Annotated in this window: 25 protein-coding genes and 2 pseudogenes (1 of these 27 only partly in view); 14 read left to right on the forward strand and 13 right to left on the reverse strand. The window is 73.2% G+C overall.

What is annotated here, in order from left to right:
• Both tap and tpg read left to right on the forward strand, forming a co-directional pair.
• The coding region (tap, locus tag BA175_RS06190) for a telomere-associated protein Tap (protein WP_254667816.1) at positions 1-1,815 on the forward strand (1,815 nt) is incomplete at its 5' end.
• Positions 1,816-1,824: 9 nt separating this feature from the next.
• A complete protein-coding gene (gene tpg, locus BA175_RS06195) occupies positions 1,825-2,379 on the forward strand; it encodes a telomere-protecting terminal protein Tpg (RefSeq protein ID WP_069170175.1) in 555 nt (184 codons plus the stop codon).
• 672 nt (positions 2,380-3,051) lie between these two features.
• On the opposite strand, the gene BA175_RS06200 is transcribed toward tpg, so the two are convergent.
• The 4 genes from BA175_RS06200 to BA175_RS06215 all read right to left on the reverse strand — a co-directional run bounded on the left by BA175_RS06200 (position 3,052) and on the right by BA175_RS06215 (position 5,878).
• On the reverse strand, positions 3,052-4,197 hold the full coding sequence (locus BA175_RS06200; protein ID WP_069170361.1) for an SMI1/KNR4 family protein: 1,146 nt from the start codon (positions 4,195-4,197) through the stop codon (positions 3,052-3,054).
• A 286-nt stretch (positions 4,198-4,483) separates the two neighbouring features.
• Positions 4,484-4,693, reverse strand: coding sequence for a hypothetical protein (locus tag BA175_RS31645; RefSeq protein WP_069170176.1), 210 nt, complete (start codon positions 4,691-4,693; stop codon positions 4,484-4,486).
• A 311-nt stretch (positions 4,694-5,004) separates the two neighbouring features.
• On the reverse strand, positions 5,005-5,364 hold the full coding sequence (locus tag BA175_RS06210) for a hypothetical protein (protein ID WP_069170177.1): 360 nt from the start codon (positions 5,362-5,364) through the stop codon (positions 5,005-5,007).
• A 10-nt stretch (positions 5,365-5,374) separates the two neighbouring features.
• The gene (locus BA175_RS06215) at positions 5,375-5,878 is read right to left on the reverse strand and encodes a TetR/AcrR family transcriptional regulator (RefSeq protein ID WP_069170178.1); all 504 of its coding nucleotides are present in this window, start codon (positions 5,876-5,878) and stop codon (positions 5,375-5,377) included.
• 535 nt (positions 5,879-6,413) lie between these two features.
• Between BA175_RS06215 and BA175_RS06220 the strand changes: the two genes are divergently transcribed.
• The 5 genes from BA175_RS06220 (at position 6,414) to BA175_RS06245 (ending at position 12,877) form a co-directional block, all read left to right on the forward strand.
• Complete coding sequence (locus BA175_RS06220) at positions 6,414-7,604, forward strand: MFS transporter (RefSeq protein ID WP_069170179.1); 1,191 nt, start codon at positions 6,414-6,416, stop codon at positions 7,602-7,604.
• 938 nt (positions 7,605-8,542) lie between these two features.
• Positions 8,543-9,400 (forward strand): ABC transporter ATP-binding protein, encoded by an 858-nt coding sequence (locus tag BA175_RS06230; RefSeq protein WP_079159391.1) that lies wholly within the window; start codon positions 8,543-8,545, stop codon positions 9,398-9,400.
• Entirely contained in the window at positions 9,397-10,377 is a 981-nt protein-coding gene (locus tag BA175_RS06235; protein WP_069170180.1) for an ABC transporter substrate-binding protein, read from the forward strand. The genes BA175_RS06230 and BA175_RS06235 overlap by 4 nt, the downstream gene beginning before the upstream one ends.
• A 4-nt stretch (positions 10,378-10,381) precedes the next feature.
• Positions 10,382-12,451, forward strand: a complete 2,070-nt coding sequence (locus BA175_RS06240; RefSeq protein WP_069170181.1) for an iron ABC transporter permease — start codon at positions 10,382-10,384, stop codon at positions 12,449-12,451.
• A gap of 156 nt (positions 12,452-12,607) precedes the next feature.
• Positions 12,608-12,877, forward strand: coding sequence for a hypothetical protein (locus tag BA175_RS06245; protein WP_069170182.1), 270 nt, complete (start codon positions 12,608-12,610; stop codon positions 12,875-12,877).
• Between the two features lie 264 nt (positions 12,878-13,141).
• Here BA175_RS06245 and BA175_RS06250 read toward each other — a convergent pair whose 3' ends face one another.
• Positions 13,142-13,759 carry a hypothetical protein gene (locus tag BA175_RS06250; protein WP_069170183.1) on the reverse strand — a complete coding sequence of 206 codons (618 nt, stop codon included), beginning with the start codon at positions 13,757-13,759 and terminating at the stop codon, positions 13,142-13,144.
• Between the two features lie 462 nt (positions 13,760-14,221).
• On the opposite strand from BA175_RS06250, the gene BA175_RS06255 reads away from it, so the two are divergent.
• The 3 genes from BA175_RS06255 (at position 14,222) to BA175_RS06265 (ending at position 17,794) form a co-directional block, all read left to right on the forward strand.
• Positions 14,222-15,448 carry a low temperature requirement protein A gene (locus tag BA175_RS06255; RefSeq protein ID WP_069170184.1) on the forward strand — a complete coding sequence of 409 codons (1,227 nt, stop codon included), beginning with the start codon at positions 14,222-14,224 and terminating at the stop codon, positions 15,446-15,448.
• Positions 15,449-15,651: 203 nt separating this feature from the next.
• The gene (locus tag BA175_RS06260; RefSeq protein WP_254667817.1) at positions 15,652-17,100 is read left to right on the forward strand and encodes a sensor histidine kinase; all 1,449 of its coding nucleotides are present in this window, start codon (positions 15,652-15,654) and stop codon (positions 17,098-17,100) included.
• Between the two features lie 7 nt (positions 17,101-17,107).
• A complete protein-coding gene (locus tag BA175_RS06265) occupies positions 17,108-17,794 on the forward strand; it encodes a response regulator (protein WP_069170185.1) in 687 nt (228 codons plus the stop codon).
• Here BA175_RS06265 and BA175_RS31650 read toward each other — a convergent pair.
• From BA175_RS31650 to BA175_RS06285, 5 genes and pseudogenes are all read right to left on the reverse strand, one after another.
• A pseudogene (locus tag BA175_RS31650) lies at positions 17,774-18,487 on the reverse strand (phosphatase PAP2 family protein); the annotation flags it as partial. The gene BA175_RS06265 and the pseudogene BA175_RS31650 sit on opposite strands and share 21 nt — an antisense overlap.
• A 313-nt stretch (positions 18,488-18,800) precedes the next feature.
• Positions 18,801-19,041: pseudogene (locus tag BA175_RS06270) on the reverse strand (LLM class F420-dependent oxidoreductase); the annotation flags it as partial.
• 42 nt (positions 19,042-19,083) lie between these two features.
• Positions 19,084-21,036 carry an APC family permease gene (locus BA175_RS06275; RefSeq protein ID WP_069170187.1) on the reverse strand — a complete coding sequence of 651 codons (1,953 nt, stop codon included), beginning with the start codon at positions 21,034-21,036 and terminating at the stop codon, positions 19,084-19,086.
• A gap of 270 nt (positions 21,037-21,306) precedes the next feature.
• Entirely contained in the window at positions 21,307-21,774 is a 468-nt protein-coding gene (locus BA175_RS06280; protein WP_069170365.1) for an SHOCT domain-containing protein, read from the reverse strand.
• A gap of 368 nt (positions 21,775-22,142) precedes the next feature.
• Positions 22,143-22,748 carry a GOLPH3/VPS74 family protein gene (locus BA175_RS06285; protein WP_069170188.1) on the reverse strand — a complete coding sequence of 202 codons (606 nt, stop codon included), beginning with the start codon at positions 22,746-22,748 and terminating at the stop codon, positions 22,143-22,145.
• A gap of 615 nt (positions 22,749-23,363) precedes the next feature.
• Between BA175_RS06285 and BA175_RS06290 the strand changes: the two genes are divergently transcribed.
• From BA175_RS06290 to BA175_RS06305, 4 genes are all read left to right on the forward strand, one after another.
• Positions 23,364-23,993, forward strand: coding sequence for a class I SAM-dependent methyltransferase (locus BA175_RS06290; RefSeq protein ID WP_069170189.1), 630 nt, complete (start codon positions 23,364-23,366; stop codon positions 23,991-23,993).
• Positions 23,994-25,128: 1,135 nt separating this feature from the next.
• The gene (locus tag BA175_RS06295) at positions 25,129-25,347 is read left to right on the forward strand and encodes an MbtH family protein (RefSeq protein ID WP_079159424.1); all 219 of its coding nucleotides are present in this window, start codon (positions 25,129-25,131) and stop codon (positions 25,345-25,347) included.
• Positions 25,348-25,750: 403 nt separating this feature from the next.
• The gene (locus BA175_RS06300; RefSeq protein WP_069170191.1) at positions 25,751-40,276 is read left to right on the forward strand and encodes a non-ribosomal peptide synthetase; all 14,526 of its coding nucleotides are present in this window, start codon (positions 25,751-25,753) and stop codon (positions 40,274-40,276) included.
• Positions 40,273-47,856: a non-ribosomal peptide synthetase gene (locus BA175_RS06305; protein ID WP_069170192.1), complete on the forward strand. Its 7,584-nt coding sequence runs from the start codon at positions 40,273-40,275 to the stop codon at positions 47,854-47,856. The genes BA175_RS06300 and BA175_RS06305 overlap by 4 nt, the downstream gene beginning before the upstream one ends.
• A gap of 192 nt (positions 47,857-48,048) precedes the next feature.
• Here the strand turns inward: BA175_RS06305 and BA175_RS06310 are convergent, their stop codons facing one another.
• The 3 genes from BA175_RS06310 to BA175_RS06320 form a co-directional block, all read right to left on the reverse strand.
• Positions 48,049-48,561, reverse strand: coding sequence for a GNAT family N-acetyltransferase (locus BA175_RS06310; protein ID WP_069170193.1), 513 nt, complete (start codon positions 48,559-48,561; stop codon positions 48,049-48,051).
• A 225-nt stretch (positions 48,562-48,786) separates the two neighbouring features.
• Positions 48,787-49,047 (reverse strand): hypothetical protein, encoded by a 261-nt coding sequence (locus tag BA175_RS06315; RefSeq protein ID WP_069170194.1) that lies wholly within the window; start codon positions 49,045-49,047, stop codon positions 48,787-48,789.
• 410 nt (positions 49,048-49,457) lie between these two features.
• Positions 49,458-57,671, reverse strand: the 3' portion of a protein-coding gene (locus BA175_RS06320; RefSeq protein ID WP_139131372.1) for a hypothetical protein. It continues 2,832 nt past the right edge of the window; the window shows 8,214 of its 11,046 coding nt (coding positions 2,833-11,046); the start codon falls outside the window, past its right edge — the gene reads right to left on this strand; it ends in the stop codon at positions 49,458-49,460.

Genomic DNA, 57,671 nt, shown 5'->3' on the forward strand with positions numbered 1-57,671 from the left:
CGGGCCCCGGCCCCCGATGTCGCGCCCACGCGTCCGGTGCCCGCCGGAAGGGAGCCGGCCACCCGGACCGCGGACCGTGCGACGACCGCCCCGCACGTGGAGGCGGGCCCGCTCGGCGTGCTCGACGGCGACGGCTCGGTGTACTGCGCCAGGGGCCTGGTGCTCGAATGCCGGGCCACCACACTCCCCGCCCTGGCCGAATGGACACTGGCCGAGGCGAAGCTCGGCACGCCCCGGCTGCACCGCTGGGGCAAGGACAGTGACCCGCTGATCGTCCTCACGGCGGCGGCAGCGGAACGCCTCGGCCTCCCCGCCGTCCTCGACGACCGCAGGAACCTGCGGCTGCCCGACGACCACAAGGTCATCAGGCAACTGCAGCGGGCGAAATGGAAGCTGACGAAGCGAGGCTTCGGGCCGTGGGCGCGGGTCTACCGTCCGGCCGTCGACGGGCGGCGCCGGTGCGTCCAGTTCGCCGTACTGCCCTGGGGAGCACTGGACACGCGCTCGTGGGGGAGCGCCGACCGCCTGCCCCCGCAGGACCTGGCAGCGGTACTCGCGGCCTACGCGTCGCGGGTGATCACCCCGCGCGGGTCGACGGCCGTGTCCGGCCTCGAGCTGATGACGGCACTGCGCCCCCCGACACGACCGGTCAAGGACGACGCGACCGGCGCGTGGGTGTCGGGCCCGACGCCCGGTTCGCTGACCGCACCTGTCGATCCGGCGCCTCCCGAGGCCCCGGCGGAGCACCCGGTCGCCGCCGCCCTCCACGCCCGCACCCACACCCGCACCCCCGCCGAGGTCCTGGACGAGGAGGCGTACGAATGGACGCGCGACCCCCAGCTCCTCACCGACGCCGAATGCGCCCGCCCGTATGCCGTAGGCATCGATGTGAACACCGCGTTCCTGGCCGCCGCCAACCGGCTGGTGGTGGGCCTCGGCGGACCGGTGCACGTCCAGGCACCCGCGTTCGACAGGAAGACACCGGGCTCCTGGCTCGTCGACCTGTCCGGCATCGAACTCGACCCCCGCCTCCCCTCCCCGTTCACCCCTCACGGCGCCCGGCCCGACGGCCCCGCCTGGTACGCGACACCGACCGTCGCCTACGCTCAGGAACTCATCGACACCTACCGGCTGCCGGTGCGTCTACGCCCGTCGGAGGCATGGATCCGTCCTGAGGCCGGCCCTTACCTGGACCCCTGGTACACCCGTCTCAGCGAGGCGTACAAAGCCACCATGGCCGACCTCGGCGTCACCTCCGGAATGCCGGAGGGGGAGTTCCTGAGGGCCATGGAGCAGCACAAGCAGAGCGATCCGGCCACCACCGCGGTGCTCTCGGCGATCAAGTCGACGATCAAGGGGGGCATCGGCAAACTGCGCGAACGTCCCCAGGGGGCGCGGTACACGTTCGGTGAACGCTGGCCCGCCCTCGAACGGCCCACCTGGCGCCCCGACATCCGCGCCGCCGTCATCTCGGCCGCCCGGGTCAACATGCACCGCAAGGTGCTCAAGACGGCGCTCGCGACCCAGCAGGGCCCGCCGCCCACCGGCCGTCTGACACTCGACGACGGCGCACTCGTGCCCATCGCCCTTCTGTCGGACTGTGCGGTCTACCTGTCCGACGGCCCCGGCCCCCTGGACGTCCTGCCCCGTACGGCCGACGGAAAGCCCGCTCCGGGAACGTTCCGGCTCGGCGTGTCGCCCGGCATGGTCAAGCACGAAGGTACCCGGGAACTGCTCTGGGCCGTGCAGATGCTCGATGAAGGACTCAATCCCGCCCGGCACATCAAGGGCGACGACCAGGACACCGGGGAGTAGGAACACCGCATGGGGATCCTCGAGGACAGCCTCGACCAGGCAGCGGCGAACACCGTCACCCGGCCGGCGCCCAAGTCCGCGAACGCGCAGATGCGCTACCTCGTCAAACAGTTCAAGGGCACCGGAGCCGTGGCCGACGCGCTGGGGATCTCCCAGCGCACGGTCGAACGGTACGTCAGGAACCAGATCAGGCAGCCGCGTCCCGACCTGGCCGCCCGTCTCGCGCGCCAGGTCCGCGAACGGTGGCAACCACGGGTGAGGGAACGGGCGAAGAGGATGGCCGCGACCACCACCGGCATCGTCGTGGAGACCAGGGCGCGGTTCGGCTTCACCGCCGCACCCGGCACCACCGACGACGGGCGCGTCCGGCGTATCACCCAGCACCTCCCACCGGAGTACGCCGCACGGCTCTTCGATGCCCGGACGGCGGGCGCCACCGAGCAGCAACTCCGGGCCGTGGTCGCCGAAGGACTCCAGGAGCAGTACTTCAAGGACGGCGGCCGGCGCGCCCAGGGGGTGCAGGTCGAGTTCACCGACATCGACTACATGGAGATCGAATTCTGAGTCCGCCGGTCGACACCCCGGTTCCCGTCGTGTGTCACTGAGCGCTTCATCCGGCGAGTGAGCGTGCGCGTGGGCGACCGGAGTGTTCAGTCTCGTGTGTGGATGAGCTGGTCGGCCAAGCGTCGAGGAGGGGCTTCATCTGGTGGTAGTAGGGCTGCTTGTCCTGCTTGAGCCACGCATCCGCCGGCGAAGTCCGGGACCAGCAGCGGCCAGCGCTCGCCCAGACTCTCGAAGCCCTGCTGCCGGCGGGCGGAATCAGGCACTCCAGCCCGGCCCCGTGACGCCGGCCCGTCCTCCAGGGGCACCGCCGCACCCGCCCCGACGCCGTCGCCCGCCCGGCCGACAAGTCCTTCACCGGGACGATGACGTCCGACTTCCCGACCTTCCACGTCACCGTCCACGTATGCGGCCGGCCCGGCCCCGGATCCAGGAAGTCGGTGGCACGGTCGGACAGCGAGTACGGCAGCACAAGGTCGTCAAGGCGGCAGGCAGGGGACCGCACCGGACCTGCCTGACCCCCTCGACCACCTGTACGTCACCCATGGTGAGAGCACACCGCAGAGCAGACGCCGTACGTGGGGAAAGGTCCGAACCGACATCACCCACGGGTCGTACCGGCGCCCTGCTCAACTCGCCGGACGAAGTGCTCACGCGGAAGGGAGAACCCGGGGGTCAGCTCCGGTCTTGCGCGTACTGAGCTGCGTACCAACTGGAGTCGATGGCGGGATTGCTCAAAGTTCCCCAGAACCGGTCGTCAGGTATCGGTGGCAGTGGCGGATTGCCCAGGTCCGCATGGAGATCCGCACGCCAGTCGACGGTGAAGTGACTCCGGATCTCCGCGCTCTCGCACACGGACCTGTAGGCGGACCCCCAGATGCCGAGGGCTATCTTCTCCGCGGCCCACCTGAGAGCGGGGTCTCGGCCGGTGTCAGCCTGCGCAAGCACCGCGCGCAGGCGCAGGGCGAGCGGATCGGTCTCGTCCGGCCGTGGCGGGGTCTCGCCGCGCTCCCACGCGTTCAGGGCTGCCGCGACCTCCGGGTAGTTGTTCAGGCCCGTTTCGACCGCCAGTCTGCGCAGTTGCTTCTGCGCGGCCACAACCACCTGTTCGAACGGCAGGGTCGCGATCAGCGCACCGAGTTCCCCGTGTCCGTCCAGGTGGCTCACGTGGAGGAGGTCGGTGGGACTGTGGGACAGGTCCAGCTCCGGCAACTGCTCGTCCGGTGCGGGAAGGGGCTCGTCGGCGCTGTACTTCGGCCTGGCAGGCAGAGGGTCCTCCCGGAACAACCGGCCGTTGAACGTGACGATACCGGCAGCCTGGCCGCGCTCAAGCTGGTCGGCCTCTTCGGCCAGATACTCGCCCAGCGAGTCGGCCTCCCCGAAACTGGTGCCGGTCTCGTCGAAGAACCGCCCGACCGTGCCGAAGGAGTCCCGCCCGGTACGGCAGTCCACCAGAAGGCCGTCCGACGTCACGTCGTAAGAACCGAACTTCACGTAGCCGTGAAGCCAGTAGTCCTCGGCCTCCCCGTCGATGCCCTGGTCGATGCCGCGCATGAACCCGGTGTCCCCGAGGATTCCGCTCACCCCGAGCAGCCGGTCGCCCGAGCTGAACCGGAATGCCTCAGGTCCCTCCAGCGCCCCGTCGTGTCGGAGAAGGGAAGCGACCAGCTCGGGAGGAAAGGTGACACCGAGTTCCTCTTGTGCTGCCGCGATCTCGTCGTCCCCGGCGGGCGGCCGGAGCGTGGCGAAAGTGCGAGGCGCGTGCTCGCGCAGCCACGCGTCGATGCGAGTCCATGAGGCCTGGACCAAGTCTGCTGTCATAGGGCCGACCCTAAAGTCCGCCACTGACACCGGGGTCGTCCCTCATCGGTCCTGTCCGCCGTGCCGGCGTTCGGACCGGTGATTCAAGTGGCCCCGTGTCCCGGCTCACCAAGCCGTCGGCACCGGAAGTGCGGTCACCGGCTCACGTGCTCACTCGCCAAGTGAAGCGCGCAGTCACCGTCGTGCCACCGAGCCGCAGCACGACGGTTGTGCCGAGGCAGGCGGTCCGCCACCGGGACCACCGGCCGGTGAGTCGCTCAGTGGATTTCCGGATCGAGGCGCAGTCTCAGCTGTCCAGCCCCGCTGCCCACGTGCGTCGGCGCAGCACGTAGTCGCTGAAGAGGTGTCGGCTCGGGTCGAGCAGTTCACCCACCTCCGCGTCGCCGCGCCGCGCGTCCGGCAACGGATGCCAGCACGCCACCGCTTGTCCGGCCCAGGTGCGCAGCATCCTGTCCGGGGCATCGAGCAGACCGACCGCCGCCCGTAGGGCCACCACGCCGCCGCGCGCGTCCAGCAGCCGGAATGCGCCGACGCGGACGTGCCGCGGCCGCTCGGAGGTGGTGAGTGCGCCTCAGCAGCGGGTCGGCGGGTAGTTCCCGGGCCGAGGGCAGCAGGGCGGCGGCCGTCCCGCGGGCGATCCCGGCGGCCGGGGCGTCGAGGAGCGGCCACAGCTGGTTCGCATCCACGCAGGCCGGTGCCCGCAGCCCTGCCACCGCCCGCGCCCGTGCCCCTACCGGGTGGGCTGCCGGAGTAGCGGTGACGACGGCCGGTGCCCTCACGGCCGCTGCCGAATGGGGAAGCGTCGGCCTACCTCCGTCCGGTGAGGGCACTCTCGATCAGGTCGACAGTCGCGCGGGGGTCATCGACCTGCAGAACCAGGCGCGCGTACTGCTCGTCGGCGAGTTCGATCACGAGGGCCTTCGACGGATCCTTGACGTCCCAGAAGACCCTCTCGCCGTCCTGGTGGAAGGTGCCCGCGATGATCACGCCGGGTAGGTGGGAGCCCGGTGCGCGGATTCCCTTGGGTTCGCCGGCGATGCCGGGATCGACGGTCGCGCCACGGACGTGGGCCAGCGGGACGGTCAGGCTGCCTTTGAGGGCCCAGAACTTGTCGAGACCTTCGATCACGACGACGAGGTTGTCGCCTTCGATGCGGATCAGTGCCATGCCGGTTTCCTTATCGGGTGAGAGAGCCGAGACCTCGGACCAGAGCGGTGGCCGCGTCGTCGGGGTTGCCGCGCAGGATGATGCCCAGCGCCGCGGCCGTGAGGGCGGTGGCCAGGTCGGCGGAGACGCCGAGGGCGTCGGCGATCGCCTGGTCGACGGCTGCCAACGCGGCTTTCACCTCGACGGCGACCTCCTCGTCCACCGGTGCGCGTTCGACCGCCGCGAGCAGAAGCAGACCGAGGTCGGCCGACGTGATGAGCCGCAGCGCGGCCGCGGCGTCCGATGCGCCGGCGAGGGTGTCGAGCAACGGGCGGACGTCGTCGGCGAGGTGACGGCGCAGAGCTGTCAGGTAGAGGCCGCGCTTGCTGCCGAACGTCTTGTACAGGCTGTTCCGGTGCACGCCGAGGTGGCTGACGAGGTCGTCCACGGACACTCCGTCGTACGCACGTCCACCGAACAGAACCACGGCGGCACGCACCGCTTCGTCTTCGTCGAATGCTCTTGGCCTGCCCATGACCGTTACGGTAGACCGTTAAGGAACGATCGGTCAAGAACGATCGTTCCTTAATTGTCGTTCCCTCCGCAGCGCTTCTCCTCGTTCGTCGATCCCCTTCTTCGGCGGTCCTGGAAATCCGACGGCAGTCGTTCGTAGGGTGCGCCGGGTGCGTGGACGCCGCCGAAGAGCGTCTCCGTGGAAGTGCCCGCAGTCTCCGGCCGGACATCCGGTATCTCCGATCGCGGGGACGGAAGGCCGGCGAATGAGTACGTCCGACCGGTCGAGCGCCTCGTCGTGCCGACCGGACTGCTGCGACCGGTTCCGTCCGCCGGCCCATCCGGCTGGTGGCACCTCCTGAACTTCGGCTCGGCGACGCTTCCGTGAGGGTGCGGCGCACATGCGGCGGCCACCACCCCGGTTCCGGACAGTGCGACCAGGGGGCCTCGGGCAGAGACCTTCACGTCCTTCTCCCGGTGGCCCTGTGCCGGGCCCGTCCGCGCAGGCCTCCGGCCCGCCGCGCCGGTCGGAGCGTGGCGGGCACTAACGTCGACGCATGGACAGTGATCGCCAGGGCTGGCGCCGGTGCTACCTCAGCGGGGCGGTGTTCGCCGTCTGCATGGCCGGCACCACGCTCCCGACCCCCCTCTACGGCCTCTACCGGGAGAAGTTCGGCTTCTCCGAACTGATGGTCACCGTCGTCTACGCCGTCTATGCCTTCGGTGTCATCGGTGTGCTGCTGGCGGTGGGCAACGCCTCCGACGTCGTGGGCAGAAGGCCGGTCCTCCTGTGCGGCCTGGGATGCGCGGCACTGAGCGCGGTCTGCTTCCTGACCGCCGACGGAGTGGGCTGGCTGTACGCAGGCCGGATGCTGTCGGGTCTGTCCGCAGGCCTGTTCACCGGGGCCGCCACCGCGTACGTCATGGAGTTGGCGCCCTACGGCGGCGGCTCCAGAGCATCGCTCGTGGCGACGGCCGCCAACATGGGGGGCCTGGGCTGCGGTCCGCTGCTCGCCGGGATCCTCGCCCAGGACGCTCCCTGGCCCCTCCATCTGCCGTTCGCCGTGCATCTCGCCCTGCTGGCAGGCTCGGTCGCCGTCCTGCTGAGCCTTCCCGAGACCGTTACGGAACAACAACCGCTGAAGACCGTACGGCCGCAACGGCCGGCTCTGCCCGCCGAGGTCCGGGCGGTGTTCAAGCCCGCTGCGATCGCCTCGTTCGTGGGATTCGCCCTGTTCGGGGTCTTCACCTCGGTCAGCCCGGCGTTCCTGGCGGAGTCCTTGGGGGTGTCCGACCGCGCGGTCAGCGGACTGGTCGTCGCACTGGCCTTCTTCGCCTCGATCGCGGGGCAGTCCGCCGTAGGCCCGCTCGGTGTACGGCGCTCGCTTCCCCTGGGTTGCGCCCTGCTGTTGGGCGGGCTGGCGCTGCTCGCCGGCGCCCTGTGGTGGGAACTCCTGTCGCTGGTGGTCCTGAGCGCGCTGGTCGGGGGTGCGGGGCAGGGGCTGGCGTTCCGCGGCGCCCTGGCCGCGGTGGCCGAGGCGTCTCCCGCGGACCGGCGCGCCGCGGTGATCTCCGCGCTGTTCGTCGTCGCCTACGCGGGCATCTCCGTACCGGTCATCGGCGTGGGCGTCCTGGTGGGGCCCGTCGGACTGGAAGGCGCGGGGCTCGTGTTCATCGCGTGCATGGCCGTTCTGGTCTCCTCCGCCGCCACCTACCTGTTCCGGCGTCCGCTGCCAGTGAGCACCTGAGGACCTCGGCAGGGTCCGGCGTACGCGCGTCGAGCATGACATCCCCCTGCCCTCGCCCAGCGGCAGCCCGTGGAAGGTGGCCGGGCCGACGCCATGCGCTTCGCACCGTCGTGCGGGCGCCGCGAGTCGCCCAGGCCGGTCTCCCGGCTGGGGGCCGCCCGCCCCGGATGGGTCGTTCCGACGTGTCCCGGCGTGCGGGTCGTCGTTGACCAGGGCATGAATCTGCGGTCGATGTCCCTGATGGTGGTTGTCCTCGCGAGTGCGACCGGCTGCGTATCCGTGACGGCCGGCCCGCACGCCCCCGGCCCGGCCGTCTCCGTCCGCCCCCGGTCCGTACCCGCCGCGCAGGGATCGGCCGCAGCGGGCGCACCCCCCGCCGTCCGCGACGTCCTGGGCGTCTCCGGGGAGCGACCCGGCGGGAGCGGACGGAAGAGGGAGGCGAAGCGTGCCCCGGAGCATCGAGCATCTGCGCCCGAGCCGCCCGCCGGGAAGGAGGTGTGGGAGCGGCCCCACCGAGACGTCCCCGTCCGTCCCCGGCCGCGCCGAACGGACACGCCGGGCGCGGCCCTGCCGGAGCGGACGTACGACATGGGTTCCGTGTGCGCGGCCGGTCGGGGGGTCGCCTCCGCCGAGATCATGGGGCTGTGCCGCAGGACGTACGGACGCTGAGGTCACCCGCTCCGCAGACTGCCGGTGGGGCGCCGCGTGGCCCGGCCCCCGGGCCGCATCGTCGCCGGACTTCTCGCGGCAGCCGAGCGCGCCCTGTCACCACGGGCGCAACGCCTGCCTACGGCCTGCCCGTTCGCGCGCAGAGGCCCGTACGGCCGCGACCGACGTTCCCGCTCGCGCCCTGTGCGGCGGGGAGGAGGGGGGCGGACGAGCGGGCGGCAGGACCCCCTGGCCGATACCAGCCATTAGGTTAGGCTAACCTTTGTCGCGTGAGATCTGGTGAAGAGACACCCGGCAACCCGAGGCGTGGCCACAGACTGTCGGCCACAGCGGTGACCGTGGCGTACGGCGGACTCGACGTCGTGCACGACGCGGCCCTGACCCTGCGACCCGGCGAAGTCACCGCACTCGTCGGGCCGAACGGCAGCGGCAAGTCGACCCTCCTGCGCACCCTGGCACGACTCCAGCGGCCCAGGACGGGGGCGCTCACCCTCGACGCCACGACCGACGCCCTCGCCCTGACCTCCCGTGAGTTCGCCGCCCGGGTGGCTCTGCTGACGCAGAGCCGCCCCACGCCCAGCGGCCTGACCGTGCGGGACGTCGTGGAGTTCGGCCGCTATCCCTACCGCGGGCGCTGGGGCGGACAGGACCCCGACGGCGCTGCGGCGGTCGACCGGGCCCTGGACATGACGGGGGTGAGGGAGCTGGCCGAACGCGGCGCCGAGAACCTCTCCGGCGGGCAGCTCCAGCGCGTCTGGCTGGCCGGGTGCCTCGCCCAGGAGACCGGCGTGCTCCTCCTCGACGAGCCGACGACCTACCTCGACCTCCGCTACCAGATCGAACTCCTCGACCTCGTACGCGATCTGGTGGACGACCACGGCATCGCCGTCGGTGTCGTCCTCCACGACCTCGACCAGGCGGCCTCCGTGGCCGACCGCATCGTTCTCCTCCGCGCGGGACGCGTCATCGCGGACGGCCTGCCCGAGGACGTGCTGACCCCGGAACGCCTGACCGACACGTACGGCATCCGGATCGACGTCGACACAGACCCCCTGACCGGCAGCCTGCGCACCCGCGCCATCGGCCGCCACCACACCAGAAGCGAAAGGCTCGGCACCACCTCATGAGACGTCTCCTGCTCAGCGCGGCCGCGGCAACCGCCGCCGCGCTCACCCTGGCCGCGTGCGGAACGACCGAGCCGGCCGCCACCGACTCGGGGAAGGGCTCCGACCGCATCACCCTCACCGACGCCTCCGGCACCGAGGTCAGGCTCGACGCGCCCGCCACCAAGGTCGTCGCGACCGAGTGGAACGTCGTCGAGAGCCTCCTCACCCTCGGCGTCGACCCCACGGGCGTCGCCGACGTCAAGGGATACAAGACCTGGAACACCGCCGTCCCCCTCGAGAACGCCCCCCGGGACATCGGCACCCGCGGTGAGCCGAGCATGGACACGATCGCCTCGCTCGCGCCCGACCTCATCGTCGCCACCACGGACCTGCCCGCGTCCGCCGTGAAGCAACTGCGCAAGGTCGCACCCGTCCTCGAGGTGAGGTCGGCCGATGCCGCCGATCCGGTCGGGCAGATGCTGGAGAACCTCGACCTCATCGCCGAGGCCACCGGAACCCGGCAGCAGGCGCAGAAGGCCAGGCAGCAGTTCGAGGACAAGGTGGCCGAAGGCAGGAAGGCACTCGCGGACGCCGGCCTCGCCGGGACGGAGATCGCCTTCGCCGACGGCTACGTCACCTCCAACCAGGTCTCCGTCCGCCCCTACACCAGCGGCTCACTCATCGGCGCCGTCAACGAGAAGATAGGACTCGAGAACGCCTGGACGCTGAAGGGCGACAAGAGTTACGGCCTCGCCGCCACCGACGTCGAAGGCCTCACCGCCCTCGGCGACGACGTCCGGTTCGCCTACATCGGCAGCGACGGTGACAAGAGCAGCACGCCCTTCGACGGAGCCCTCGCCGACAACGCGGTATGGACGTCCCTGCCCTTCGTGAAGGCCGGCGAGGTCCACCGGCTGGACGACGGCATCTGGATGTTCGGCGGGCCCCGGTCGATGGAGGCGTACGTCGACTCGGTCGTCGAAGCGCTGACGAAGTAGCACGATGGCCGTCACCGCAGAGATGTCCACTGCCGCCCGCCCGTCGACGGCCGCGTCCCGGGCGGGCGCGGCCGCGGTGGCGACCGTCCTCGTGCTCCTGGTGGCCGCCCTCGCCGTCGCCGACATCACGCAAGGGACGGCCGCGGTCGGCCCCGCCGAGGTCTGGAAGGCACTCACCGGTCGCGCCGAGGCGGCCGACGCGTCCGTCGTCGTGGCGTCGCGGCTGCCCCGGATGGTGGCCGGACTCCTCGTCGGTGCCGCGCTCGGCATGGCGGGCGCCGCCCTCCAGGCCGTCGGCCGCAACGTACTGGCGTCCCCCGACACCCTCGCGGTGAACGCCGGTTCGTACCTGGCGCTCGGGCTGGTCGCCGTCACCGGCACGTCACTGCCGCTCCTCGCGTCCTCCGGGGTCGCGTTCGCCGGAGGCCTCGCGGCGGCGGCCGTCGTGCTCGCGTTGTCCGGTCCCGGAGCGGGCACCGTCCGCCTCGTGCTCGCCGGAAGCGCCCTGGCCCTCGGCCTCGGATCGGTGACCCAGGGGCTGCTCCTGCTCTTCCCCGAGCAGACCGAGGGGCTCTACCAGTGGAACCAGGGCAGCATCGGCCAGAACGGGTTCGACGCCGTGGTGCGGATGGCCCCCGTGGCCCTCGCCGGCCTCGCGGGGCTGCTGCTGACCGCCCGCCGGGTCGACGCACTCGCCCTGGGCGACGACGCGGCCCGCGGACTCGGGGTGCCGGTGCGCTCCACCCGCGTCACGGTGGTCGTGTTCGCCGCCCTGCTCTCCGCGGCGGCGGTCACCCTCGCCGGTCCCATCGGGTTCGTCGGACTGTGCGCCCCCGCCCTCGTCCGTCCGCTCGGCCGCCGGTTCCGCGTGTTCGCCCGCGCCCGTGCGCGCGTCCCCATGGCGGGCCTGGCCGGTGCGACGCTGGTTCTCGGGTCCGACGTGCTGCTGCGCGCTGTCGTACCGGCGGAATCGGCGGTGCGGGTACCCACCGGGGTCGTCACGAGCATCGTCGGCGCCGTGTTCCTGATCGGCATGGCGGTCCGGGCGCGGGACACCTCCGAAGGTGCCGCGCAGGACCGGGTGCGCCTCCGTAGCCGGGCGGTGTTCCTCACCACCACCGGCGTCCTCGCCCTCGTACTCGCCGGCGCGACGGTCGCCGCCGTTCTGCTGGGCGACAGCCCCCTCCTGCTCGGCGACGTGGTCAACTGGTCGCAGGGCCGGGCCGGTCAGGCCGTCTCCTTCGTCCTCGACACACGTCTGCCGAGGGTGCTCGCCGCACTCCTCGCCGGTGCGGCACTCGCTCTGGCCGGAACCCTGGTCCAGGCGGTGACCCGCAACCCACTGGCCGAGCCCGGCGTCCTCGGTGTCACGGGAGGGGCCGCGCTCGGCGCCGTCGTCCTCGTGACCACGGTCCCGGCCGTCGGCTCCTGGGGAGTGGCCGGGGCCGCGTTCGCGGGAGCCGCCGTGAGCGCCGTCGTCGTCTTCGGACTCGCCGCACGAGGCGGATTCCCGCAGAACCGGCTCGTCCTGGTCGGTATCGGGTTCGCCACCGGCACCACGGCACTGATCAGTCTGCTCGTCGTCCTCACCGACCCGTTCAACGCGACGAAGGCCCTCACCTGGCTGTCGGGATCCACCTACGGGCGGACGCTGCCCGACGTCGTGCCCCTCGCGGTCGCCCTCGCCGTGGGCTGCGCCGTCGCGTGGGTACGGCGGAGGGAACTGGACCTGGTGTCACTCGACGAGGACACTCCGAGGCTCCTCGGCCTCAACCTGACGTCCGGACGGCTGGGCTTCCTCGTGCTGAGCGTGCTGCTCAGCGCCACCGCCGTGGCCGCCGCGGGAACGATCGGCTTCGTCGGTCTGGTGGCACCGCACGCGGCGCGAGCCCTCGTCGGCAGGCGGCACGTCCGGGTGGTGCCGGTCGCGGTCCTGCTCGGATCCCTGCTCGTCTGCACGGCGGACCTGCTCGGCCGCACGGTGATCGCACCGGCCCAACTGGGTGCCGGTCTGATGACGGCCGTGATCGGAACGCCGTACTTCCTCCACCTCCTGGTCCGCAGCCGGAGATAGGGCGCGCCGGGCCCGTCCGGTTGCAGGCGTCGTCGCCGTCGCGTACGGCCCCTTCCCCGGGCGAGCCCGGGGAAGGGGCCGTACGCACGGGGGGCCCGGTCGGCCCCGGCCCGCCTGGATCGCGGGATTGTCAGTGGCGGGTGCGAAGCTACGGGTATGGACGAGCAGATCATGCGGAAGAGGGTCTACGGAGGCGACCACGACGACCCCGATCCCGGCCCGCGGCCAGGGCGGTCGTACGTCGAACTCGTGGGCGGCCCCTTGGACGGCCTGCTCCTCGACGTCACCGGCCGGACCGCGGAACAGTTGCGCGAGGGCGTCTCCCTGCCCACGGAACTCGGCCGCTACGGGGCGGGTGGACGGGCGCTGTACGAGGCACGTGACGACGACCCGACCCTGTTCGACTGGGACGGTGACAGCCCCTGAGGCCACCGCGCGTGCCGACTCCGCTTCCGGTCCCCTGTGCGTGTGTCCGGCCGGTCCGCTGCCCGGACCCACCGTTGATCCACGCGGTCCGGGCAGCGCGGCCCGGGCCGGGCAGGCCGCCGCTGCTGAGGTCTCCGGCTCGCGTGCGAACCGGTGCTCCGGCGCCGGTGACCGGCGGCCGTCCCGAGCCGCGCCACGACGATCTGCCGCGGAACGCGGAACGGGCCTGCCCGACCGCCGAACAGCCTCCGTGGGGGAAGGAGCTCAGGCCGGGACCGGGGCCTCGTCGTCGGAGACGACAGGCGCCGGGGCGACCGGGCTGTAGAAGACGGACCGCCCCTGCTTCGAGCGTTCCAGGACGCCTTGGGCGACACCCTGCTCGAGGGTGTTGCGCACGACGGTGACCTGCACCTTGCGCTTCGGGTGCGACTCCGCCAGAGCGGCGGCGACCTCGGAGGCCGACTTCGGCTCCCTCTGACCCGCCAGGTAACCGGTGATCAGCTCGCGCCATGTCGGCTCGCCCGCAGCGCTCTTGGCCGTTGCCTTCTTCTTGGCAGCGGACTTCCGATCCGTCTCCACCTCGGCCTTGGCCGCGCGTGACCCCTTCTGCTGCGCCGACTTGCCCTTGGGGCGGCGTGCTGCCGGCACGGACGCCGACTTGCGGGACCTCGCAGCCGTTGGGGCGCTCTTGGCGCTGCCGCCGAGCACCTCCTGCATCTTGCTCAGCACCTGCTCGCTGTCCTGCAACTGGACGAGCTCGTCCTGCAGCCGGGTCAGATCCGCACGCACGCGCTCCTGCTCACTCCGGTTCGCCGCGAGATCGTCGGCGACCCTCTGCGCGTAGTCGGCGGTGACACCTGACGGGGGAGCGTTTTTGGCCATGAGTGCCTCGTCCTTCGATGTGTGGGAAACGGGTATAGCGGCTGATGCTACCCACCTCAACGGAGAGAACGTCCCGGTGGACACCATCCCGACACACTCATTCCTCACTCGTGTCCCCTCGCCCTGTCGGCAACTTCCCCTGGGGCAGGCTCCGGTGGCGTGAAGTCGACGGCGGCACGCGGCACGGGGCGTACGCCGGATTCACCGGCAGCCGCAGGACTACGCGGACCTCCCGTGTGGCAGTCCGGAGATTCCGGCGCTCCGAGGGAGGCGGGATCGGTTGCATCCGGCGGCCGGCCGCCGCCCGGTGGGGTGCGGTGACGGCCGAGCGCCAGGCGGTGTCCCGGCCGGGCGGTCCACGACCGCCTCAAGGCCGGCCGGCTCCAGGAGCAGGTCATGATGGCGGCAGCGAAGTGCGGGCGGGGGAGTGCAGTCGCCGCCTGCGGACGAAGGAGAAGTGCGATGAGCGGAAACGGCGCTGACGCCGTCCGGACGGGACCCCTGCGGCAGGTGATGCGAGGACGGGACCCCGGAGAGGCCCACCGGGCGTCGACGCCGCTGGAGCTCCTCTTCGACCTGACCTTCGTGGTCGCCGTCTCCCGGGCGGCGGCCCAGCTCCACCACTCGCTCACCGAGGGCCATGTGGGTCCCGGGATCGCCGCGTACGCGGCGGTGTTCTTCGCCATCTGGTGGGCGTGGGTGAACTTCACCTGGTTCGCCTCCGCCTACGACACCGACGACGTGCCCTACCGGCTGCTGACACTGTTGCAGATGGCCGGCGTCCTCGTCCTGGCCTCCGGGGTGGACGCCGTGTTCACCGACGACGACTTCACCGTCGTCGTGGTCGGTTACGTCATCATGCGGGCGGCACAGATCACCCAGTGGCTCCGGGCCGCCGCGGAGCACGAGGAGGGACGCGCCGGCGCACTGAGGTACGCCGCAGGGATCGCCGTGGTGCAGGTGGCGTGGATCGCCCGCCTGTGGACGCCGGACGCATGGGCCTGGCCCACCTTCCTGGTCCTCGTCGCGGCCGAGTTGGCCGTGCCGGCCTGGGCCGAGTCGCGGGGCGGTCCGACCACCTGGCACCCGGGACACATCGCCGAACGCTACGGCCTGTTCACGATCATCGTCCTCGGTGAAGTGATCCTCGGCTCGCTCGCCGCCGTCCACAGCGCCGTGGCCGGACAGGGCCTGTCCGCACCCGTGCTCATGATCGCCGTCGGCGGCCTGCTGCTGGTCTTCTCCCTGTGGTGGATCTACTTCACCGGCACCGACGCCGGACTGACGACCCTGCGCACGGCCCTGGTCTGGGGCTACGGCCACTACGCGGTCTTCGCCGCCCTGGCCGCTATCGGCGCGGGTCTGGAGACCGCCCTGGGCGCCGTCGAACACCACGGACATCTCTCCGGCAGGGGCGCCGGCCTGTCGGTCGCCGTCCCCGTCGCGATCGCGCTGCTCGTGCTGGGGGCGCTGCACCGGGTCACCGCGACGGGCACCGTGGGCCACGCCCTGCCGGTGGTGACCGGTGCGCTCGTGGTGCTGGGTCTGGGCTTCGCCGTGCCGGTACTGGGAGTCGGCGGCGCCGTACTGGGGATGGGCCTGGCCGTGAGTGCCACGCTCGCGGTTCACCTCTTCGCCGTACGCCACGGCCGAGGCAGTACGGTGGCCCCGCGCCGCCCGGGCCCGTAGAAGCCCGCGCACCTGGCGGCCGTAGCCGGGGAAGCCGGTCTCACGCCCGCTGCCGCCCGACCGGACCCGCCTTGCCCGCTTCCCGGTGGGCCGGCCCGTCGGCACGACGCAGGAGACCGGCCGGTCACGGCCCGGACAGAGGGTGGGCAAGGGTGACTTTCGGCAGTTCCGGCGCGCCCCGGCGCCTGCGTACGGTGGGGCGCGTGGACAGAGAAATGATCAAGGCCGTGGTGCGGCGAGCCCTCGGCCCGGGGTGTCTGTTGCCCCTCGCCGCCGCGGCCTGTGTCGCGCTCAGCACCGCCAGCTCGTGGTGGGCCCTGCCGGCGGCGGCAGCGGCGTTCTTCGCCGGGCGGGAGCCGGGCAGGACGGGACCGGCGGTGCTGGTGCTGGTCGCGGTCGTCGCGGGCGGGGTGGTCGCGGTGGCCGTCGTTCCCTCGTGGCTGCTGATGGCAGGTCGTTTCGTGGCCGTGGTGGTGGTCGCCGCGATGCTGCCCTGGTTCGCCGGGCGATTCTGGCGGCAGTACCAGGAGCTCGTCCGGGCGGGCTGGGAGCGGGCCGACCGGCTGGAACGCGAGCAACAACTCGTCGCCGAGCAGGCGCGGTCCCGGGAACGGGCCAGGATCGCCCAGGACATGCACGACGTCCTGGGCCACGACCTCAGCCTCATCGCACTGTCGGCGGGCGCGCTCAAACTGGCTCCCGGGCTGGACGACACCCATCGTGCCGCCGCGGGGGAGATCCGCGCCAGAGCGGCCGCTTCGGTGGAGCGGCTCGGCGAGGTGATCGGCCTCCTGCGGGAGCAGGCGGGCGACGAGCCCACGCGCCCGTCCGACACCGGCATCCGCCGACTCGTCGACGACGCCGCGGCCGTGGGGGTCGCCGTCAGCCTGCGGACGGAGGGAGACCCCGGCGCCGTTCCGACCCGGACCGCGCGGGCGGCCCACCGGGTCGTACAGGAAGCTCTGACGAACGCGGCCAAACACGCCCCGCAGGCGCCGGTGAGCGTACGGGTGACACACACGTCCGAGGAGACGACGGTCCACGTCCGCAACGGCCCCGCCCCGGCAGGAGGCGTCCCGGCCGGCGTTCCCGGCACGGGGCGGGGCCTGATCGGCCTCGACGAGCGGGTGCGTCTGGCCGGCGGTGTGTTCGGGCACGGCCCCTCGGGGGCCGGCTTCGAGGTCACCGCGCGGCTCCCGCACCGGCCCACCACCCGGCGTCCGGCCGAAACGTACACGGTGCCGGCTCCGGAACTGCCCTCCGAGCACGCGCATGCCCGCAGCCGGGTGCGGCGGGCACTGGCCACCGCCGTCGTGCTCCCTCTCACGGCATGGGCCGTCCTGAGCGCCGTACTCATGGGGTGGGACATCCGTTCGGCCCAGATGTCCGTGCTGGACGCCGGTGACTTCGCCCGGCTGAGAGTGGGTCAGGACCGGGACGAGGTACAACGGGTGCTGCCCGAGCGTCAGACCACCCAGCGGCCGGTGGCCGGCGAACCGACAGGGCGAGGGATCACGTGCCAGTACTACGCCATGACCGCGAACCGCTTCGAGGACCGGTCCGGAGATGCCTACCGGCTCTGCTTCCGGGAGGGGCGGCTGCTGACGAAGGAGACCCTGATCCCAGGGGCCCGCAACACGGAGGAGGGGTGAACCACCGATGATCCGGGTTTTGATCGCCGACGACGAGCCCATGATCCGTGCGGGCGTCCGGGCGGTGCTGTCCACCGCCGCGGACATCGACGTCGTCGCCGAGGCGGCCGACGGCCACGACGCGGTCGAACGGGTCCGCCTCCACCGGCCTGCCGTCGCCGTGCTCGACATCCGGATGCCGGGAATGAGCGGGATCGAGGCCGCGGCCTCGATCCGGGCCGCCGTGCCGGAGACCGGGGTCGTGATGCTCACGACGTTCGGCGAGGACGATTACATCCTCCAGGCGCTCGGAGGGGGCGCCGCCGGCTTCCTGATCAAGTCGGGCGAGCCCGAGGAGCTGATCGCCGGTGTCCGCGCGGTGGCCGACGGCGCCGCCTACCTGTCACCCACGGTCGCGGCGCGTGTCGTCGCGCACCTCTCGGCCACGGGCGCGGGTGCTCTGGCCGGTCGCCGCGCCGCCGCCCGGGAACGCGTCGGCATGCTCACCGCGCGGGAACGCGAGGTGCTGGCCCACCTCGGCAGCGGTCTGTCCAACGGCAGGATCGCCCGAAGGCTCCATGTGGTGGAGGGGACGGTCAAGGCCCATGTGAGCTCCATCCTGGCCCGGTTGGGCGTCGAGAACCGTGCCGCCGCGGCTGTCGTCGCGCACGAGGCCGGCATCGTCGTCGCCGCCGAACCGCCTGCCGAGAGCTGACGCCACCGTGCGGGCGAGCGGAAGGAACATGAGCAGCACGGCTGCCACCACGCAGGTGGCGAGGACCGCACCGGCAAGCACGTCGTGCGGGTAGTGCACCCCCACCATGACCCGCAGGAGTGCCGCCGCGCCGGCGAGCGGCAGCGTGATGGCGGCCAGGCGCGGCACCAGAAGCGCCAGGCCGACCGCGAGCCCGGTGGCCAGAGTGGCGTGGTTGCTGGGGAAGGACCAGTCGCCGGGCGGCGGGCACGGGGCCACCGCCTGCGCGGCATCGTGCAGGACTCGGCAGGGGCGCGCCTCGTCCACCACTGTCTTCACGGCCTCACTGAGGGCATAGGCGAGTACGGTGCCGACGCCGGTGAGGACCGCACCGGCCGATACCCGGGCGTCGCCGCGCCGGACCGCCCTCCACCAGATCCCGGCCAGCAGGAGGCCGAGGAGCACCAGGGTCCCCTCGGTGGCCGCCTCCAGCAACGGGGCCAGCCAGGAAGGAGCACCCGCCACCATCGCGGTCACCGTTCGGTAGGCGGACGCGGAGTCACCACCTCGTACCTCCACGGCCGAGGCCGTGCCCAAGCCGCCGGGAGCGAGCCGCACGACGACGGCCGCCCCCGCGCCCAGCACGGCACATGCGGTCAGCGGCCGGGTGGTGCGGCCGAAACTCGGGGTCCTGCGTTCGGTTTCATGTTTCATGCGACCGAACCTAGGAGCGGGGGAGTGCGAAGACCCGGGCCGGAAGGCAGGCACCACCCCTGACGATCGTCAGGGGCGAAACGGACCACCGCCCGGCCTGTGCAGACCCTCGTCGCGCAACGGCCCACCGCCCGTCCGGGTCGGAGGCCACCATGGTGCCCGGCAGCGGCCCGCAGGCGTGCGTCCGCCGCCCCGGGCGTGCGGGGAAACGGCCGGGCACGGCTTCCCGGCCCTACGGCCGAAGCGGACCGCGGTCCACGGCGCCCGCCGGCCGAGCCCGCGCTCCCGTGGCCCCGCCGCTCCGGACGCCCTGCAGGCTGTCGCCGAACGCCTCGGCCAGCTCACGCCATTCGGCCCGTGGCAAACCGGATCCGCCCTGGCCGTCGGTGACCACCCTGGAGCGCCACGTGGTCGGCGCCGGCGTCGACGTACTCCTCCGCACGGGCCTTCACCCGCACCGTGTCGCCGAGAGCGAAGAGGGCGTCGAGGAGCCGGACGCTGCCGCCGCCCTCGAAGTCGCTCCCCGAGGACCCCAGGCGCAGGAGGTTGTCGGTGGCAACGCTGCGCACGGTGCTCGCGCCAGACCGGAGCGGCCGTCAGTCCACCTGGGGCAGGTGGCCCGACTCCAGCGTCCGCAGCGCGCGCGAGGCGTCGAACGGCAGGATCGTCACCGCGACGTGCGGCAGGTGGACCAGCGCTTTCGCCATCGCCTCGCCGGTCCCGCGGTGAAGCAGCTTGCCGAGGGCGCCGGCGTACAGCCGCCGGGGCACGAGCACCGTCAGCGACGTCTCCCCGTCCCGGGTGGTGCGGACTGCCAGTTCGCGCATCGCGTTGCGCAGCCGGCGGTCCGGGCAGGCCACCAGCTCCAGCGGCACGGAGGTCGCGGACGTGGACTCCCAGACGGCCGACAGCCGTCGCGCGTGGGCCTCGTCGATCGCCAGATGCACGGCCTGGATGTCGTCGGGCCTGAGTTCATGGGCGTACCGCAGTGCCTTCAGCGTCGCCAGGTCCAGCGTGTCCACGAGGACGAACACGCGGTGGCGGCGCGCCCGCGGACGGTCGGCGCCCGGCGGCAGCCGCTGCAGCGCGGCGGCCTCGTGCCGGTACTCGCGGTTGATGCGGATCAGCGCCCAGACACCGAGCGGGAAGACCACGACGACCAGCCAGGCGCCTTCGGCGAATTTGGTGAACGCGAAGATCAGTACCACTGCCGCGGAGACGGTCGCCGCGAGCAGGTTGACCGTGATCTTCGAGCGGCGCCACCGCTCACGTCGGCGCAGATGGTAGGCGGTGAGTCCGGCCCCGGCCATGGTGAAGGCGGTGAACACGCCGATCGCGTACAGGGCGACCAGTTTTTCCACGCTTGCGCCCGTCGCGAGCAGCAGCGCCAGCGAGACGACGGTGAGCGCGATGATGCCGTTGGAAAACGCGAGCCGGTGCCCCCGACGGGTCAGCAGCCGTGGCAGGAACCGGTCCTCCGCGACGAAGCTCGCCAGGATCGGAAAGCCGGTGAACGGGGTGTTGGCACCGGTGTAGAGGACCAGCGCGGTCGCCAGCTGCACGAGGACGAGGCCCGCCGTGCCCAGGGGCCCCTGCCCGAAGGCGAGGTGCGCCTCCTGAGCGATGACGGTCGGGGTGCCGTCGGTGTACGGGACGGCGTGCGTGAAGTGCGCGAGCGTGGAGACACCGAGGACCAGGACGGCGAGGACGACACTCATGGTGATGAGGGTGTGCCGCGCATTGCGGCCCTGCGGTTCGCGGAAGGTGGAGATGCCGTTGGAGATCGCTTCGAGCCCGGTCAGGGACGAACCGCCGTTGGCGAACGAGCGCAGCACGATGAAGAGCGAGGCGCCCTGCAGCCATCCGTCCCCCGGAGTGCCCAGCGGCACGACACCGGGGGCCCGGAGGTCGGCCTGCGGCAGACCGCCCGTGAGCCCGCGTACAGCCGCGACGAGGAGCACGAGACCGATGGAGGCCATGAAGAGATAGGCGGGCAGTGCGAACATCCTGCCCGCCTCGCGGACTCCGCGCAGATTGCCGTACGCGAGCAGGAGGATCACTGCCACGGAGACCGGCACCTGCAGGTGGTCCAGACCCGTCCAGCTGTTGCCGACGAGGTGGGCGAGCGAGATGAGAGCGTTGGTGCCCGCCGATACCTGGACCGCGACGGTGACGATGTAGTCCACGAGCAACGCCACGGCGGCGATCTGGGCCACGTTGGGGCCGAAGTTCTCCCGGGCGACGACGTACGAGCCGCCCGCCCGCGTGTAGATGGTGACCACGTCGCTGTAACAGAGCGTCAGGAGCAGCAGCACCAGCAGGATCGCACCGGTCACCGGCATCACCACGGTGAACGCCGCGGCCCCGATGACGGGCACCAGAGCGCGGAGGATCTGCTCGGAGCCGTACGCCGACGAGCTGATGCAGTCGGAGGCGAGCACTCCGAGCGCCGTCCGGTTGCCCAGCTTCTCGTCGCGGATGTGCTGAGTGGTGAGCGGCTTCCCGAGGAGGCGTCGCTTGACGCGGTACATCGGCCGGTCGAGGGTCATGCGTCCATGAGAACGAGTGGCCGCCCCGGAGCCGCGCAGGCGCCACGGGCGGGCACTCGGACGGCATGGCCCCCCCGCCCTGGACTCCGGTGGTCGAACGGGCGTTCCGGCGGGCCGGCCCGTGGCACGACCGGCGCAGGGGACGCCCCGTGTCCGTGGCCCGGCCCGTGCGGACGAGCGGTCGGGAACTCGAGGCGCCGTTCCGTTCTCACGTGGTGTTCCCGCCCCGCCCTCCGCCGGGCCGTGCAGGAGCCACGGTGCCCTTTCCGCTCAGCGCCCGGCGGAGGAGTCGCCTGTCTCCGGGGGACCGGCATGACCGTGGCCGGCCAGGATCAGGGTCTTCGCCCGGCTGAACTCCTCGTCCGTGATGTCGCCGCGGGCGCGAATCTCGGACAGCTTGGCCAGATCGTCGACACTGCTGCGCCGGTCACCGCCCTCGGTCGCCCGCCTGATGCGGGCGTCGAAGGCTTCCTGCTGGGCGTGGGCGTGCTTGATCTCCCGGCGGCCCATGCCCTTGCCGCGGGCGATCACATAGACGAACACACCCAGGAAGGGCAGCAGGACGGTGAGTGCCAGCCAGCCGGTCTTCTCCCATCCGCTCAGGGCGTCGTCCCGGAAGATGTCGGTGACGACGCGGAAGAGCAGAATGAACCAGAGGATCCACAGGAAGAACAGGAGCAGGCTCCAGAACACGCTGAGGATCGGATAGTCGTACGCCAGGTAGGTCTGTGCGGCCATGTCTGCACCCATGTCGTTTCCTCCGTCCAGGCGCTCACTCGGCCACCGCTCGGTGTCATCCTCAGTGTGGGCTCCGTAGGGCCCTCTCGCCTGCCGAAGGGGCTTCGCGCCTCACCCGGGAGGGGTGAGGCCGAGGATCCGGGTGCGGGCCGGGCCCGCACCGGGCACGTCCGTACCGCTCCCTCCAGGTCCGTACGTGGCAGCACCGGCACGTGTCACGCTCCCCGGGCTTCGTGCGGGGCGGTGCGGGCCTGCGCCCGGCCCGGTTGCTCGCCCCCGCGCCGGGAACCCCAGCCCTGCAGTCCCGCACACCGCCGCCTGCCGGGCTCCCGCTCCGACCGGGCGGGGGGCAGGTCACTCCGCGCGACTCACGGTCCGCGCCAGAGGTTGGCGAAGGCGGCGTTCTCGATGCTCCGCCTCTGGCGCACGGCCTCCAGTTCCATCACCGCGTCATGGACGGCGGCCACCACGGCCGTGACCGCCTCGCCGTCCAGGCCCGGCTCGTCGTCGGATCGACCGGCGTCGATCCCCACGGCTGAGGCGAGGGCTGTCAGGACGGGTTCCCCTTCCTTCCAGCGCTCGGATGCCCTGCGGCGGGCAGGCGTGTCGACCGGTTCCACCCCCTTCGACCCGAAGGACAACAGGCCGCCTCGCTTCCGCGTCAGCTCCCCCTCCTCCTCCAGCGCGGCCTGATACGTGGCCGAGAGATCCCGCCCCCGGCGCCACAGCCAGTCGTCGATCCGCTCGTAGGGCGGCTGCCGGGTGAGCTGCGCCGCAGCCGCGTCGAGAAGCCGATCGTCCGGCGTGGGCGGCAGATCCGGCACGATGCGGTCGCCTTCCACGGCAACGGCCCCCCTGCCGATGAGATCGATCAGCTCGGCACCCGCGAGAGTGAGTGACAGGTCGCCCTGCCCCACGGTGTGCTCCCGCCTCGGATCCATGGCGATGATGAACAGGTCTTTCGCCGTGGTCATGAACGGCTCCCCTCGGAGACATCGGCAATGGTGCGCACCCCCGGCCCGGCCCCCGGTCCGGAGCCGGTGCGACGGCGTGGGCTCCTCAGGACCATTATCCCCTCCGCCCTGGCAGCCTGACGGCGCCCGCACGCCGGGTGAGGCCGGACAGCGCCCGGACTCGTGAGGGCCGGATGCCGGGCCCCGACGCGCCGGAGCCCAGCACCGGCCGATCCACGCGGACGACCCGGTACGAACGGCGCTTCCGGCAGGCTGTGTTCACCGGGGCGGTGCGACAGGAACCCGCACGATTCCGGAGACCCGACGCGGAGCTGGAACGGGCCGCCCGCAGCGGCAGCGGTGCCGGTCGGCCCGGGAAGAGCACCGCACCCGCCGCGAGGCCGCGCCCCACGCCGAACCGCCGCGTGGAGCGCGGAGCGAGCGGTCGAGCCCGCGGGCGACCCGGCCGGCCGGGCGCCACGCTCCGGCTGCCTCTCGACGCCCCGCACCGCGGCGTAGCGGTCGATCGAGCCTGCGGCATTCGGCGCGGCCCCAGGCATGCGGTCTCTGCCCGCAGGGATCGGTACGGCCGCCCGGACAACTGCCCTGGCCGGCGGAGGTGTTAGCTTCTTGCCCGTGGTGGAACACCAGGACGGGACCAGGGCGGCCTACGACGCCGTCGTCGAGCTCTACGCGTCGATGTTCGCCGACCGGCTGGAGAGCCAGCCGTTCGCGCGGGCCATGATCAGTACCTTCGCTGAACTGGTGCGGGGGACGGGCAACCTGCGGGCAGCCGATGTCGGATGCGGGCCGGGCCATCTGACGGCGATGTTGCACGACTTGGGGCTGGACGCCTTCGGGCTCGATCTGTCCCCGGCCATGATCGCCCACGCCCGGCGCGCATATCCGGCGCTCCGGTACGACGAGGCGAGGATGGAGGCTCTGCCCGTCGAGGACGATGCGCTCGGCGGAGTGCTGGCCCACTACTCGATGATCCACACCCCGCCCGGTGAACTCCCCGCGCTGCTCGCCGAACAGGTCCGTGTCCTGGCACCGGGGGGTCTCCTCCTCGTCTCGTTCTTCGGGACCGAGGGGACGGAGCCGGTCCGCTTCGATCACAAGGTGGCACCCGCCTACAGCTGGCCGGTCGACCGCTTCGCCGAAGCGCTGGACGGGGCCGGGCTCTCCGTGATCGCTCGGCTGCTGCACGACCCGGCCTCCGAACGCGGCTTCCTCGACACCCATCTGCTGGCCCGTCGTCCCTGAGGCGGAGAAGCCTGCGCACGTCCCCTTCTGAGGGTGGTCCCGCAGTTCCCGGTGGATCGGCGTGCGGCGTCGGATGCGGGGCATCGCGCGGCGGAGGGACGTCCGCGTACGAAATGCGTGGGGCCGTCCCGAGAACGTGGCGAGGTGCCGTGGCTGTCGTCGTGCGCCCGCCGTGGAGTGCGGGACAGCCCTCAGGGCATGAACGCCGCACACTCCCCGGCGTCGGACTCGCGCAACACGAACCGGCGGGTCCTTGCCGAGGCCGCGCGGCAGGTGCGGGTGGCGTGATGACGCGCACCGTGTCCGACGCCCGTGAGCGGCTTCGTCCACGCGACGCGCGACGGTGTTCACAGCCGCGGACGTCCGCCGGTTCGGGCGGTGTTCGACGGTGACACGCGGACGGTCCGGCAGGCAGCCGGCCGTTGCTGTACGTGGCCGCTCCACGTCGTCGAGGCGGTCGCGTGTGGTCTTCCGCGCACCCTTCCGGTCAGACGTGCGACCGCAGCGGCTACCTCCCGCGCGCACCGGCGTCCGTCCCGGCAGCCGGCCACCGCGCTTATCGGGCGGCCTGTCGCACACGAGAAGCCACCGGGCCGTCTGACGGACGGTGTTCCCTGGGGATCCTGAGGGCATCTACGGCTTCCACCCAGGGGACACGGCCGTCGGCCTCACGGCTCACTTCGGCCATCTCCCCACTCGGTGGGCTCATCCGGCGGATCGGTGAGGTGGGGGCGCATACCCGGCGTACGGGGGCTCGGTGTGATCTTCGGATGTTTCCGGTGTGCGCGGGCGTACGCCGGTGGTTATCCGAAAATGTGCGGTGCATATCAAGCTCTAACCGCACGATAGGGACATCCGGTGGCTGGATGTGTCCACCGAGGGGTCGTTGGCATATTCCCGGAGTGCTGCGAGTTCCCTCGGCGCGCCATTTACCGGTGAGTAACCTGCCGAATGCGCGCCTTTACATGTCTCCGGTCCTCTAATGTGATTGGCGTGAACGGGCGCCCTTGGGTTAACCCCGGATCGGTCAAAGGCGGGGGGTTCGGCGCGGTGGCGCTGAAATGACCGACGCGGTGGGCCCGGACGCGAGTGATGGACATGACGTGGAATGTGTGAGAACAGGTGGGGGACGGCCGTGACCAATCCTTTCGATGACGAGTCGGGACGGTTCGTGGCGCTGGTGAACGACGAGGGCCAGTATTCGCTGTGGCCCTCGCACCTCGAGGTTCCGGGTGGCTGGCGCGTGCACGGGTCCGAAGGGACGCGTCAGGAATGCCTGGACGCCATCGAGGGCGCCTGGACCGATATGCGCCCTGCCAGTCTGGTGCGGGCGATGGGAGCCGATGTCCGATAGCGCGAGGCCGGACGTCGAGGTGTTTCGCCAGCTCGAAGGACGTGCGAGTACGTCGGGCTGATCAATTTCGCTCTTGTGTGAGCGAAATTGATCAGTTGTGATCAAGTAATCGTCGAATCTCGTTCGAACGTGCCCATTAAGTCTGTGCATGGTATTCCGTGCCATTGAAGACCGCGGTGTGTACCGCCCGCCCATGATGCGCGCGAGACGACGCGCGCCGACTGTATTCCCCGGCGAGCGGTCCGTCGTCATGCCTGTCGCGACTCATGAGGGCGCCGTGTGTTCCGCATCGCTCCTCTCCGCTCGCGCCGCCCCGGCATCGACGATCCGTGCACTCGCGTGGTCGGTGCACCCGGCCTTTGTTCCTCTTTCCCTGAACCTCTCCCCAAAGGTGTGGACCGGCATGCAGGAAAACCGTGTACCTCCGCCGAACACGGCGTCCGAAGAGCTTCTCGAACTGACCGCGGCGCAGCAGGGCGTCTGGTACGGGCAGCTCGTCGATCCGGACAGCCCGAAATACAACATCGGAGAGTGCTTCGAAATCCGCGGTGACCTCGACGAGGAAATGTTCGCCGTGGCGCTCGGCCGGGCCGTCGCCCTGTGTGACAGCCTCCACCTGGAGTTCGTCCCCCAGGGCGACACAGTGTGGCAGCGCGTCCTCCGCCGCCCGCCGGTCGACAGCGACCGGCTCCGCATGGTCGATCTGACCGGCTCCGACGACCCCGCCGCCGCGGCCGAGCGCTACATGGCCGACGACATGGCCGGCGTCGACCGGCTCGGTGCCCCACGTCACCACTTCGCGCTGCTGCGTCTCGGCACCCGGCTGCACTACTGGTACGTCCGCTTCCACCACATCGCCGTCGACGGCCTCGGCGGTGCCGTCTTCGGCCGTACCGTCGCCGAGCTCTACGGGCGCGCCGTCCGCGGCGAGAACCTCGCCACGGCCGAGTTGCCGGCCGCACCCCTGCGTGACCTCGTGGCCGACGAGGCGGCCTATCGTGATGCGGGCCGGTACGAGGTCGACCGCGCCTACTGGACGGGCAAGTTCGCCGACCTGACGGGTGCGGTGGACGCGGGAGACGGAGGGGACGGGGAGCAGGCGCACGGCGGTCCGGCTCTCATCCGACGGCGCACCGCCGCACCGGCACGAACGTCCCGGATCTCACCGGCACAGACGCCCCAGCCCCAGCCCGCGCCCGGCACACCGCCGAGGGCGGACGTCCGGATGCACACCGGCGAGACCCTCCCCGTCACCGTCCTCGACGACCTGCGGGGGCTCGCCACCGGCAACCGCACCCGATGGACCGCCGTCCTCGTGAGCGCGGTCGCCGCCTACGTCGGCCGCGTCACCGGCGCGCAGGACGTCACCGTGGGCCTCGCCTCCAACGGCCGGCACGGCCGGTTGCGGCACGTCGTCGGGATGACCTCGAACATCCTGCCGCTCCGCCTGTCGGTCACCGCCGACATGACGGTCGGTGCCCTGGTGCGCACCGTCGCAGCGGAGATGGCCGGCGCCCTGCGCCACCGCCGTTTCTCCCGCGAGCAGCTGGCCCGTGAGCTGAACATGACGGACGGCGCCGCGCGCCTGACCGACGTCGTCGTGAACATCATGGGTTACGACTACGACCTCGACTTCGCCGGCAGTCCGGCGCCCTCCCGTGTGCTGTCCGTCGGACCGGTCGACGACGTGTCCCTCTTCGTCTCCGAACGGGCCGAGGGCGAAGCGCCGTTGATCGGTTTCGACGCCGACCCGGATCTGTACGATCCCGAGGACGTGAGGCTGCTCCAGCAGGCGCTCGTCTCCTACCTGACGGCTCTGGCCCACGCGGACGCCGGCACCCTCCTTCGCGACGTGCCGTTCCTCGACGGTCCCGCCGCCGCGGCACTGCTCGCGCAGGGGCGGGGCGCCGAGCTGCCGCGCGCGCGGACGGCCTCGAGTCTCCCGGAGGCCTTCGGCGCGCAGGTCCGCCGCACGCCCGGCGCCCCGGCCGTGGTGGACGGTGCCGTCACCCTCTCGTTCCGGCAGCTGGCGCAGGCGGCGGACGACCTCTCCGGTGCCCTGACGGGCTGGGGCATCGGAGCCGAGGACGGCGTCGGTGTCCTCGTGGGCCGGTCGGCGGCCCTGGTGTGCGCCACGCTCGGCACGGTCGGCGCGGGAGCAGCGTATGTGCCCCTGGACGCGGCCTGGCCCGCCGAGCGCCTTCGCGCCGTCGCTGAAGTGGCCCGCGTCCGTGCTCTGGTGGTCGACGGGAGCACCGCCGATCAGCCCTGGGTCGAGGAGGCTGCCGCCACCCTGCCGGTGATCGTCGTCGACGCCGTCGGCCGCGTCGTACGCGGCGCCCCGTCACGGCCGGGACCACTGCCCGGAGTGTCCCGTGCCGACCGGCTCGCCTACGTGATGTTCACCTCCGGCTCCACCGGCCTGCCCAAGGGCGTCGGTGTCACCCACGCCGACGTCCTGGCGCTGGCCGCCGACACCGCGTGGACGAACGGTGCGTGCGCGGCGGTGCTGCTGCACTCCGCGTACGTGTTCGACGCCTCCACGTTCGAGATCTGGGTGCCGCTTCTGAACGGGGGCGCCGTGGTCGTCGCGCCCGCCGGTGTCCTGGAGGCACCGGCTCTCGAGGAACTGGTGCGGCGCCACGAGGTGACCGCGCTGTTCATGACGACGGCTCTCTTCAACGTGGTGGCCGAGGCCGACCCCATGGCGTTCGGCGGGTTGCGACTCGTCGCCGCGGGAGGTGAGACCGCCACCCCGGACCTGATGCAGCGGGTGTCCGCCGCCCTGCCCGGCACACGGGTCCTGCACGTCTACGGGCCCACGGAGACCACCACCTTCGCCACCCGCCACCAGGTCGCCGCCGGCACGCCGGGGGTCCCGCCCATCGGCCGGGCCCTCGACGGGATGCGCCTGTACGTGCTCGACGGCGCCCTGGCGGCGGTGCCGCCCGGTGTCGTGGGGGAGCTGTACGTGAGCGGCCACGGCGTCGCCCGCGGTTACCAGGGGCGCGCCGCGCTGACCGCCACCCGGTTCGTCGCCGACCCGTACACCGCGCGCGGTGGCCGCATGTACCGCACCGGAGACCTCGTGCGCTGGACCGCGCGCGGGGACATCGAGTACGTCGGGCGCGTGGACACGCAGGTCAAGCTCCGCGGGTACCGCATCGAACCGGGCGAGATCGAGAACACCCTGCTCGCCGACCCGGCTGTGCGGGCCGCCTGTGTCCTGGTCCGGGAGGACACCTCCGGCGACCGGCGGCTGGTGGCCTACGTCGTGGGAGCACCCGGCACCCGGCCCGACGATGCCGCCCTGGCCCGCCGCGTCGGACGCGCGCTGCCCGCGTACATGGTGCCCTCCGCGTTCGTCGGCCTCGACGCGCTGCCCCTGAACGCCAACGGCAAGACCGACCGCCGGGCCCTGCCCGCCCCCCGCGCCACCGCCGCCGCGGGCCGTGCCCCGCGCACGGCCTACGAGGAGGTTCTGGCCGGCCTGTTCGCGGACGTCCTGGGCGTGGCTGCTGTGGGCACCGACGACAACTTCTTCGCCCTCGGCGGCCACTCCCTGCTCGCCACCCGCCTCACCGGCCGCGTGCGTGCCGCCCTGGGCGCCGAACTCGATCTGCGTACGCTCTTCGACCACCCCACGGTCGCCTCGCTGGCCGCGGTCCTCGACACCGGCGGGACGGCCCGGCCGGCCCTCGTCCCGCAGCCCCGACCCGACGTGGTGCCGTTGTCCTTCGCGCAGCAACGCCTCTGGTTCCTCAACCGCGTCGAGGGACCCGACGACACCTACACCGTCCCGCTCGTCCTCGCACTCGAAGGCGTCCTCGACACGCAGGCGCTGCGCGGCGCCCTCGCCGACGTGGTCGCCCGGCACGAGAGCCTGCGCACCGTCTTCGCCGAGCACGACGGGGTGGCCCGCCAGAACATCCTCGGCGCGTCCGCCGCCGCCGCACTCGTCCCCCTCGCCGTCGATCAACCCCCGGTGGGGGAGGACGCCGACACCTGGGCCGAGGAATCGATACGCCGCCTGTCCGCGGTGCCCTTCGACCTCACCGGTGACATCGGCCTCCGGGCGCACCTGCTCCGCCTGGCCCCCACCCGTCACGTCCTGCTCCTCGTCCTGCACCACGTCGTCGCCGACGGCTGGTCCCTCGCCCCGCTCAGCCGTGACCTCGGGGCCGCCTACCGCGCACGGAGATCCGGCGCGGACACGCCCGACTGGCCCGTGCTGCGAGCGCAGTACGCCGACTACACGCTCTGGCAACGCCGGCTGCTCGGCGACGACCGCGCCCCGGACAGCCTGGCCGCCCGCCAGCTCGCCTTCTGGCAGGAAGCCCTGCGGGGCGCCCCCGACCTGCTCGACCTGCCGCTCGACCGGCCACGCCCGGCGGTGGCCCGCCACCGGGGCGACGCGGTGCCCTTCACACTGCCCGCCCCCGAGCACGCGGCGCTCACGCGGCTGGCCCGCGCCGCCGGCTGCACCCCGTTCATGGTGCTGCAGGCGGCCCTCGCCGTGACGCTGCACGCCCACGGTGCCGGCACCGACATCCCCCTGGGCACCGCGGTGGCAGGGCGTACCGACGAGGCTCTCGACGACATGGTCGGGTTCTTCGTCAACACCGTCGTCCTGCGCGCGGACCTGTCGGGCGACCCCACCTTCCACGAGCTCCTGCAGAGGGTGAAGGAGTTCGACATCGCCGCCTTCGGCAACGGCGACCTCCCCTTCGAGCGGATCGTGGAGGCGGTGAACCCGGAGCGCTCCGGAGACCACCACCCCCTCTTCCAGACCATGCTGGTTCTCCAGAACCAGGAGAAGAGGAGACTGGATCTCCCCGGCCTCACCGTCCACGACCGGTCCCGGCCCACCGGGGCCAGCAAGTTCGACCTGACGTTCTCGCTCACCGAGGTCGCCGGACCCTCCGCGGAACCCGTCCCGGGGCGCGGACCGGGGGACGCCCTCACCGCCCCCGGTGGCATCGGTGGCCACCTCGAATACGCCACCGACCTCTTCGACGCCGCCACCGCCCGCGCTCTGTCCGCCCGGTTCGCCCGCATCCTCACCCAGGCCGTCACCGACCCCGGCCGCCGGGTCGGTGACCTCGACCCCCTCGCACCCGACGAGCGGAACCACCTCCTCGCCCGGGGACGCGGCCCGGAGCTCGCACCGCCCGCCCGCACCGCCCCCGAAGCGGTCCGGGAGTGGGCCAGGCGCACACCCCATGCGGCCGCCGTGCGCGACGAGCACACGAGCCTCACCTACGCCGAGCTCGACGCCCGCGCCGACGCCCTGGCCCACGTCCTGCGCGAGCGGGGCGCCGGCCGCGAGGACCGGGTGGCGCTCGCCGTTCCGCCGTCCGTGGACACCGTCGTCGCCATGCTGGCCGTGCTGCGCGCGGGCGCCGCCTACCTGCCGGTCGACCCGCAGTACCCGCCCGCGCGCATCCGGTACATGCTCGACGACGCCCGGCCCGTCCTGCTGCTCACCACAACGGACGTCCACGCGGCCCTGCCCGCCTGCGACGTCCCGTGGCTCGCCCTCGACACGCCGGCCGCCCGCCCCGGCGGGCCCACCGGGCCTTTCCCGCACACCCCCCACCCGGCGGACCCCGCCTACGTCATCCACACCTCCGGCTCCACCGGCCGCCCCAAGGGGGTGGTCGTGCCGCACGCCGCGCTCGCCAACCACATGGCCTGGATGGCGCGGCACCTCGCCGTCACCCCGGACGACCGGGTCCTCGCCCGCACCTCCACCAGTTTCGACGCCTCCGTGTGGGAGCTGTGGCTCCCGCTGACGAGCGGCGCGGAAGTCTGTCTCCTCCCCGCCGACGCCAACCGGGAACCGGACACCCTCGTCACCTGGATGAGCCGATTCGGGGTCACCCTCGCGCAGTTCGTGCCCTCCCACCTGGCCCTCGTGCTCAGCGAGGCGGCGCACGCCGCACCGCTCCCCGGGCTGCGCGCCGTCCTGTGCGGCGGCGAGCCGCTGCCGCGCACCCTCGCCGACGAGGTCGCCGCACTGTGGCGTACCGAGGTGCACAACCTCTACGGGCCGACGGAGGCGACCATCGACGCGACCGCCCACCGCGCCCACGCACCGCGGACCGACGGGCGGGCGGACGCCCGTACACCGTCCGACACCGTGCCGATCGGCCTCCCCGTCGACACCATGCGCGCCTACGTCCTCGACGGCCGGCTGCGGCCGGTACCACCCGGCGTCACCGGGGAGCTGTACCTGTCGGGCCCCAACCTCGCCCGGGGATACCTGGACCGGCCGTCCCTGACCGCCGCCCGGTTCGTGGCCGACCCGTTCGACGCCGCCGGCGCCCGTATGTACCGGACGGGTGACCTCGTCCGGTGGAACCGGCACGGGCTGCTCGACTACGTCGCCCGCGCCGACGACCAGGTCAAGCTGCGCGGCTTCCGGATCGAACTGGGGGAGGTCGAGGCCGCGCTCCTCGCGATACCCGGCGTCACCGCCGCCTGCGCGGTGATCCGCGAGGACCTGCCCGGCCGGCGCGTACTCGTCGCCTACGCCGTGACGGCGGACCCCGCACCGCGCCCCGGCGCCCTGCGCGACGGCCTGGCCGAGGCCCTGCCGCACTACATGGTGCCCGGCGCCGTCGTCGTCCTGGACAGCCTGCCGCTCCTGCCCAACGGCAAGGTGGACCGGCGCGCCCTGCCCCGGCCCGAGGCCGGCGTCCCGGCCGGCGGGCCGGGCGGCGGCACTCTGCGGGAGGACGTGCTCGCCGGCATCTTCGCCGACGTCCTGGGCCGGTCCCTCGTCGGACCGCACGACAGCTTCTTCGATCTCGGCGGGCACTCGCTCCTGGCCATGCGCGTCGTCAGCCGCGTCCGTACCGTCCTGGGCGCCGAGATCGCCGTACGCACCCTCTTCGAACATCCGACCGTCGCCGGCCTGGCCCGTGTCCTCGGTACCCCGGGCCCGACCCGCCCACCGGTGGTGCCCGTGGCGCAACGGCCGGACCCGCTGCCGCTGTCCCCCGCCCAACAGCGCCTGTGGTTCCTGAACCGGCTCGAAGGTCCCAGCTCCACCTACAACATCCCGCTCGTCCTCGAACTCGACGGCGCCCTGGACACGGACGCCCTGCGCGCGGCCGTGCGCGACGTCGTGGAGCGCCACGAGGCGCTGCGCACCGTCCATCCCGAACGGGACGGCGTCCCGCACCAGCTGGTGCTCCCCGCCGACGCCACCGCACCCCGGCTGCCCGTGGTGCCCTCGGCACCCGCCGCACTCGAGGACGCCGTCCTGGCCGCCGTACGCGAACCGTTCGACGTCGTCACCGATCCGCCGCTGCGTGCCCTGCTCCTGCGGGCCGCACCCGCCCACCACGTCCTGGTGCTGGTCCTGCACCACATCGCGGCCGACGGCTGGTCGCTCGCCCCGCTCGCCCGTCACCTCGGCGGGGCCTACCGGGCCCGGCTGGAGGGCCGGAAGCCCGAGCAGGCGGCCGGAACCCCTCTCCAGTACGCCGACTACACCCTCTGGCAACACGCGGTCCTGGGGGACGGCACCGAGCCGCACAGCGTCCTGCGCCAGCAACTCGACCACTGGCACGCCGCCCTGGCGGGCCTGCCGGGTCCGATCGACCTGCCGCTGGACCGGCCCCGCCCGGCCACGGCCGACCCGCGAGGAGCCGTCCACACCTTCGAGGTCCCCTCCCGCCTGCACACCCGCCTCCTGCGCCTCGCGGCGGAGTCCGGCAGCAGCCTGTTCATGGTGCTCCAGGCCGCGGTGGCCACCCTGTTGCACCGGCACGGCGCGGGTGACGACATCCCGCTCGGCTCGCCCGTCGCCGGCCGCCCGGACGAGGCGCTGGAGGACCTGGTCGGCTTCTTCGTCAACACGCTCGTCCTGCGCACGGACCTGTCCGGCAACCCGACCTTCAGGGAACTCCTCGTACGGGTGAGGGAGTTCGACCTGGCCGCGTACGCGCACCAGGACGTGCCCTTCGAGCGTCTCGTCGAGAGCGCCGACCCGGTCAGGGCCCGCAACCACCACCCGCTGTTCCAGACCATGCTGGTCCTGCAGAACCAGGACGCGGTCCACGCGGAGCTGCCGGGAGTCGGAGTCCAGGACCGGCTCGTTCACAACGGCCTGAGCAAGTTCGACCTCACCTTCGCCTTCACGGAGGAGCGGGCCGCGCGCACCGGAGAGCCGGCCCCATCCACCGAGGAGCGGGCCGGCCGCGGCCTCGCCGCCGGGATCGAGTACGCCACCGCACTCTTCGACCGGACCACCGTCGAGACCCTTGCCACCCGCCTGGTCCGTCTCCTGGAGCAGGTGGCCACCGACCCCGGCCTGCCGCTGGCGGGCTACGCCCTGATGACCCCGGACGAGCAGACCCGCCTCGCACACCGGGGGACCGGCCGCCCGCTGCCCGCGGGCACCGTGGACACCACCCTTCCCGCGCTCTTCGCCGCCCAGGCGCGGCGCACACCCGCGGCCGTCGCCGTCACGGACGGCGAGGCCACCCTCACGTACGCCGAACTGGACCGCGTCTCCGCCGACCTCGCCGGCGTCCTGGCGGGCCTGGGCGCCGGCGCCGAGGCAGGCGTCGGCGTACTGCTCACCCGGTCGCCCGCGGTGGTGTCCGTCTCGCTCGGCGCCGTCCGCGCGGCCACCGCCTACGTCCCGCTGCATGCCGGCTGGCCCGGCGAACGGCTCGACCGGGTCGCCGCGGTGGCGGCCGTACAGGTCCTCGTCGTCGACGAGGACGCCTTCGCCACTCCCTGGGTCACCGAGGCGGCCCGCCGGCTCCCGGTCGTGGTGGTGGACCGGCTCGGCCGGGTCCTGCGGGGCGCTCCCGAGCAGCCGGGCCGCCCGGCCGCCGTGCCCGGCCCCGGCGCACTCGCCTACGTCATGTTCACCTCCGGCTCGACGGGCGCACCCAAGGGCGTCGGTGTCACCCACGCCGACGTGGTGGCGCTCACGGCCGACTCCGCCTGGGACGGCGGCGCCGCCGACGCTGTCCTGATGCACTCGGCGTACGTCTTCGACGCCTCCACCTTCGAGATCTGGGCTCCGCTCCTGCGCGGCGGCCGGATCGTCGTGGCCCCGGACGGCTTCCTGGAGGCCGACGTCCTCGGCGACGCCGTCCATGAGCAGCACGTGACCGCGGTCTTCCTGACGACCGCCCTGTTCAACGTGATCGCCGAGACCGACCCGGGCGCCTTCGCCGGCCTGCGACTGGTCTGCACGGGTGGGGAGGCGGCCTCCCCGGACGCGATGCAACGGGTCGCCGGCACCGCGCCCGGCGTGCGCGTCCTGCATGTGTACGGACCCACGGAGACCACCACCTTCGCCACCCGCCATGAGGTGACTGGCGGCCTGCCGTCCGGCCCGCCGCCCATCGGCCGTCCCCTGGACGGCATGCGCGCGCACGTCCTCGACGGCTCCCTGGGCCCGGTACCGCCGGGGGTCGTCGGCGAGCTGTACCTCGCGGGACACGGCGTGGCACGCGGCTACACCGGCCTCCCGGGGATGACCGCCGCCCGGTTCGTGGCAGATCCCTCCGATCCGGCGGGCGGGCGTATGTACCGCACCGGTGACCTCGTGCGGTGGACCCACGACGGGCGGATCACCTACGTGGGCCGCGCCGACGGGCAGGTCAAACTGCGCGGCCACCGCATCGAGCCCGGCGAGGTCGAGGGTGTGCTCGCCTGCTGCGACGGCGTCGCCGACTCCTTCGTCGTCGTCCGCGAGGATCCGCCCGGCGACCGGCGGCTGGTCGCCTACGTGGTGCCCGCCTACGGCGCGCACCCCGAACCCGGCGACCTCGCCCGCGCCGTCGGCCGGTCGCTGCCCGCCTACATGGTGCCCTCCGCGTTCGTCCTGCTCGGCGCGTTGCCCCTCACCGTCAACGGCAAGGTCGACCGGCACGCCCTGCCCGCGCCCGGGCAGCCCGCTCCGGCCGGGCGCGGCGCCCGCGGCGCTCGGGAGGAGATCCTGTGCGGACTCTTCGCCGACGTGCTCGGCCGCGACACGGTCGGCGCCGAGGACGACTTCTTCGCGCTGGGCGGCCATTCCCTGCTCGCCACCCGCCTCGCCGCGCGCATGCGCCGCGCACTCGGCGTGGAGGTCCAGGTCAAGGCCCTCTTCGAACACCCCACCCCGGCGGGGCTCGCCGCCGCGCTGAACGGAGCGGAAGCGGCCCGGAGCCCCCTGGAGCGCGCCCCGGCCCGCCCCGACCCGATGCCGCTGTCCTACGCCCAGCAGCGACTGTGGTTCCTCAACCGCTTCGAGGGCCCCACCGCCACGTACAACGTGCCGCTCGTGCTGCGCCTGCACGGCCCGCTCGACGCGGACGCCCTGGAAACCGCCCTCGCGGACGTCGTCGAACGTCATGAGAGCCTGCGCACCGTCTTCCCCGAAACCGGCGGCGTCGCGCGCCAGGCCGTCCTCGACGCCGCAGGCGCCGACCTCGACCTGACCCCCCGTGACGTGCACCCCGCCCACCTCGACGAGATCCTGCGCGCCGAGGTGACGCACGCCTTCGACGTGAGTACGGACCTCCCCGTACGCGCCAGGCTGCTGCGGCAGGACACCCAGGACCACGTCCTCGTGCTGCTCGTCCACCACATCGCGGGCGACGGCTGGTCGCTCGCGCCGCTCGCCCGGGACCTGGGGCAGGCCTACCGGGCGCGCGTCGAAGGCGTGGAGCCCTCCTGGACGGAACTCGGCGTCCAGTACGCCGACTACACCCTGTGGCAACGCACGCTGCTCGGCGACGCGGACGATCCGGACAGCCGGGCCGCCCGCCAGCTGGAGTTCTGGCGCACCGCGCTCGCCGGCGCCCCGGGCCTGCTCGATCTCCCCTACGACCGGCCGCGTCCGGCCGTCACGGCGCACCGCGGTGACGCGTTCGCCTTTTCCGTCGGCGCGGACACCCACCGGGCCCTCGCGGAACTCGCCCGTGCCCGGGGGTGCAGCCTCTTCATGGTGCTCCAGGCGGCCCTGGCGGTGCTCCTGGCCCGGCACGGCGCCGGGGACGACATCCCGCTCGGCACCCCGGTCGCCGGACGCACCGACGAAGCCCTCGACGACATGGTGGGCTTCTTCGTCAACACGCTCGTCCTGCGCACCGACCTGAGCGGTGACCCCACCTTCGCCGAGGTGCTCGACCGCGTCCGGGAGTTCGACCTGGCGGCCTACGACCACCAGGACGTGCCGTTCGAGCGGCTCGTGGACTCCCTGAGCCCGGCGCGGGCCCAGAACCACCACCCCCTGTTCCAGACCATGCTCGTCCTGCAGAACCAGGCGGACGCGGCGGTCGACCTAACCGGGCTCACGGTCGCCGAACAGCCCGTGCACACGCGCATCAGCAAGTTCGACCTGACCTTCACCTTCTCCGAGACACGCGACGCGACCGGCCGTCCCGCCGGCCTCGACGGCGTCCTGGAGTTCTCCACCGAACTCTTCGCCCGTACCACCGCCCGCGCTCTCGCCACCCGGCTTACCCGCCTGCTCGCCGTACTCGCCGCCGACCCCGGCCGGCGCGTCCGCACCACCGACGTCCTGGACCCCGCCGAGCGGCTGAGCCTCCACCGGGCCGCGTGCGCCCCGACCCGGCAGGTCGACGCCCGCACGGCACCCGAGGCGTTCCGTGCCCGGTGCGCGCGGAACCCCGCGGCGACCGCCGTGCTCGACGGCGCGCGCCGCCTCACCTTCGGCGCACTCGACGCGCTCTCCGACGACCTGGCCCACCACCTGCACAGCCGGGGCATCGGCCGCGGCGACCTCGTCGCCCTCGCCCTGGAAGGCACCGCCGACCAGGTGGTGGCGATGCTGGCAGTCGTCAAGGCCGGAGCCGCGTACCTACCGGTCGACCTGGGACACCCCCAGGCGCGTATCGCCTACATGCTCGACGACGCCGGCCCGGCGCTGCTCCTCGTCCACGGCACCGCACAGGCCGCACGGTACGGCGCGTCCGTACCCTGCCTCGCCCTCGACGACCGGGCCGCCTGGTCCACCGGGCGCGCGGCTCCGCCGGCCACCGCACCGGACCCGCGCGACGCGGCGTACGTCATCTACACCTCGGGCTCCACCGGCCGCCCCAAAGGCGTCCTCGTCACCCATGCCTCCCTGACCAACCACATGGCCTGGATGGCGGACCACCTCGCCCTCACCGACGGGGACCGGATCCTGGCCCGCACGTCGCCGAGCTTCGACGCCTCCGTCTGGGAGACCTGGCTGCCCCTCCTGCACGGCGGCGCCACCTGCCCCGTGCCGCCCGCCGTCAACCACGACCCGGCGGCGCTGCTGGCCCGTATGCGCGAAGCGCGCGTCACCCTCGCCCAGTTCGTGCCCTCGCACCTCTCGCTCGTCCTCACCGAGACCGGCGGCGAGGCGCCCACGGCGCTGCGGGCCGTCCTGTGCGGCGGCGAACCCCTGCCCCGGAGTCTCGCGGAGCGTGTCCGCTCGGAGTGGTCCGCCGACGTACACAACCTCTACGGTCCCACCGAGACGACCATCGACGCCGCCGCCCACCACTACCGCGGCGTGCCGACGGGCGACCCGGCGGGGGAGTCGACCGTCCCGCTCGGCCGCCCCGTCGACAACACCCGCGCCTACGTCCTGGACACCGCCCTCCAGCCGGTGCCACCCGGCGTGACCGGCGAGCTCTACGTCGCGGGCGACGGCCTCGCCCGCGGCTACCTCGGACGCCCGGGCCTGACGGCCTCCCGGTTCGTCGCCGATCCGTACGGGCCCGGGGGCAGCCGTATGTACCGCACGGGTGACCTCGTCCGGCGGGACGGCGACGGCCTGCTCACCTACGTCTCCCGCGCCGACGAGCAGGTCAAGCTGAACGGCTTCCGCATCGAACCCGGTGAGATCGAGGCCGCTCTCACCGCGCTCGACGGGATCACCGCCGCCTGCGTCCTCGTACGGGAGGACCGCCCCGGGGAGCGGCGTCTGGTCGCGTACACCGTCGCCGGTGGGAGCGGCGGCGCGGCCCCCCTCGACGGCGGCGAACTGCGTGCCCTGCTGGCGCCGGTCCTGCCGCCGTACATGGTGCCCGCCGTCTTCGTCCCCCTCGACGCGCTGCCCCTGCTGCCCAACGGCAAGACCGACAGGCGTGCCCTGCCCGCCCCGGAGCGTCCCGCCGCCACCCGGCCGGGCGGACAGCCCCGTACACCGCGGGAAGAAGTCATGTGCGAGGTCCTCGCCTCCGTCCTGCGCACTCCCGCCGTCCGTACCGACGACGACTTCTTCGCCCTCGGCGGTGACAGCATCCTCTCCATCCAGCTCGTCAGCCGTCTCCGGGAGGCAGGCCTCGTCGTCACCCCACGCGATGTCTTCGTCCACCGCACCCCGGGGGCCCTCGCGGCCGTCGCCACCACCCCGGACCGGAAGAGCGCCGCGCCGGCCGGACCTGCCACCGGCGAGATGCCGCCGACGCCCATCGCCGCCTGGTTCCTGGAACGGCCCGGCACGACGGACGGCTACAACCAGTCCGGGGTGCTGCGCACACCCGCGGGGGCCACGGCGGAGGACCTCGTCGACACGCTCCAACTCATCGTCGACCACCACGACATGCTCCGCCTGCGCGTCACCCGGCCGGCCGGCGGCGCACCCCTCCTCGAAGCCCTGCCCCGCGGCTCGGTGCCGGCCCGGCGCCACTTCACCCGGATCGGCGTCGAGGGTCTCGACGCCGCCGCCGTCCGCGCCGCCGTCACCGAGGCGGGCGAGCAGGCCCGCAGACGGCTGCGGCCCGCCCGGGGAGAGGTCGTCGAGGCCGTCTGGTGCGACGCCGGGCCCCGCACCCCTGGACGGCTGCTGCTCGTCGTGCACCACCTCGCCGTCGACGCGGTCTCCTGGCGCATCCTCGCCGCCGACGTGGCCGTCGCCTGGCAGTCCGTCACGGGAGGCGCGGGGGCTGCGGTGCTGCCCCCCGTCACCACGTCCTACCGGCACTGGGCACACCTCCTCGCCGCCCAGGCGCTGGAGACCACCCGCGAGGCCGAACTCGAACTCTGGCAAAGGGTGCTGAACACGCCCGACCCGCAGCTGGGCTACCGGCCGCTCGACCCCGACCGGGACACCGCCGACCGGACGCGCACCCTGGTCACCCACCTTCCCGCCACCTGGACGAAAGCCCTGCTCACCACCGCCCCCGCAGCCTTCCACGCCGGGGTCGACGACGTCCTGCTCACGGGGCTCGCACTTGCCGTCTGCTCCTGGCGCGCGGAACGGGCCGCCTCCCCGGGCGGGTCCCGGACGGACGGCACCGCCGTCCTCCTCGATCTGGAAGGGCACGGCCGCGAGCAGATCGCCGACCACCTCGACCTCTCCCGTACGGTCGGATGGTTCACCAGCCTCTACCCGGTCCGGCTCGATCCCGGACCCGTCGACGCCCGCCACCCCGGACGCTTCGACGCCGATCTGGTCGAACGCGCCCTCAAACGCGTCAAGGAACAGCTGCGCACCGTGCCCGACCACGGTGTCGGCTACGGGATGCTGCGCCGCCTCAACGCGGCCACCGGTCCGCGGCTGACCCGCGCGCACGGCCCCCAGATCGGCTTCAACTACCTCGGCCGGTACGCCGCCGCGCGCCCGGGGCCGGACGGAGAAGAAGGCGCCGACTGGGACGTCCTGCTCGACGCCGGTGGCCCGCGAGCCCAGGACCCCGACATGCCCGTCCACCACGTACTCGACATCAACGCCCACACCGAGGACCTGCCGGACGGCCCGCGCCTGGTGACCCGCTGGACCTGGCCCAGCGACCTCCTCAAGGAGGAGGACGTGGAGGCGCTCTCCGGCGCCTTCCTCCGGGCGCTGCGCGCCGTCGCGGAACACGCCGAACGGCCCGACGCGGGCGGCTGGACGCCCTCCGACCTTCCCCTGGTCTCGCTCGACCAGGCCCAGATCGACCGACTGCAGAACAAGTGGGGTGGACGCAAGTGACCGGGTTCCGACTGGAGGACGTACTTCCGCTGACGCCGTTGCAGGCAGGCATGCTCTTCCACGCGCTGTACGACTCCCACGCCGTGGACGTCTACACCGCGCAGTTCGTCTTCGACCTCGAAGGCCCCGTCGACGTCCCGGCTCTGCGCGCCGCCGTCGACGGCCTGCTGCGGCGCCACGCCAACCTGCGGGTCGGCTTCCTCCATGAGGACCTGGACGAGCCCGTGCAGGCGGTCGCCGCCGAGGTCCCGGTGCCCCTGGAGGAACTGGACCTGACCCCCGCCGACGGCACGCGCACGGCACGGGAACGCCTCACCGCGTTCCTCACCGCCGACCGCACCCGCCGCTTCGACCTCACCACCCCTCCGCTGATCAGGTTCACCCTGGTGCGGACCGCGGCCGAACGCCATCGGCTGGTCATGACGAGCCATCACATCCTCCTCGACGGATGGTCGATGCCTCTGCTCGTGCGCGAACTCTTCGAGCTGTACGCACACCGGGGCGACGACCTCACCCTGCCGCGCGTCGCCCCCTACCGCACGTACCTCGCCTGGCTGGCCCAGCAGGACCGCGCGGCCGCCCTGGACACCTGGCGCACCGCCCTGGCCGGAATCGAGTCGCCGACCCTGCTCGCCGGACGCGCCGCAAGGGACGTGCCGGCCGCCGCGGACCTGCCAGAGACCCTCGTCCTCGACCTGGACGCGACCACCACTCACCGCCTGCGGGAAACGGCCCGCGCCCACCGGCTCACCCTCAACACCCTGGTCCAGGGCGCCTGGGGGCTGCTGCTCGCGCACCTCACCGGGCGCCCCGACGTCGTGTTCGGCACCACCGTCTCCGGCCGGCCGCCGGAGATCCCCGGCATCGAGTCGATGGTCGGCCTCTTCATCAACACCGTGCCGGTCCGGCTCCGCCCGGTACCGGGCGAGACCCTGGCAGCGCTCCTGGCCCGCCTCCAGGAGGAACAGGGGCGGCTCCTCGGCAGCCAGTACGTGGGGCTGACCGAGATACGTGGTGTCACGGACCTGGACGAACTCTTCGACACACTGGCGGTGTTCGAGAACTATCCGATGGACGCCGAGGCCCTGCGCACCGCACAGCGGGAACTGCCCGGCGGCCTCGCCGTGACCGGATTCAGCGGCACCGACGCGGCCCACTACCCGCTCACGCTGACCATCGCCCCGGGCGACGCGCTGAAGATCACCTTCGGTTACCGGGCCGCGGTCCTCGACCGGGACGAGGTGGCGCGCACGGTCGCCCGCATGCGGCGCCTGCTGACCGCGATGGCGGCAGGGCTCGACGGCCGCGTCGACGCCGCCCCCGTCCTCCTCGACGGCGAGCGGGAGGCGCTGGTCTCCCGGGGCCGCGGCGCGGAGCTCGCGGGCCGCTCCCCGGACGGGAGCATCCCGGACGCCGTCGCGCGGCGTGCCGCCCTGAGCCCGGACGCCGTGGCCGTCTCCGGAGCGGGGGAGCGACTGACCTACGCACGTCTCGGCCACCTGTCGGCCGAGCTGGCCGGTGCGCTGACGGGGCTCGGAACGGGCGCGGAGGACGGCGTCGGTGTCCTCATGGGCCGTTCGGCTGCCGTGGTCACCGCCTCGCTGGCAGCACTGCGCGCGGGCGCCGCCTACGTACCGCTCGACCCGCGCTGGCCCGCCGAACGGCTCGGCAGCGTCGCGAAGGTCGCGTCCCTGCGCGCCTTGATCGTCGACGAGACCACCCGCACGCACCCCTGGGTGCTCCGGCTCCGGCCCGATGTCCGGGTGGTGACCGTCGACGCCGCCGGCCGCGTGCTGCATGGCGCCCCGGCGGCCCCGGGGCCCCTTCCCACCCTCACGAGCGGCGACCGCCTCGCGTACGTGATGTTCACCTCGGGCTCCACCGGCCTGCCCAAGGGCGTAGGCGTCACGCACGCCGACATCACCGCCCTCGTGTCCGACCGGATGTGGGGCGACGGCGCCGCCGACGCGGTCCTGATGCACTCGGCGTACGTCTTCGACGCCTCCACCTTCGAGATGTGGGCGCCCCTCCTGACCGGTGGCCGGGTCGTCGTGGCGCCCGAGGGAACCCTGCAGCCCACCGTGCTCCGGGACCTCGTCGCCCGGGACGGCGTGACCGCGGCGTTCCTGACGACAGCCCTGTTCAACGTCATCGCCGAGACCGACCCCGGTGCCCTCGGCCTGCTGCGGCTCGTCGCCTCCGGAGGCGAGACCGCGGCGCCCGGCGTGCTGCAGGATCTCGCCGCCTCCCACCCCGGCACCACCTTCCTCAACGTCTACGGGCCCACCGAGACCACCACCTTCGCGACACGCCACCACGTCCGCCCCGACGACGCCCCCGCGGGTGTGCCGCCGATCGGAACACCCCTCGACGGCGTGCGCGCCTACGTGCTGGACGCGGCCCTGCGGCCCGTGCCGCCCGGCGCCGAGGGAGAGCTGTACGTCGCCGGCCCGGGCGTCGCGCGCGGCTACCTGGGGCGCCCCGCCCTCACCGCCACCCGGTTCGTCGCCGACCCGTTCGCCGGGGAGGGGGAGCGGATGTACCGCACCGGCGACCTCGTGCGCCAAGGCACCGACGGCACCCTGCAGCACGTCGCCCGGGCCGACCAGCAGATCAAACTCCGCGGCCACCGCATCGAGCCCGCCGAGATCGAGGCGGTCCTGCGCGCCGACGCCTCCGTGCGCGCGGCCTGCGTCCTCGTCCGCGAGGACCTGCCCGGCGACCGTACCCTGACCGCCTACGTCGTCCCGGCCCCCGGGCACACCCCCGACCCGGAACGGCTCACCGCGCACGTCGGCCGCCGGCTGCCCGCCTACATGGTGCCGGCCGCCGTACTGCCGCTCGCCGCCCTGCCGCTGACGCCCAACGGCAAGCTCGACCGTGCGGCCCTGCCCGCCCCCGTCGCCCTGCCCGTCGCGGCGGGCAGGCCGCCGCGCAACGCCCACGAGGAGATCCTCGCGGGCCTGTTCGCCGACGTACTGGGCGTGGCCCGCGTCGGCGTGGACGACAGCTTCTTCGCGCTGGGCGGCCACTCCCTGCTCGCGACCCGGCTCGTGGGCCGCATCCGCACCGCCCTGGACACCGAGACCGAGATCCGCACCCTCTTCGAGCACCCCACCGTCGCCACGCTCGCCACCGCCCTGCAGGACGCGGACCGCCCCGCCCGCCCCGCCCTCGTACCGCAGGAACGCCCCCCTGTCCTCCCGCTCTCCTACGCCCAGCAGCGCCTGTGGTTCCTCCACCGCCTCGAAGGCCCCTCCGCCACCTACAACATCCCCCTCGCCCTCCGCATCGACGGGCCGCTCGACGCCGAGGCCCTGCGCCTCGCCCTGCGCGACGTCGTCAGCCGGCACGCCGCCCTGCGCACCGTCTTCCCGGAGCGCGACGGCCGACCCCACCAGCACATCACCGACCCGGACGGCATCCGTCTCCCGTTCACCCTCGAAACGGTCCGGGAGGCAGAGCTCCCCGGCCGGATCGGAGCCGCCGCGACCACACCGATCGACATCGAGCACCGCCTCCCTCTCCGGGCGACGCTGCTGCGCCCGGCCGCCGGCACCCACGTCCTCGTCCTCGTGATCCACCACATCGCCGCCGACGGCTCGTCCCTGGCACCCCTCACCCGCGACCTCGGCACCGCCTACCGCGCCCGCGTCCGCGGCGAGGCCCCGACGTGGACCCACCTCCCCGTCGAATACGCCGACTTCGCTCTCTGGCAGCGCCGGCTCCTGGGCGACGAACACGATCCCCACAGCCTCGTGGCGCACCAGCTGGCCTTCTGGAAGCGCGCGTTGGACGGACTGCCGGAGGTGACGGACCTGCCCTGGGACCGGCCGCGTCCCGCCCCCCCCCGGCACACCGGCGCCACCCACGCCTTCTCCCTCGCCCCCGCCACCGCCCGCCGGGTCGCGGACCTCGCCCGCGCCGCCGGATGCAGCGTCTTCATGGTGCTCCAGGCAGCCCTGTCCGCCGTTCTCTCCCGGCACGGCGCGGGCGACGACATCCCTCTGGGTACGGCCGTCGCCGGACGCACCGACGAGGCCGCCGCCGGCCTCGTCGGCTTCTTCGTCAACACACTCGTGCTGCGCACCGACCTGAAGGGCGACCCCACCTTCCTCGAACTCCTGGGAAGGGTGAAGGAGTTCGACCTCTCCGCGTACGCGCACCAGGACATCCCCTTCGAGCGCCTGGTGGAGCTGCTCAACCCCGCTCGCTCACGGAACCACCACCCCCTCTTCCAGACCATGCTCATCCTCCAGAACCACACCCCCGCGGCCCCGCTCGACCTCCCCGGCCTCACCACGGGCGGCGTACCGGCCGACCCCGGAGTCAGCAAGTTCGACCTGTCCTTCACCTTCACCGAGGCCTACGACGACGGCGGCACACCCAGCGGCATGCGGGCGGCCGTCGACTACGCGACGGAACTCTTCGACGCGGCCACCGTCCGCGGCCTCGCGGAACGGCTCGTCCTGCTGCTCGACGCCGTCACCACGGACCCGGAACGCCGGCTGAGCACCTACGCCATCCTCACCGCCGCCGAGCGCACCCGCCTCGCCGCCTGGGGGAACGGCCCCGCCGACGACGCACCCGTGTCGCCCGTCCCCGCGCTCTTCGAGCAGTGGGCCCGGCGCACCCCGCACGCACCGGCCGTCCGGGACGCCGCAACCACCCTGACCTACGGTGAACTCGACGCCCGCGCCGACGTCCTCGCCCGTCACCTCGCCGCCCGGGACATCGGCCCCGAGGACAGGGTGGCCGTCGCCCTGCCCCGCACCTGCGACCTGGTCGTCGCGCTCCTGGGCGTCCTCAAGGCCGGCGCGGCCTACGTGCCGCTCGACCCGGACTACCCGGCCCGGCGCCTGTTCCACATGCTCGACGACTCCCGGCCCCGCCTGCTCCTGACCACACCCACCGTCCGCCGCCGGCTCCCGGAGTGCGACGTGCCGTGCGTGTACACCGACGACCTCGGCGACGAGGGCCCCGCAGGGGCTCCCGCGCGCACCGCCGCCCGCACGGGACCGGCGCGGACCCTGCTTCCGGAGCACCCGGCGTACGTCGTCTACACGTCCGGCTCCACCGGCCGCCCCAAGGGGGTGGTGGTCACCCACCGGGGTGTCGGCGCCATGGCCAGGACCCAGAGCGAGCGGTTGCGCGTCACCCCGGGGAGCCGGGTGCTGCACATGGCGTCCGTGAGCTTCGACGCGGCGTTCTGGGAACTGTGCATGGGCCTGCTCAGCGGGGCCTGCCTGGAGATCGCCGAACGTGACGCGCTGCTGCCCGGGCCCACCCTCGCCGAACTGGTCCGCGAGCGGGGTGTCACCCACCTCACCCTGCCGCCCGCCGCCCTCGCGGTGATGCCGCCGGGCTCGCTGCCCGCCGGGACCACGATGGTCCTGGCAGGCGAGGCATGCCCACCCGCCCTGGTGCACCAGTGGGCGCGGGACCGGTTCCTCGTCAACGCCTACGGCCCGACGGAGACCACCGTCTGCGCGACCATGAGCGCCTTCCAGCACGCGGACGGGCCGTCCGCCCCGGACCGCAGCGTGCCCATCGGCGTCCCCGTCACCGGCACCCGCGTCCACGTCCTGGACGACCGGCTCGCACCGGTGCCGCCCGGCGTGGTCGGCGAACTGTACGTCGCCGGTGGCGGAGTGGCCCGCGGCTACCACGGCCGTCCCGCCCTCACCGCCTCCCGGTTCGTGGCCGACCCGTCCGACCGGACGGGAGGCCGCATGTACCGCACCGGCGACCTGGTGCGATGGACCGCCGACGGGGAGCTCGTCTACGTCTCGCGCGTCGACGACCAGGTCAAACTCCGCGGCTTCCGCATCGAACTCGGTGAGATCGAAGCCGCGCTGACCGCACTGCCCGGCGTCGCCGCGGCCTGCGCCGTCGTCCGTGAGGACCGGCCCGGCGACCGGCGGCTGGTCGCCTACACCGTGCCCGCGGACGGCGCGGCCGGACCGGACGACGAGGAGGTACGCGCGCACCTCGCCGCCACCCTGCCCGACCACATGATCCCCGCCGCCCACGTACGGATCGACGCCCTGCCCGTCACTCCCAACGGCAAGACCGACCGCCGCGCACTGCCCGCACCCGGCCCGGCCGGGCCGGCCGGTGGCCGTGCCCCGGCCGGCCCGCGCGAACGCGCCGTGTGCGATGCCTTCGCGGAGACACTCGGCGTTCCGGAGGTGGGCGTCACGGACGACTTCTTCGCCCTGGGCGGCCACTCGCTCCTGGCCGTCACCCTCGTCCAGCGGATCGAGGAGCGGTGCGGCCGGCGCCTGTCCCTGCGCGCCCTGTTCGCCGCCCCCACGGTCGAGGGCGTCGCCCGGCTGCTGGACAGCGGGACGGAGGAGGAGAGCAGGAAGGAGACCCCGGCACCGGACCTGACCGCCGAGCGACTGGCGGCGGACATCCGGGCACGGCCCGCCGCGCCCCCGGCGCCCGCACGCGGGCCCGCCCGCCCCTCCGCCCGGCCCCTGCTCACCGGAGCCTCCGGCTTCCTCGGAGCCTTCCTCCTGCGCGATCTCATCGAGACCACCGGCGGCCCGGTCGACTGCCTCGTCCGGGCCGAGGACGAGCAGCGCGCCGCGTACCGGCTGCGGGCCAACCTGGAGCGGTACGGTCTGTGGAGCCCCCGGTACGCCGACCTGGTCCGACCTCTCCCCGGGGACCTCGCCGCGCCCGGCCTGGGCCTGTCCCGCGACGACCGCACCGCCCTCGTCCGCCGCCTCGGCCCCGTCGTCCACAACGGCGCACGCGTCAACTTCGCCGCCGCATACGGCGATCTGCGTGCCCCCAACGTGGCGGGTACGGAAGAACTGCTGCGCCTGGTCGCCGACTCGGACTCACCCGGGATGCACCACATCTCGACCACGAGCGTCTACGCCCCGGCGGCCGGCGCGCGGCACGCCACGGTCACGGAGTCCACCCCGACCGGCCCGGCCTCCGACCTGCCGGACGGATACGCCCGGAGCAAGTGGGCCGCCGAGCAACTCGTCCGGCAGGCCCGCGAGCGCGGCCTCCCGGTCACCGTCTACCGCCCCGGCCGCATCAGCGGTGACACGACCACCGGCGCCTGCCAGGACCGTGACCTGCTGTGGCAGCTCATCAAGGGGTGTCTGCAGGCCGAGGCGGTCCCGGACCTGCCGTACGGCACGACCGACTGGGTGCCCGTGGACTACGTCAGCGCGGCGGTGGTGCGCCTGTCCGCGTCCCGTCGCACGGGCACGGAGACCTTTCACCTCACCCACCCGGAGGCACCCGGCCTGGACCGTGTCTTCGACGTGGCGGCCCGCCTCGGCCACGAGGTACGCGTCGTCCCCGTACCGGACTGGCAGGCGCGCATCGCGGCCCGGCACGACAACGCGGCCCAGTTGTTCCTCGGCGGCGAGGGACAGGTCCGGTACGAGACGCCGGTGCACCCGCGCTTCGACTCCAGCCGGACAGCCGAGGCGGCACAGGCCCTGGGAGTCCACCTGCCACCACTGACGGACGATGTCCTGTCCCGCTACCTGACCTACTTCCACAGGACGGGCTTCCTGCCGGCCCCGCGGCCGGTACGGGCCAGGATCTGACCGGTACACGCACGGCGCTCGCGCCACGAGGAGGGCGTTCCGGCACCCCGTGGACGGCCGCACCGCTCGCCGCCCGCGGGGGGAGGGGTCAGGGAGGACGCCGGTACGACGTGGGGGCTGAGCCGAGCCGCGGTAGCACTCGCACGGGACGGTCAGGGGCTCCCGAAGCACTGCTTCCGGAGCCCCTGGGCGTCATCGCTGTGAGTGGTCCGGGCTCCTCCGCCGGAAGGTGGCCGTGTGCTCCTCGGTGGCCCACCTTCGGAAGCCGGCCTTCTCCAGGACACGGACCGAGGACGTGTTCGACACGTCCACGCCCGCGGACACGGTGTGGACCTCCGACGACGTGAAGGCGAACGCCGTCAGGGCCTGGGCGGCCTCGGTGGCGTAACCGCGGCCACGCCGGGACGGGACGATGCCGTACCCGAGCTCGACGATCCCCTCGGCGGGTGGCCAGAACAGGCCGATCGAGCCCACCACCGAGCCACTTCCGCGCTCGATGACCAGGCGGTGGCCGTATACGCCGAGCCAGGCAGGGTTCCGGCCGAAGAGGCCCGCGATCACACGGTCGCCCTCGGCGGGGAAGTCGCCGGCCCAGTGCGAGGACCGGACGCCGTCGAGGACCGCGGTGGCCTCGCCCGCGGTCCAGGCCCGGAGGGCGAGACGCTCGGTGATCAGGTCGTCGGGGGCAGGTGAAGCAGAGGACATGTGTCTCTCCTGGTCGTGGGAACGACCCGGGCCGCGCTCCGTTGTCGCGCGGGCGGGACGAGGGCATGCTGACGAGGGCCGGCGGCAGCCATATTCATCAACCTCCCTGTCCCGCTGATCACGCGTCCGTCGCGTCGACGGGGACCGTATCAACCACCCTCCACCGCGCGCACCTCACTTTCCGCATTCCCACCGCTCCGGGCCGCCGCCGAACGTCACGGCCCGTCAGTTGTGTACGGACCGGTCCCGCGAGCCGACCTCGTCCGCCCCGGCCTGCACCATCTCCACGGCCGCGGATGCCGTCCGCGCGAGGCCGGTCTTCCGGGCCACTCCGTCGACGGCGGTGCCGGTCCGTGTTCCGGCATCGGCGGCCGTGAGCGCGGTGCCGGTCAGCACCGGCGCCAGATCGTCGGCCTGAGCGGCAGGGGCCACGGCAAGGAGCAGAGTTCCGGCCGCGGTCGTGGTGAGGGTTCGCCATACGTTCATGACCGGTACAACGTTCCCTCCTCACGCAGGACACGCACCCGGCCCGATTCCCGCACTCTCGTCGTGGCGTGGCGGCCGGCGCGACCTCCCGGCAGACGGCCGTCACCCCGGACCGGACGGGCGCCTCCAGGACGGATACGCCTCCCCGACGAGCGGGCGGGCGTCCTCCCTCCCCCGGCTCTCACGCGCCGCCCTCCCGGCACACAGGCGGAGGAGAGGGAGCGGGCCGGATCTCCTCGCTCCGCCCGCGCCGCACCTCGTCGAGGCGGCCCTCCACCCGGCTCAGTGCCTCCTGGACCGGTACGAGGTCCGGCAGCCCGGCCTCGGCGAAACGCTGCGTGTTCCCCGCTGAGCAGGCGCGGTGCAACCGCGTAAGGCGTCAGATGACCACCCCGCGCCGGTGGTTCCGGTCAGTCGGAGGAGTGCTCCGTGGGTGTGTGGGGCGTGCCCCGGTGGGCGCGGAGGAGCCGGTGTTGCTCCGGGGTCAGTCCGACCTCCCCGACGGGGAGTTTGTCACCGAGCAGGGCTGCGTGGGTGGCCTGGGACAGAGTGAGCGTCACTCCGATGGCGCCGAGTTCCGTGAGCGTGACCATCCCTTCCACCGGTGTCACGGGCGGGGGGACCGGGGGCCCGGACGTAGGGGAGGTGCCGGCGGTCTCGCCGTCGCCGTGGGCGGGGACGATCGGGTCCGCGCTGCTCGCGTCGTAGTGGTCCCTCCCGTTGTAGTGGATCTCGATCACCCGGGACGCACTGACGGGACCGGCCCGCCGCGTGTCGGCCAGCCGACCCTCGAAAGCCACCTCGACCCTGGCGTCGAAGGTGTGGGCGAGCAGGGGCAGGAACACCTCGCCGATGTCGCTGAGGTAACAGTCCTTCCAGCGGGACACGGCGTCCAGGACCGCACGTGTCTCCGCGGTGTCCAGGGGCGCCGTACTCGTCGGGTACACGGCGGCCAGCTCCGCGCGCAGGCCCGCCTGCGACCGGTCGACCAGCGTCTCCGCGTCCACACCGTGGTGCGCGAGCAGAGAGACGAGCCCGGCCCGGTGCAGTCGCGCGATCCGGTCCGCGAACTGCGTCACCGTCGACAGGCGCAGCTGCCCGACGACGGAGTGGGGCAACCGCCCTTCGCTCGCCGTCAGGTAGGTTTCGACGGCCTCGCGCATCGCCTCGACGACGGCGGTCTCCGGACCGCCCGGGTAGTACAGGGTCGCGGACCTGACCACCGCGCGGTGGCTCAGGTCCCCGCGTACACCACTCGGGTCGCCGAGCCAGGCGTACGCGTCGGGGTGGGACTCCGCCAGGCCGGGCAGCCTGCTGCGTATATGAGCCGGGTCGCTCGCCATGAGCGAGAAGAGGAGGCACTCCCCGGTGCCCGGGACCCGCACCGGCCGTCCCCTGGCCGCGTCGGACGGGCGCGGAGGGGCGGGCGGGTCCTGTTCCGGCTCCGGCTCGGCGGTCACGGGCAGGCGCTTCGGATCGTCGGACAGGGGTTCGATCCTCGGCGCGCCGGAGCCGGACCCGACCGTCCCGTCCGCCGGATCGGCCCCTTCCCCCGTGGGCTGTGCCGTTCCAGGTGACTGCGCCGAGGGCGCGTCCGTCTCCGCGCCGGCCTCGTCCCTCACCTCCACCACCGCGTCCGGTACGGCGAGCTGGTAGTGGCGGCCGATCAGGCTCAGCACGACACGCGGCCTCGGGCCACCCGCCCGTACGTCCAGGGAGCCCGCCAGGTGCCCGGTCGGGTCGGAGGGGCCCGGCCCGAAGTCCTGGAAGCGCCCCTCACCGTCGACGACCGTGATGTCCACGTCGAACGTCCGGGCGGCCAGCACCGGCAGCAGGTCCGCGGCCGCGTGGTCCCAGCCCACCTCGCCCGGGGCGTCCCCCGGGCGCATCAGCTGGGCGACGGCCAGCGCGGCCCGGGCTTCGGGGCCCAAGGCCACGGAGTGCGGCATCAGACCGCCCAGTCCGTCGAACTCGCGTCCTCCGGGGGTGCCTTCGCCCAGCGGCCCGGACCCGCGCAGCCCGGCCCCGGACGCTTCGGCGTCGCTGAACGTGTCGGTCTCGTCCGGGGCGACGGAGTCGAGCAGGTCCGCGTCCGACGGGTCCACGAGGCGGGCCGCGAGCGCCCGCCGCGTCGTGTCCACCGCTGCTCGCCGGTCCGCGACGTCCACCCCCAGGTCGGTGAGCAGGTACGGCGCGCTCCTGCTCAGCCCCTCCACGAGGGCGTGCAGGAAGGCGTCCCCGTCCTTCGGCACGTCGTGCAACGCATACGTGACGTGGTCGGGCGAGACCAGCCGGGCGCCGTCACCGGTGCCGGTCCTGGTGTACACCGCCGGCCTGGGTGCGGCCCGCGGCCCGGCCGGCGGAGGAGCCGCGGCCGGCTTCCGGTAGCTCACGGCCGGTGGCTCGGGCCGTCCCGCGAGACGGGCCAGCCCCTCGGCGGTCGCCGCCTCCTGGTGCCAGCGGGTGAGCTGGTCGGTCGCCGCACGCACCCGGTGGTACTCGGCTGCCGCTGTCTCCGCCGTCGTCCTCAGCGCGTCGAGCAGAGCGCGCCGTTTGTCGTAGGCACTGACGGCGGCATCGCGCCGGCCGGTGGCCGCCGCGACCCGGAGCGCCGCTGCGGCCACCGCCTCCTCCGCCCTGGTCACCTCGCGGTCGGCCTCCTCCACGGGCCCCCGCAGGACGGCGGCCCGGGCCTCGAGGGACCGCAGTTCCTCCTCGGCCGCGGCAAGCGACCGGCGGCCCTCGGCGATCCGCTCACGCAGCAGCTCCGCCCAGCCGTCGTGAGCGGCCTCACCGGCGGACTCCACAGCCGCCGCGAGGTCGGTCCGTGCCGCCTCGACCTGCTCGCCCACCTCGTCCCGGCGGGCTGTCGCCGCGGCCAGGGCGTCGCGGGGCGCCCGGGCGGCCCGGACGGCTGCCTCCAGGCTCCGGCCCTCCCCTTCGGCGGATTCCTGCGCGTCCGCGAGGGCGATCTGCGTGGCGTCCCGCTCCTCCTTCAGGCCGACCGCCGGGCGCCGTTTCTTCCAGTACGCCTTGTCGGCGTCGACCCACGCCTTGCTCGCCGCGGTGACGGCGTCCCACGCGGCCGCCACCCGGGCGGGGAAGTTCGTGTCGTCGATCAGTCCGAGGTTCCTGGCGACGTCGTCCCTGACCCAGGCCAGGGCGTACGCCTGGGAGCTCACGGCCTTCGGCCCGGGCCGGACGTGGCCGAAGGTCCCGCCGACGAAGCGGCCCACCCGGGTGTCCTTGATACCCCGCCGTACATCCGCGACGCTCAGCCAGGAGGTGGGGACGGCGAACAGGAACACCCGCCCCGTCTTGGGCTTGGTGTTGATGGAGGTCAGCTGGTCCGCCGAGGTGGGCAGCGCCTCACCCTCGCCGGCGTACGGCCCCGTGCCCGACCCGCCCAGCTGGTGGAGGCCCGTCTTGTCGGAGCTGATGAGCACGCCCACCCCGAGCGCGGAGTCCTGGGTGTTCTCCCGGCCCACGGAGGCCGCGGCACCTACCCCGGTCCGCCGCAGGACCTCCATCTTCTTGCCGTCGGCGACGGTCAGCAGCCGGGCACGGCTGAAGTCGGGCTTGGCGTACAGGTCGAGCTGAGCCCGCTCGTCGCCGGCGATGTTCTTCTCGCTCAGCCCCGGGACGCCGTAACCCTGCGGGGTGGTCGCCCGGTGGTAGTACGCCGTCAGAGCGGCGTTGCCGGTCGCGTCCTCCAGCGCCTGGGCCGATCCGGTGCCCAGCCGGGTCAGCCCGGTGTCCCTGGCCCGGCGCGGCGCGTCGGGCCCGTCCACGGAGAACCCCGCGTCGTAGGAGAGGGCGAGCGCGTAGGTGTTCGCGACCTGGATGTCGGCGAGACCGACGATACGGCGCACGTCGAAGCCGGTCTCGGGGAAGCGGAAGGGCTTCAGTGTGCCGTCCCCGTGGGGTGTGTCAGGCCCCAGCGCGTACGCCGGGGGTTCCGGCCGGGGTGCGGCGAGTCCGGTCAGTCCGGGCGCCTCCAGCAGTCCGTCGTCCGCACCGGTCTCGGGTCTCATCAGACTCATCGGGACGTGCTCGCGCAGCGTCCCGGCGGGGCCCTCCTCGGTGATGACCTGCTTCCCGCGGAACCGGTCGAACCCGGCCCGCACCGGGCCCCGTTGCCCGGAAGGCGGATCGTCGGCCTCCAGCGTGATCCGCAGGGTGTAGGGCGTCGCGATCTCCGCGTACGGTTCCGTCGAGGCCACCCGGAACACGGTCAGAGTCGATTCGGTACGGCTCTCGCCGCTGGTCTTCCGCCCGGAGCCGGTCTCCGTGAAGGTGGGGCCCGCGGCCACCGCCGTGGCGTTCTCCGTGTGGACCGCCTCGCCGACGAGGTACCCGAACTCGGCGCCCTTCGTGGTCTCCGCGCTCTCGGTGACGGTCTCGATCGCCCGCCGGTTCTCCTCCATCTCCACGCTGTGGTCCAGCATCGTGAACACGGCCTTACCCGGCACGAGTTGGACCCTGATCCGCACCTGCCGCTTCCCCAGGCGGACGCTGTGCCACCCCCACGCCCCGGTGCGGGCCGGGACCGACGTCCCGCCGCCCGTCATCTCCTTGTCCAGGGCGCGCACGACCCGGGACGAGACCAGGGTGCGTACGCGTTCCAGGCCTGCGTCGTCGAGACCGAGCGTGGCCACCCGCCGCTCGAACGCGGCCAGCACGGCGGACGGGTCCAGCGCGTTGACGGCGTACGTACCGAAGTTGTTGTCCGCGAGCCATGGTTGCGGGGACCAGCGCTCGCGGGTGTAACGCGGCACCTCGCCCATGCCGTCGTCGATCAGCCCCACCAGGTGCGCGCTCTTCTCCGGCACGTGGGCCAGCCAGCCGCCGGGCACACGCGTCATCCGCCCGGCCGCCGAGGCCAGCCAGCCGGGCACGAGCGGCCGGCCCACGGCGGCGGAGCCCAGCAGGCTGGACGCCAGCGCCAGCCAGTGCTCGGCGGTGCCCGACACCAGCACCTGGTGGCCGAAGCCCTTGCGGTTCATGTCGTGGACGAAGGAGCGGGTCACCGTCCTGCTCCTCTGGTCGGACCGCGACCAGGGGCTGGCGACCAGACCGTACGTGCCCAGCAGCCCGGGCCCGGCCGCGTGGGAGCGGGCGTACACCAGCTGCCCGCCGGTGAAGAAGGTGCGGGCCTTGGTGAGCTTCCCCGCCGACTGGCCGCTGCCGCCGAGCACCATCTCCGTGTCCATCGGCACCGCTCCGGTCAGTGCCCGGATGCCGTCCACCGCCGTGAGGTGCCGGAAGGTCGCCCAGAGGGTGGCGTAGGGGCCCTTGCCCATCAGCCCCGACGCGGTCCAGCCCAGCGGCCCGGAACTCTGGTCGAAGTTGGCCGTCAGATACTGGGCCTGGAAAGCCCGGAGCACGGCTTCACGGGTGGGTGCCCCCTCCTCGGTGAGCTGCCACGCGCCGCCCGACCCGGAGGCCATGACCTGACCGAGCGCCGCAAGGAGTGCGGGGGAGGGAACCACACCGACGGTCAGGAACGGGTGGTTCTGCAACTCCCGGAAGATCCGCGAGCCCCGGCCGTCCGGTGTGACCGGGCCCGCTTCGCCCACCAGGTCGGTGGCGCGCACCAGGCTGCCGGGCCGGGACAGGTCGCCCAGGGCCAGCGCCCGCGCCCGCTCGGGCCGCAGGACACGTACCGGCTGCGCGGCGACGGCCGCGTACGGGTCGGCCGTCCCCCGGCCGTGCGGGTCCACGGCGGGGGCGTGCGAACCGGGGATGCTGATGAGCACCTGCCCCCTCCGTGGTCCGCCACCGACCGCGCGCCCACCGGACGTGGTACCGATGAGCAGGTCCCTCGGCTGCCGGAAGACGAACGGCTGGGTCCCCAGCAGCCCCAGCGTCGCGGTCCCGCGCAGCAGACCGCGGAAGCGCCAGTACCCGCCGCGGTCCACGGTGAGCGAGAGGTCGTAGCGGTACAGGTGCGAAGGTCCGGCACTCACCGCCATCGGCTCGTACGTGGCCGTCGCACCGAAGCCGGTCTCCTCGTCGGACTGCCGTCCCGCGCGCACACCCGCACTCGGCCCGCCGGCGTTGTACGGGGCGCCGATGTCGTCGGCCATCGGGTCACGGAACGCGATCAGCCCCTCGAGCCCCAGCTCCCCGAGGCGCTTGGCGCTCTTCTGCCCGTCCACCCGCTCCACACCGACCGAGCTGTAGCGCAGCTTGAAGTCGTCCTGCACGCCGACGAAACGACGGTTGGTCAGCTCCCCGCGCAGCCATATGTAGCGGTGACCCTGCCCGACCTGGCCGGGTTCCACGAAGCGGACCCGTATCCCCGTCGTGGTCAGCGCCTCCAGATTCCCGGCCATGCTCCGGTGCGACAGCGCGGCGAGCACCTCGAGGGTGTTGGCCAGTGCCGTGCGGTACGCGTCGTCGCTGCGCCACCGCGAGGACACCGGAGGGGTGACGGCGTCCGGCCCCGACGGGCCCAGCAGGGCCGCCGTCCGCTCCCGCCACGTCCTGCGCTCCGGCGGCGCCAACTGATCGAGTCGTGCGACGAGTCCGGGATAGGCCGCCGCGAGCGCCGTCAGCACTTCGTCGGCGAAGGTGTCCAGAAGGGTGCGGGGCTGCCCCGCCGGGCCCGGCCCGCCCGTCTTCCTGCCGTCGGCGAAGGTGAACTCCTCGACCCGGTGCATGCCCAGGGTGGGTGGCCGGTCCCGGGTCAGGTACGCGGGGGCGAACGGCTCGGGCACCCCTGCCCGCACCGCCCGCCGCAGCCCGTCGTCCCACCCGGCCAGCCGCCGCGCCTCCGTGCGGGTCATCCGGTCGACGCTCCACGTGTGGAACTGCCCGGCCCGTCCGGTGCTGCCGCTGAGCTGGACGTGGACCGTTTTGCGCACCAGGTACAGACCGGTGGGATCGCCCTTGACCTGTCCGGCCGACTTGACCGCCCCCGACCCGCCGAGCCCTGCGGTGCGCGACACGGAGAAGAGATGGCGGAACGCCACGCCGAACTGGAGCCGGAGGTTCAGGACGCCGTCCGCCAGGTCGAAGAAGTTGAAGGCCGGGCCCGCGACCCCGTCGATGCCGATCGCCGCCGTCTTCTGAAGACTGCGCTCGTTGCGCACCGTCAGGGTGTTGATGTCGCGCATCTCGGCGTCGGCCGTCTCGGTGATCAGCGTCGCCCGCCCCGGCACGACGTCGACGACGAAGACACCCAGAGGCGTCCGGGCCTTGTCGTCGGCGAACAGCGGAACGGTGGTGACGCGGCCTCGGGACAGGGCCGGACTCTGCCGCTGGAAACTCAACGAGGAGAAGAAGGAGTTGAGCTCAGCGTAGGCGGTGCTGCCCGGGGCGACTCCGATCTCGGCCGCGGCCCAGTCCCGCATCCGAGAGACGGGCCCGAACCCCTCCGTCCGCACCAGCCGGTAGGACGACTGCCGGTCGAGTTCCAGGGAGCGGGGGATCCGCCCGGGGGCGGCCTTCGTCTTCGTCACACTGTCCGGCAGCCGCACGGACAGCCCGTCCCGCATCGCGAATCCGAAGACGGCGGGTGCGATGCCGGTCACGGTCCGGCCCTGTGCGTCGGTCACCCGCAGCTCGTAGTACACGTGGTCCAGGTAGACCCGTGAGCCGTCCAGCGAGCGGGTCTCCGTCTGGGTCGTGCCCTGCTCGGTCTGCCCGTACGCCACCCGGTCGGTCCAGCCCAGCCGTAGACTTATCCGCCCGAAGCCGCTGAAGGCCACCGTCCCCGCCGGCCCGACGGGCCCGCCCAGCGCCAGCTGGGTCACCGACTGCATGGTCTTGCTCTGCCCCGCCGCCCCGACCGACCGGTGCATCCCGTCCACCTTCACAGGACTGCCGTACGCATCGGTGAACTGCTCCCACTCCCCGTAGTGGCGCACGGTGAGCACCAGCATGCGCACACTGCCGTCCTCGGCCGTGTAGGGAAAGACGCGTCCGTCCCCGGCCAGCGTCTTGGGCTCGTGCGTGAACGCGTACGCGACGTCGTCCATCAGGGCGGATCCGGCCGGCCGGCCCTTCTTCGACGGTGCCGGACGCACGGTGCCGCCCCCCTGCGACAGCACGCGGCCGATCTCTGCCAGTGCCTGCTGCTTGCCGCGCAGGGCGACGTCGCTGTGCCCGAAGGTCATGCCACCCAGGACCAGGGGGAGCGGAACGTCGGACGGCGCGTCCGCGAGAAGTTCCACGACGTCGTCGATGTAGGCGGGCATCCGGGTGCCGTTGCCGAAGCCGACCGGCTCCCGCCGCCCGCCGAGCGGCCGGGGCATGTCCCGGTCCAGGACGGGCGGCCTGGTGCCGGGGAGGACGGGGGCGTACGGCTCCGCACCGGCCGTGGCCGGCCGCACGGCGGACGGGGCGCCTGCGACGGCAGGGATGAGGGCCGCGGGGGAGACGCCGGGGGCCGGGCCCGCGGGCGGGGTCACGGCAGAGGCCGGCGTCGAGGGAGTGGAACCGGCGGTGGCGGGCCGGAGGGCGGGCGGGTCCCCGATCTGTGCCGCGATCAGGTCCAGGTGACGCCCGCGCAGGCCGCCCTGGGCGAGCCCTTCGGGCGCGGGACGCCGGTAGTCCCCCATAAGGCTTCCCCCGACGTCCGGGCGGTGAGGTGCGACGGCGTGCCGGGACTCGTCGCG

This window comes from Streptomyces griseus (assembly GCF_001715295.1).
Taxonomy (GTDB): Bacteria; Actinomycetota; Actinomycetes; order Streptomycetales; family Streptomycetaceae; genus Streptomyces; species Streptomyces griseus_G.

What these genes read in the sequence shown, in the direction of transcription:
- tpg (WP_069170175.1), top strand. Translation starts at nt 1,825, where the DNA reads ATGGGGATCCTCGAGGACAGCCTCGACCAGGCAGCGGCGAACACCGTC.
- BA175_RS06200 (WP_069170361.1), bottom strand. Translation starts at nt 4,197, where the DNA reads ATGACAGCAGACTTGGTCCAGGCCTCATGGACTCGCATCGACGCGTGG.
- BA175_RS06210 (WP_069170177.1), bottom strand. Translation starts at nt 5,364, where the DNA reads ATGGCACTGATCCGCATCGAAGGCGACAACCTCGTCGTCGTGATCGAA.
- BA175_RS06215 (WP_069170178.1), bottom strand. Translation starts at nt 5,878, where the DNA reads ATGGGCAGGCCAAGAGCATTCGACGAAGACGAAGCGGTGCGTGCCGCC.
- BA175_RS06220 (WP_069170179.1), top strand. Translation starts at nt 6,414, where the DNA reads ATGGACAGTGATCGCCAGGGCTGGCGCCGGTGCTACCTCAGCGGGGCG.
- BA175_RS06235 (WP_069170180.1), top strand. Translation starts at nt 9,397, where the DNA reads ATGAGACGTCTCCTGCTCAGCGCGGCCGCGGCAACCGCCGCCGCGCTC.
- BA175_RS06240 (WP_069170181.1), top strand. Translation starts at nt 10,382, where the DNA reads ATGGCCGTCACCGCAGAGATGTCCACTGCCGCCCGCCCGTCGACGGCC.
- BA175_RS06245 (WP_069170182.1), top strand. Translation starts at nt 12,608, where the DNA reads ATGGACGAGCAGATCATGCGGAAGAGGGTCTACGGAGGCGACCACGAC.
- BA175_RS06250 (WP_069170183.1), bottom strand. Translation starts at nt 13,759, where the DNA reads ATGGCCAAAAACGCTCCCCCGTCAGGTGTCACCGCCGACTACGCGCAG.
- BA175_RS06255 (WP_069170184.1), top strand. Translation starts at nt 14,222, where the DNA reads ATGAGCGGAAACGGCGCTGACGCCGTCCGGACGGGACCCCTGCGGCAG.
- BA175_RS06265 (WP_069170185.1), top strand. Translation starts at nt 17,108, where the DNA reads ATGATCCGGGTTTTGATCGCCGACGACGAGCCCATGATCCGTGCGGGC.
- BA175_RS06275 (WP_069170187.1), bottom strand. Translation starts at nt 21,036, where the DNA reads ATGACCCTCGACCGGCCGATGTACCGCGTCAAGCGACGCCTCCTCGGG.
- BA175_RS06280 (WP_069170365.1), bottom strand. Translation starts at nt 21,774, where the DNA reads ATGGCCGCACAGACCTACCTGGCGTACGACTATCCGATCCTCAGCGTG.
- BA175_RS06285 (WP_069170188.1), bottom strand. Translation starts at nt 22,748, where the DNA reads ATGACCACGGCGAAAGACCTGTTCATCATCGCCATGGATCCGAGGCGG.
- BA175_RS06300 (WP_069170191.1), top strand. Translation starts at nt 25,751, where the DNA reads ATGCAGGAAAACCGTGTACCTCCGCCGAACACGGCGTCCGAAGAGCTT.
- BA175_RS06310 (WP_069170193.1), bottom strand. Translation starts at nt 48,561, where the DNA reads ATGTCCTCTGCTTCACCTGCCCCCGACGACCTGATCACCGAGCGTCTC.
- BA175_RS06315 (WP_069170194.1), bottom strand. Translation starts at nt 49,047, where the DNA reads ATGAACGTATGGCGAACCCTCACCACGACCGCGGCCGGAACTCTGCTC.